The 56570-nt window shown below is 67.0% G+C and carries 48 protein-coding genes and 1 riboswitch (1 of these 49 cut by a window edge); of the genes, 18 read left to right on the top strand and 30 right to left on the bottom strand.

The window, feature by feature from the left end; all coding sequences use genetic code 11:
* On the top strand, positions 1-326 hold the 3' end of the coding sequence (locus tag KDK82_RS09865) for a LysR family transcriptional regulator (RefSeq protein ID WP_179217879.1). Its footprint begins 601 nt before the window's first position; only the last 326 of its 927 coding nucleotides appear in the window; the start codon falls outside the window, past its left edge; it ends in the stop codon at positions 324-326.
* A gap of 4 nt (positions 327-330) precedes the next feature.
* Here the strand turns inward: KDK82_RS09865 and KDK82_RS09860 are convergent, their stop codons facing one another.
* From KDK82_RS09860 to KDK82_RS09825, 8 genes are all read right to left on the bottom strand, one after another.
* Complete coding sequence (locus KDK82_RS09860) at positions 331-1113, bottom strand: (2Fe-2S) ferredoxin domain-containing protein (RefSeq protein WP_241150384.1); 783 nt, start codon at positions 1111-1113, stop codon at positions 331-333.
* Entirely contained in the window at positions 1100-1888 is a 789-nt protein-coding gene (locus KDK82_RS09855) for an ABC transporter ATP-binding protein (RefSeq protein ID WP_047218673.1), read from the bottom strand. Before KDK82_RS09855 ends, KDK82_RS09860 begins: the two co-directional genes overlap by 14 nt.
* On the bottom strand, positions 1885-2970 hold the full coding sequence (locus KDK82_RS09850; RefSeq protein ID WP_013802411.1) for an iron ABC transporter permease: 1086 nt from the start codon (positions 2968-2970) through the stop codon (positions 1885-1887). The genes KDK82_RS09855 and KDK82_RS09850 overlap by 4 nt, the downstream gene beginning before the upstream one ends.
* Entirely contained in the window at positions 2957-4009 is a 1053-nt protein-coding gene (locus tag KDK82_RS09845) for an ABC transporter substrate-binding protein (RefSeq protein ID WP_088164744.1), read from the bottom strand. The genes KDK82_RS09850 and KDK82_RS09845 overlap by 14 nt, the downstream gene beginning before the upstream one ends.
* Positions 4009-6162, bottom strand: a complete 2154-nt coding sequence (locus KDK82_RS09840; RefSeq protein WP_256974438.1) for a TonB-dependent siderophore receptor — start codon at positions 6160-6162, stop codon at positions 4009-4011. Before KDK82_RS09840 ends, KDK82_RS09845 begins: the two co-directional genes overlap by 1 nt.
* A 129-nt stretch (positions 6163-6291) precedes the next feature.
* Positions 6292-6611, bottom strand: a riboswitch (cobalamin riboswitch).
* A gap of 18 nt (positions 6612-6629) precedes the next feature.
* Positions 6630-7307, bottom strand: coding sequence for a 2OG-Fe(II) oxygenase (locus KDK82_RS09835; protein WP_088164742.1), 678 nt, complete (start codon positions 7305-7307; stop codon positions 6630-6632).
* A gap of 18 nt (positions 7308-7325) precedes the next feature.
* Complete coding sequence (gene alkB, locus KDK82_RS09830) at positions 7326-7976, bottom strand: DNA oxidative demethylase AlkB (RefSeq protein WP_088164741.1); 651 nt, start codon at positions 7974-7976, stop codon at positions 7326-7328.
* Between the two features lie 12 nt (positions 7977-7988).
* Positions 7989-8720 carry a 2OG-Fe(II) oxygenase gene (locus tag KDK82_RS09825; RefSeq protein ID WP_088164740.1) on the bottom strand — a complete coding sequence of 244 codons (732 nt, stop codon included), beginning with the start codon at positions 8718-8720 and terminating at the stop codon, positions 7989-7991.
* Positions 8721-8943: 223 nt separating this feature from the next.
* On the opposite strand from KDK82_RS09825, the gene KDK82_RS09820 reads away from it, so the two are divergent.
* From KDK82_RS09820 to KDK82_RS09810, 3 genes are all read left to right on the top strand, one after another.
* Positions 8944-9765: a hypothetical protein gene (locus KDK82_RS09820; protein WP_088164739.1), complete on the top strand. Its 822-nt coding sequence runs from the start codon at positions 8944-8946 to the stop codon at positions 9763-9765.
* A gap of 147 nt (positions 9766-9912) precedes the next feature.
* Positions 9913-11163, top strand: coding sequence for a hypothetical protein (locus tag KDK82_RS09815; protein WP_088164738.1), 1251 nt, complete (start codon positions 9913-9915; stop codon positions 11161-11163).
* Positions 11160-13358, top strand: coding sequence for an AAA family ATPase (locus KDK82_RS09810; RefSeq protein WP_088164737.1), 2199 nt, complete (start codon positions 11160-11162; stop codon positions 13356-13358). The genes KDK82_RS09815 and KDK82_RS09810 overlap by 4 nt, the downstream gene beginning before the upstream one ends.
* A gap of 203 nt (positions 13359-13561) precedes the next feature.
* Here the strand turns inward: KDK82_RS09810 and KDK82_RS09805 are convergent, their stop codons facing one another.
* From KDK82_RS09805 to KDK82_RS09795, 3 genes are all read right to left on the bottom strand, one after another.
* On the bottom strand, positions 13562-13822 hold the full coding sequence (locus KDK82_RS09805) for a hypothetical protein (RefSeq protein WP_143343434.1): 261 nt from the start codon (positions 13820-13822) through the stop codon (positions 13562-13564).
* Positions 13823-14167: 345 nt separating this feature from the next.
* The gene (locus KDK82_RS09800; RefSeq protein WP_179217878.1) at positions 14168-14656 is read right to left on the bottom strand and encodes a TraI domain-containing protein; all 489 of its coding nucleotides are present in this window, start codon (positions 14654-14656) and stop codon (positions 14168-14170) included.
* Positions 14657-14802: 146 nt separating this feature from the next.
* Positions 14803-15672 (bottom strand): LysR family transcriptional regulator, encoded by an 870-nt coding sequence (locus KDK82_RS09795; RefSeq protein WP_088164734.1) that lies wholly within the window; start codon positions 15670-15672, stop codon positions 14803-14805.
* Positions 15673-15754: 82 nt separating this feature from the next.
* Between KDK82_RS09795 and KDK82_RS09790 the strand changes: the two genes are divergently transcribed.
* The 7 genes from KDK82_RS09790 (at position 15755) to KDK82_RS09760 (ending at position 21806) form a co-directional block, all read left to right on the top strand.
* The gene (locus KDK82_RS09790; RefSeq protein WP_224986315.1) at positions 15755-17017 is read left to right on the top strand and encodes a multidrug effflux MFS transporter; all 1263 of its coding nucleotides are present in this window, start codon (positions 15755-15757) and stop codon (positions 17015-17017) included.
* Positions 17014-17550, top strand: coding sequence for an NADPH-dependent FMN reductase (locus KDK82_RS09785; RefSeq protein WP_088164733.1), 537 nt, complete (start codon positions 17014-17016; stop codon positions 17548-17550). Before KDK82_RS09790 ends, KDK82_RS09785 begins: the two co-directional genes overlap by 4 nt.
* A gap of 587 nt (positions 17551-18137) precedes the next feature.
* On the top strand, positions 18138-18464 hold the full coding sequence (locus KDK82_RS09780; RefSeq protein WP_088164732.1) for a hypothetical protein: 327 nt from the start codon (positions 18138-18140) through the stop codon (positions 18462-18464).
* A gap of 103 nt (positions 18465-18567) precedes the next feature.
* Positions 18568-19515 carry a Dyp-type peroxidase gene (locus KDK82_RS09775; RefSeq protein ID WP_088164731.1) on the top strand — a complete coding sequence of 316 codons (948 nt, stop codon included), beginning with the start codon at positions 18568-18570 and terminating at the stop codon, positions 19513-19515.
* 331 nt (positions 19516-19846) lie between these two features.
* Positions 19847-20419 (top strand): DUF3455 domain-containing protein, encoded by a 573-nt coding sequence (locus tag KDK82_RS09770; RefSeq protein ID WP_043822431.1) that lies wholly within the window; start codon positions 19847-19849, stop codon positions 20417-20419.
* A 65-nt stretch (positions 20420-20484) separates the two neighbouring features.
* Positions 20485-21063, top strand: coding sequence for a sigma-70 family RNA polymerase sigma factor (locus KDK82_RS09765; RefSeq protein ID WP_088164730.1), 579 nt, complete (start codon positions 20485-20487; stop codon positions 21061-21063).
* Positions 21060-21806 carry an anti-sigma factor gene (locus KDK82_RS09760; protein WP_088164729.1) on the top strand — a complete coding sequence of 249 codons (747 nt, stop codon included), beginning with the start codon at positions 21060-21062 and terminating at the stop codon, positions 21804-21806. Before KDK82_RS09765 ends, KDK82_RS09760 begins: the two co-directional genes overlap by 4 nt.
* A 100-nt stretch (positions 21807-21906) precedes the next feature.
* Here the strand turns inward: KDK82_RS09760 and KDK82_RS09755 are convergent, their stop codons facing one another.
* Positions 21907-23085: a porin gene (locus KDK82_RS09755; RefSeq protein WP_088164728.1), complete on the bottom strand. Its 1179-nt coding sequence runs from the start codon at positions 23083-23085 to the stop codon at positions 21907-21909.
* 116 nt (positions 23086-23201) lie between these two features.
* Entirely contained in the window at positions 23202-23654 is a 453-nt protein-coding gene (locus KDK82_RS09750; RefSeq protein ID WP_088164727.1) for a nuclear transport factor 2 family protein, read from the bottom strand.
* Between the two features lie 169 nt (positions 23655-23823).
* Between KDK82_RS09750 and KDK82_RS09745 the strand changes: the two genes are divergently transcribed.
* The gene (locus KDK82_RS09745) at positions 23824-25104 is read left to right on the top strand and encodes a LysR family transcriptional regulator (RefSeq protein WP_088164726.1); all 1281 of its coding nucleotides are present in this window, start codon (positions 23824-23826) and stop codon (positions 25102-25104) included.
* 18 nt (positions 25105-25122) lie between these two features.
* Here KDK82_RS09745 and KDK82_RS09740 read toward each other — a convergent pair whose 3' ends face one another.
* The 12 genes from KDK82_RS09740 to KDK82_RS09685 form a co-directional block, all read right to left on the bottom strand.
* Complete coding sequence (locus tag KDK82_RS09740) at positions 25123-25842, bottom strand: alpha/beta fold hydrolase (RefSeq protein ID WP_071955954.1); 720 nt, start codon at positions 25840-25842, stop codon at positions 25123-25125.
* Positions 25839-26711, bottom strand: coding sequence for a class III extradiol dioxygenase subunit beta (locus KDK82_RS09735; RefSeq protein WP_088164725.1), 873 nt, complete (start codon positions 26709-26711; stop codon positions 25839-25841). Before KDK82_RS09735 ends, KDK82_RS09740 begins: the two co-directional genes overlap by 4 nt.
* Entirely contained in the window at positions 26711-27118 is a 408-nt protein-coding gene (gene ligA / locus KDK82_RS09730; RefSeq protein ID WP_013802391.1) for a protocatechuate 4,5-dioxygenase subunit alpha, read from the bottom strand. The genes KDK82_RS09735 and ligA overlap by 1 nt, the downstream gene beginning before the upstream one ends.
* Positions 27119-27338: 220 nt before the next feature.
* Entirely contained in the window at positions 27339-28673 is a 1335-nt protein-coding gene (locus KDK82_RS09725; RefSeq protein ID WP_088164724.1) for an MFS transporter, read from the bottom strand.
* Positions 28674-28965: 292 nt separating this feature from the next.
* Positions 28966-31218 (bottom strand): aldehyde oxidoreductase molybdenum-binding subunit PaoC, encoded by a 2253-nt coding sequence (gene paoC, locus KDK82_RS09720; protein WP_088164723.1) that lies wholly within the window; start codon positions 31216-31218, stop codon positions 28966-28968.
* Positions 31219-31222: 4 nt separating this feature from the next.
* Positions 31223-32173, bottom strand: a complete 951-nt coding sequence (locus KDK82_RS09715; RefSeq protein WP_088164722.1) for a xanthine dehydrogenase family protein subunit M — start codon at positions 32171-32173, stop codon at positions 31223-31225.
* Complete coding sequence (paoA, locus tag KDK82_RS09710) at positions 32170-32814, bottom strand: aldehyde dehydrogenase iron-sulfur subunit PaoA (RefSeq protein WP_088164721.1); 645 nt, start codon at positions 32812-32814, stop codon at positions 32170-32172. The genes KDK82_RS09715 and paoA overlap by 4 nt, the downstream gene beginning before the upstream one ends.
* Positions 32815-33059: 245 nt before the next feature.
* Positions 33060-38648, bottom strand: a complete 5589-nt coding sequence (locus KDK82_RS09705) for a DNA repair ATPase (RefSeq protein WP_256974437.1) — start codon at positions 38646-38648, stop codon at positions 33060-33062.
* A gap of 5 nt (positions 38649-38653) precedes the next feature.
* On the bottom strand, positions 38654-40861 hold the full coding sequence (locus KDK82_RS09700; protein ID WP_256974436.1) for a hypothetical protein: 2208 nt from the start codon (positions 40859-40861) through the stop codon (positions 38654-38656).
* Between the two features lie 98 nt (positions 40862-40959).
* On the bottom strand, positions 40960-41628 hold the full coding sequence (locus KDK82_RS09695) for a ubiquinone biosynthesis protein UbiH (protein WP_088164719.1): 669 nt from the start codon (positions 41626-41628) through the stop codon (positions 40960-40962).
* Positions 41629-41702: 74 nt separating this feature from the next.
* Positions 41703-42413, bottom strand: coding sequence for a PspA/IM30 family protein (locus KDK82_RS09690; protein ID WP_088164718.1), 711 nt, complete (start codon positions 42411-42413; stop codon positions 41703-41705).
* A 41-nt stretch (positions 42414-42454) separates the two neighbouring features.
* The gene (locus KDK82_RS09685; protein WP_225613995.1) at positions 42455-42937 is read right to left on the bottom strand and encodes a YjfI family protein; all 483 of its coding nucleotides are present in this window, start codon (positions 42935-42937) and stop codon (positions 42455-42457) included.
* Positions 42938-43378: 441 nt separating this feature from the next.
* Between KDK82_RS09685 and KDK82_RS09680 the strand changes: the two genes are divergently transcribed.
* From KDK82_RS09680 to KDK82_RS09665, 4 genes are all read left to right on the top strand, one after another.
* A complete protein-coding gene (locus KDK82_RS09680; protein ID WP_088164716.1) occupies positions 43379-46012 on the top strand; it encodes an EAL domain-containing protein in 2634 nt (877 codons plus the stop codon).
* A 157-nt stretch (positions 46013-46169) separates the two neighbouring features.
* A complete protein-coding gene (locus tag KDK82_RS09675; RefSeq protein ID WP_088164715.1) occupies positions 46170-47177 on the top strand; it encodes a diacylglycerol kinase family protein in 1008 nt (335 codons plus the stop codon).
* Between the two features lie 23 nt (positions 47178-47200).
* Entirely contained in the window at positions 47201-48016 is an 816-nt protein-coding gene (locus KDK82_RS09670) for a metallophosphoesterase (RefSeq protein WP_088164714.1), read from the top strand.
* Positions 48017-48200: 184 nt separating this feature from the next.
* The gene (locus tag KDK82_RS09665) at positions 48201-48569 is read left to right on the top strand and encodes a response regulator (RefSeq protein ID WP_012205652.1); all 369 of its coding nucleotides are present in this window, start codon (positions 48201-48203) and stop codon (positions 48567-48569) included.
* A 37-nt stretch (positions 48570-48606) separates the two neighbouring features.
* Here KDK82_RS09665 and KDK82_RS09660 read toward each other — a convergent pair whose 3' ends face one another.
* The 4 genes from KDK82_RS09660 to KDK82_RS09645 are packed head-to-tail and all read right to left on the bottom strand — an operon-like array spanning position 48607 to position 54786.
* Positions 48607-49737: a hybrid sensor histidine kinase/response regulator gene (locus tag KDK82_RS09660; RefSeq protein ID WP_179217877.1), complete on the bottom strand. Its 1131-nt coding sequence runs from the start codon at positions 49735-49737 to the stop codon at positions 48607-48609.
* 48 nt (positions 49738-49785) lie between these two features.
* A complete protein-coding gene (locus tag KDK82_RS09655) occupies positions 49786-50400 on the bottom strand; it encodes a chemotaxis protein CheB (RefSeq protein WP_034393833.1) in 615 nt (204 codons plus the stop codon).
* A complete protein-coding gene (locus KDK82_RS09650) occupies positions 50400-51239 on the bottom strand; it encodes a protein-glutamate O-methyltransferase CheR (RefSeq protein ID WP_012205655.1) in 840 nt (279 codons plus the stop codon). The genes KDK82_RS09655 and KDK82_RS09650 overlap by 1 nt, the downstream gene beginning before the upstream one ends.
* A gap of 13 nt (positions 51240-51252) precedes the next feature.
* Positions 51253-54786 (bottom strand): response regulator, encoded by a 3534-nt coding sequence (locus tag KDK82_RS09645; RefSeq protein WP_088164712.1) that lies wholly within the window; start codon positions 54784-54786, stop codon positions 51253-51255.
* 217 nt (positions 54787-55003) lie between these two features.
* On the opposite strand from KDK82_RS09645, the gene KDK82_RS09640 reads away from it, so the two are divergent.
* Complete coding sequence (locus KDK82_RS09640) at positions 55004-55393, top strand: hypothetical protein (RefSeq protein ID WP_088164711.1); 390 nt, start codon at positions 55004-55006, stop codon at positions 55391-55393.
* 106 nt (positions 55394-55499) lie between these two features.
* Positions 55500-55907, top strand: coding sequence for a hypothetical protein (locus KDK82_RS09635; RefSeq protein WP_034393841.1), 408 nt, complete (start codon positions 55500-55502; stop codon positions 55905-55907).
* A gap of 46 nt (positions 55908-55953) precedes the next feature.
* On the opposite strand, the gene KDK82_RS09630 is transcribed toward KDK82_RS09635, so the two are convergent.
* Positions 55954-56570: methyl-accepting chemotaxis protein (locus tag KDK82_RS09630; RefSeq protein WP_256974434.1), on the bottom strand; the 617-nt coding region annotated here is incomplete at its 5' end.

Raw genomic sequence — 56570 nt, 5'->3', positions numbered from 1 at the left:
ACCGCTGGAGCTTCTGGCCGGCAGGGCAGGGGGCAGCCGTACCTGAGCCGGTCCATGTCCGGGTGCGCGGCCGCAATGTGGCCAATGACGGAGATGCCGTGCGGCGCTGGGCCGTGGCCGGGCGGGGGATTGCCTACAAATCGTATTTCGACGTGGCCGAGGACTTGGCCCGGGGCCGCCTTCTTGCGCTGTGCACCGACTGGACGACCGAGTGCGTTCCGCTGTTCCTGGTCGCCCCCAGCCGCAGGCAGTTCACGCCGCTGGTGCGTGCGTTGCGGGATTTTGTGGCGGTGAGGCTGGCCGAGCTGGAGGCGGCACAGCCCTGAGACTTCACGAAGCCTGCGTTCCCAGCTCCACAGGCCCGTGCACATGGTGCTCCGCGCAGACCTGCCGCGAGAGCACATGGGTTTCGATCACTTCGGCGGCATTCTCGGCCTTGAGCCGCCCGTACCAGACGCCGTCCGGATAGACGATGGCCAGCGGGCCATGGTTGCAGGGGTACTGGCAGCTGGTCTGCAGCAGGCGCAGCCTGGCACGCAGTTCGCTGCTGGCCTGCACGGCCTCGCCCAGGCTTTGCCAGACGGCCACGGCGCCCAGGGCGGTGCAGCGCGGCCCCGTGCAGACCAGGGCGTGGTGCTGGTGGTCCGGCACCTGGGACCAGGCCTGGGGATCGTGCTGCCATTGGTCGCCAGCGGTCTCGGCAATGTCTGGGGCCTGAAGGGCCTGGGCCATCTGAGACAGCAGCAGCGCGGGCATGGTCGCAGCACCCAGCAGATGGTCGGCAAACCGCACCTGCACGCCCTGGTCCGGCAACTGCGAGCGCCAGCGCATGGCCAGCTTGTGCAGCCAGCGCAGCAGGGCAGGCTCGTCGGGCGAGAACAGGGGCAGCACGACGATGGAGCGCGCCGGCAGGCATTGCTGCAGCGCATCGGGCAGCGAGGGTGCGGCCTTGTCCACGAACGATGTGACGACCTTGCAGGCCGGCTCCAGCGTCTGGCGCAAGGCATCGGCCAGTTCGATGAGGCTTTGGCGCGAGGCTGCGCCCGTGCCGCCACGGCCCAGCACGATCACGGCGTCGGGCCCGGGCGGGATGGATTTTTCAGAGGAGTTCATCGGGAATGAAGCTGATGCGCAGCCGGCCGGTGGCGGCATGGATGTCCACCTCGGCAGCCACGCCGTAGACCTGGCCGATGGTGGCAGGGGTCAGTACCTGGGCCGGTGTGCCATGGGCAACGATGCGGCCTTGTTCCATGAGATAGAGACGGTCGCAGTAGTGGGCGGCGATATTGAGATCGTGCAGGGCGACGATGCTGCTGATCTGCAGGCGCCTGACCAGTGACATCAACTCCAGCTGATGGCGTATGTCCAGGTGGTTGGTGGGCTCGTCCAGCAGCATCAGCCGTGGCTGCTGGGCCAGCGCGCGGGCCACGAGCACGCGCTGCTTCTCGCCGCCGGACAGGCTGGAGAAACGCCGCTCCTCCAGCGCCAAGGCATTCACCTGGGCCAGCGCCTGCCGCATGCAGGCGAGGTCCTCGGCGCTGTCGCCCGCCCAGGGGGACTGGTGGGGGATGCGGCCCATCATCACGGCTTCGCGCACGGTGAAGTCAAAGCTCTGCGGCGCCTCCTGCGCCAGGACCGAGACCTGGGCCGCGAACTCGCGCGCCGTCATGTCCCGGATGTCGCGCTGGTTCAGCAGCACGCAGCCTGCGTCGGGCCGCAACACTCGGTAGAGCATGCGCAGCAGGGTGGATTTGCCGCTGCCGTTGGGGCCGATGAGCCCCACGCATTCGCCGCTGTGCAGGGCAAGGCTGGCCTGTTCCACGATGCGCCGGGCGTCGGCACGCCGGGCATCGGCACTCCAGCACAGGTCCTGGGCTTGCAGCTTCATGGGCCGCGCCCTCCCTGCACCGGCTGGCGCACCAGCATCCAGACGAAGAAGGGTCCGCCGATCAGCGAGGTGATCACGCCCACGGGCAGTTCCATGGGCGCAAAGGCCGTGCGCGCAACAAGATCCACCAGCACCAGCAGCAGGGCGCCGGCCAGGGCGGCCACGGGCAGCACGCGCCGGTGGTCCGTGCCCACCAGCATGCGCGCGGCGTGCGGCACGATCAGTCCCACAAAGCCGATGGCGCCGCTGACCGCCACCATGGTGCCCGTGAGCAGCGACACCGCCAGGAACAGTGCGCGCCGCAGCCGTGCCGTGTCCACGCCCAGCGTGGCGGCGGCCTCGTCACCGGCCAGCAGGGCGTTGAGCGGGCGCGTCTGCAGCCCCAGCCAGAGCATTCCCGCAGCCAGCACGGCAGCGGGAATGCCCAGTTCCTCCCACTGCGTGCCGGCCAGGCTGCCCAGCGTCCAGGTCAGCAGGGCATTGGCCAGGTCACGCTGGCCCGATGACAGGGTGATCAGGCTGGTCACGCCTGCCAGCACATAGCCGATGGCCACGCCACCCAGGATCAGCCGCGTGGCATGGATGCGGCCTTGGGAGCGCGCCAGCAGGTAGACGGCGACGGTGGCCGCCAGCGCCCCTGCAAAGGCCCCGGCCGTGAGGGCGTACATGCCGGCCGAGGCCAGCGCACCGAAGGCCAGCACGGCCACGGCGCCCACCGACGCACCAGAGGACACGCCCAGCAGATAGGGATCGGCCAGCGGATTGCGCACCATGGCCTGCATGATGGTGCCCACCACGGCAAGCCCCGCGCCCACCAGGGCCGCCAGCAGCACGCGCGGCATGCGGATCAGCCAGACGATCTGCTGGTGCTGCGGCGTGATGCCCTCCAGTGGCGGCGGCTGCATGCCCAGCACCTGCAGCAGCCGGCTCCAGGCAATGCGCCAGACCGTGCCCGCCGGCATGTCCACTGGCCCCCAAGTGATGGCCAGCGTCATCACCAACAACAGGGCCGCGAACAGCAGCAGGCACCAGAGGCGGGCGGCGCCCGGGCGCCTGGGCCAGCGGGAATCAGTTGGCCGCATGGCTGGGCGCCGGCATGCGGTCGGGGTGCAGGGCCTGCGCCAGGGCGCGGGTCCGCGCAATATTGCGCGGGCCGGGCGTGGCCTCGGCATAGGTCATCACGAAAAACCGCTTTTCGCGGATGGCATCGACGCCGGCCAGCTCGGGCTTGGCCAGCAGGAAGTCGATCTTGCCCTGTGCATGGGGCTGGCCATAGTCGATGATGACGATCCACTGCGGATTGCGCTGCACCACGTCCTCCCAGTTACCTGCAGGCCAGTTGCTGGGAATGTCGTCGAAGATGTTGCGCCCGCCCGCTTCCTCGATCATGGCCTGCGGCATGCCGTAGCGGCCCACGGTCACGGGGATGTCCTGGCCGCTGTCGTAGACGAAGACCGAAGGCCGCTGCCGCACGCCCTGCATGCGCTCGCGCAGGTCCTTGAGTTCGCGCTCCAGCCCCTGCGCCAGTTGCTCGGCATGGGCGTCGATGCGGAAGATGCGGCCCAGGTTGCGCAGGTCGGTCAGGCCGTCTTCCAGCGCCACCTGGCTGCGCGGCCCCACGCGGATGCACGATTCGGACAGCACATATGAGGCAATGCCGTGGCGCTGCAGCACCTCGGGCGTGACCTGGCCCTGGCGAAAACCGTAGCTCCAGCCTCCGAAGACGAAATCTGCCGAGGCGCCCAGGATGGCCTCCAGGTTCATCTCGCGCTCGGCCAGCCGCGGCACGCGGGCCAGCTGGGCCTGGAAGGCCGGGTCGATCTGCTTGGCCTGCGTGATACCGCTGTAGCCCACCAGCCGGTCGCCCAGGCCCAGAAAGAGAAACATCTCGGTGATGTTCACGTCATGGGTCACGGCGCGCAGCGGTGCGTTGGCGTAGGTCACGGGGCTGCCGCAGACATTGACGGTCACGGCCGCCTGCGGTGCGGCGGCCGGTGCCGGCAGTTCACTGGTGGTGCCGGAATCGCTGCGCGAGCAGCCGGCCAGCAGCAGGGTGGCCGCCAGGGCGCCAGCGCACAGGCCGTGGAGGCTGTGGAGACTTTTGCAGCGCGCCATGGCCATCAGAACCGGATATGCGCCGCGATCTCGAAGCGGCGGCCTTGCCCGACCAGGAACTGGCTGCCGTAGCTCGATCCCACATAGACCCTGTCGGCCAGGTTGCGGCCGATCAGGCTCAGGGTGGTGCGCGGGTCCACCTGCCAGCTCAGCGCGGCGTCGGCCACGGTGTAGGCGGGCAAACTCACGGTATTGGCGTTGTTGCCAAAGCGGTCACCCACGTAGCGCAGGCCCAGCGAGGCCTGCCAGGCGCCCACGCGGTAGTGGCCCCAGAGGTTGGCCGTGGTCTTGGCCACGTTCTGCGGACGGTTGCCTGCGCGGTTGCCGCCAGCCTCGATGAGCTTGTCGAACTGGGCATCCACGTACGACAGATTGCCCTCCACGCGCAGGGCGGGCGTGGCCTGGAAGGTGGCGGTGACCTCGGCCCCGCGCGAGGACTGGCTGCCGCCCTGGATGGAGATGGCCGGCCGGTCCGGGTCGCGCGTGATGATGTCGTCCTTCTTGATGTCGAACACGGCCAGCGTCCATTCGCCGCGCCCGCCAGCCACCTGCTGCTTGATGCCGATCTCGGCCTGGCGGCCCTTGCTCAGCGCGTAAGCCGTGTTGGCCAGGTTCAGCGAGACCAGGCTGTTGACGGGATCGTGTCCCGAGCTGATCTGCCCATAGACATGGGTGTTGCGGGCCAGTTCATAGGTCAGGCCCAGGCGCCAGGAGGTGGCGGCCAGCGTCTTGTTGAAATCCGTGCCGCCCACCAGCGAGTGGCTGGCAAAGTCGTAGACATCGCGGCGCAGGCCGGCCATGGCCAGCCAGCGGTTGCTGATGCGCCAGGCATCTTCCAGGTACAGGGCATGCTGGGTCACGCCGGTTTCTGTCTTGGCGGCGGTGAGATCGGGGCTGGCCCAGCTGCCATGCACGGGATCCCAGGCCGAGACCGTGGACGAGCCACCATAGGGCGAGTTGTTGGACAGCCGCAGGTTGATGCGCGCGGCCTCCCAGCCCATGGCGATCTTGTGCGAGCCCCGGTCCACGTTCAGGCCCAGGCGGTTGCCGGTCTGCTCCAGGTCGTGCAGGATTTCCAGGTAGTCGGAGCGGCCCACGGTCCAGGTGGCGGGGTTGAGCGCGTAGGCCTCGATGTTGCGCCAGTGGCGGTCGGACTTCACGTGGTACAGCTCGTTGCGCACCGTCAGCCAGTCATTGGCCTTCCATTGCACCTTGGCGCGCAGGCGCTCGTCGGCATAGCGCAGCACGCTGTCTTCGGCGTTGTAATTGCGGTCGCGCAGCGACTCCACCACCTTGCCGTCCAGGCCCGGCGTGCCCCAGTAGCGGCTGGGCTTTTGCACGCTGCGGTCGGCGATCAGGTCGATCTGCAGGTCGCTCGTGGGCTCCAAGCGCAGCGTGCTCATGAACTTGCCGTTGCGCGACTGGTCCAGATCGCGCTCGCCTGCGCTGCGGGCGGTGTAGCTGTCGATACGGTAGCTGGCATAGGCGCCCAGGGCGCCGGTCACGCCCAGGCCCAGGCGCAGCGTGTCGTCCGTGCCCGCGCCCACCAGCACCTCGGCCGAGCTGGTGCGGCTGGGCTGCTTGCGGATGGCGTTGACCGTGGCGCCCATGGTGCCGCTGCCATACATCAGCGAGGCCGGGCCGCGCAGCACGTCGATGCGCTCGTAGCCCCAGCTGTCACCCGGATACGCCGTGGTGCCGGCGGCCACGCCCAGCACCATGCCGTCTTCGGCCACGCCCACGGAATTGACACCCGCAAAGCCGCGGCTGCTGAAGGCCAGGCCGCCGTTGCCCGGCGTGCTGCTGGAGGTCAGGCCCACGGTGCGCGTGACGGCGTCCACCAGGGCGTAGTCGCCGCGCTCCTGCATCTGCTCGGCAGAGACGCCGTCCACGCTGGCCGGCACTTCCTGGTTGGAGACGCCGGTATGGCTGGCAGAGCGCGCAGGCTGGGCCAGTTGCTGGCCGATGCGTTCGGCCTGGCCGGTGACCTGGACCTCGGGCAGGGCGGTTGATGGGGGCGTTGGCGTGGGCGTGGGCGTTTGGGTTTGAGCCTGCGCCGGCAGGCAGATGAAGGCGCAGGCCAGGGCCAGCGGGCTCAGCCGCACGGAAAGGGACTGGGCAGCGCGAGCGCTGGAAACCCTGGAAAAGGAAGAATGCATTTCGAACATCGGTCTTCGACCGTCTGATGCGAAAGCAAGGCACTGCCACCTCTCCAGCCAGCGTGGGAGGAAAGGGCGCAGGACGTTGCCATCCGCACCCCGCAGACAGTCAAGAAAACGCCTGCACAGCAGGCGCGAAACGCAGCAGGCCGGTCTCCGGGCTTACAAGCGGCGCAAGGACATGCCTTTCGCCCAGCGCCCCGTCTTCCCAATCCACCCGCGAAAAGCTGCATGTTGCAGACCACGCCATGAACCAGTGACAGCCTGTCATCGCCCCTCCGCAGGGTTGCGGAGACTGGCGGGACAGGCATGGAGCGCCTTGACTTGTTTACCGTTGCGGGGGCAGCCAAGGCCTGTGCCGGCAGCGCAAAAAGCATTTGCTGGCAGTCACCTTGTTCCCGTTTCATCCCCATGGCTGGCATGTGGACACCTGTTGCACGGATGCCTTTGCAGGCGCGGCATTATAGCTAGCGCTCTGTTTGCAGAGCCTTGGGCGCCTGGGGCACGTCGTGCAAAAGCAGCTCCAGACCCAGCCACTCGCCACGGTGAACGCGGCTGATGGCATGCCGCAGGTGCACGCGGTAAAAGCCCGCCGCACCGCGCACCGGGCGCGGCCCCGTGGCGATGATGGCCGCATCCCCCAGGCTCAGCGGCAGCACCATGGGGCGCGATTGCATGCGCGGGCGCTGCTCGGTCATCACGAATTCGCCGCCCTCGAAATCCTGGCCCGGCCGGGACAGCAGCAGCACCAGCTGCAGCGGAAACACCGCCGCACCTTCGCTGTATGAACGCAGCGGGGCATGACCCGCTTGCGGCACGCGCAGCAGATGTGGCTGCGGCTGCGTTTGGCCTGCTTGCCGGCCCTGACGCATGAAATCCTCGAAGCAGCCCGGCAACCCAGGCTGCATGCCCATGTGTTCGCGCCAGCGGTTGGCCAGGGCCAGCAGATGCCCGTACAGCACCGGGCGCCATGCCTGCACGCAGGGCGGCAGGCCAGACGCGGCGGCCGCCTCGCGGGCCAAGGCGCGGCTTTCATCCGCAGTCAGCAGCTGCGGCAGCAGGGCATGGCCTTCGGCATCGAGCTCAGCGGCAATCCGCGCCCAATCCAGGCGGGCGAAGCGATCCTGGCTGTTGAGCCTGTCCATTTCAGACCGTCCAACCATTCAGCCCGCCTTGCGAAAAGTGAGATTGATGCGTCGCCCGCCCAGCAGCGGGTGAGGCTGGTCCTTGAGCGGCAACACGCCGTGGTGGCGCAGCCGATCCACGCCGCCCCAGACCACCACGTCGCCATGCTGCAGCGGCACCCTGGCCGTCCTGTCCGCCCGCGCCAGTCCTCCAAACAGAAAAGTGGCCGGCATGCCCAGGGACACCGAGACAATGGGCGCGCCCAGGTCGCGTTCGTCGCGGTCCTGGTGCAGGGAAAGCCGGGTGCCGGGCAGGTACTGGTTGATGAGGCAGGCATCGGGCACAAAGCCTTCGAACCCCGCCGCAGCGGCCGCCTCGCCCGCCAGCCGGACAAACACGACCGGCATGGCGGGCCAGGGCTGGCCGCTGAGTGGGTCGATGGCGCTGTAGCGGTAGCCGCGCCTGTCGCTGGTCCAGCCCAGCGCGCCGCAGTTGGTCATGGCCACCGACATGGTGAAGCCGCCCGGCGTGACCAGATGGCGCAGCGGCGCCTGCGCCGCAATGCCTTCGACCGCCTCCAGCAACTGCGCGGCATGGGGCAGGGCATGGCCGCGCAGCACCACGGATTGGGGGCCTATGGATTCGGCCCCGGTGGGATGTTCATCGGCGAAAAGATCCAGCGTGCTCATACCGGCCATCCATCAAAGTGCGTCATGAAAGATCAGCCCCACGGTATGGCGATGGCCGCTGTGGATGCGGCTGACCCCATGGCGCATGGCCACGCGGCGGTAGCCGGTGCGCCGCCCGGGCACGGGCCGGTGGCGCACGGCAAGGACCAGCGCATCGCCCTGGTCCAGTGCCATCACATCGGCCCGCTGCCGGTCGCCATCTGCCTGGGTGGTGACGAACTCGCCACCCGTGAAGTCCCGCCCGGGCCGCGACAGCAGCAGCACTACCTGCAGCGGAAACACATGCTCTCCATAGACGTCCTGGTGCAGGCAGTTGTAGTCGCCCGCACCGTATTGAAGGATGAGCGGCGTGGGCCGCAACTGGCCCTGCGCGTGGCAGCGCGCCAGGAAGTCCTGCAGCCGGTCCGGATAGCGCACTTCCAGCCCCATGCGCTGGTTCCAGAGATTGGCCACCGGCGCCAGGCGCAGATACAGCTGCTCGCGCAGGCGCTGCAGCAGCGGTGGCAAGGGGTAGTCGAAATATTGGTACTCGCCGCGCCCGAAACCGTGGCGTGCCATGACGATGCGGGAGCGAAAGCCGTCTTCCCTTGCGTAAAGAGCGGACAGGTCGCTGCACTGCTGCGCATCCAGCAGGCCGGGCAGGCGCGCGCAGCCTTGCTCATCGAGCTGGTGCTCCATCTGCGTCCAGTGGCAGGGCGGGGCGTGTTCGCAAGCTTCGTTGTCGAAAAGACCGAGGTTGTGCATGGCGGGCGGGGTTGGCGGTATGGGCGCGGTTGGCAATACGGGCGCTGTGGGCAATTGCCGCAGTCTAGGGCGCCGCCGCAGCGCCTGCATCCCGCTTCTTGCAGTGGACAGAATGTCAACCGGTGGGAGCGCTTGCCAGCCGCCTGCTGGACAGGCCTGGGAGGGCCGGCTGGCGGCTGCAATTGAACAATCGCGGCATTCCTGCAAACGCCTCAGGCCCGCCATGTCCAGCAACGTCCATCACCTCTATCTTTTCTTCGATACGCCCCTGCAGCTGCGCCGCGTGCAACTGATCTGCCAGTACCTGGCCCGGCAGTCCTGGGAGCAGGCCGAGCGCTGGATCCATGAGCTGGACCCCGCCCTGGACCGGTCCGCGCTGTGGGATGACGACTGGGCCAATGCCAGCGCCCTGGGCCATCCCCAGCACCTGGAGCTGGGCTTTGACACCCGCACCACGGCGGGCATGCCCTGGCGATTGCTGGAGACGCTATTCCAGCACGGGCTGCAGGCGGCGGTGCTGCATGTCTTCTACGACCAGGTGGGCGAGAGCGAGCGCTACCACTTCGATGCCGGCCAATGGGTCAGCCACCACGCCTGGCTGTCCCGTTACCCGGAGCGCCAGGTGCTGGTCGATACGAATGGCGAGGTCTATCCGCAGCCCGGCCAGGAAGAGGGCGCCGACGGCACCGCCCTCACCAATCCGGCCCAGCCCATGACCATCACCCGGCTGCGCGAGCGGGACCAGGAGCGTGACCGCCAGGCCCAGGAATCCGTGCAGGCCCTGCTGGACACCATGGCCAGCCTGCGCAAGAGCGGCGTATCGCCCGTGCAGGGCATCGTGGGGCTGTTCATGCTGCGGGCCGGCTTTCGCGGGCTGTGCGAGGCCGTGGCCTTCACCGTCATTGCAGCCCTGGCCTTCAGAGGCAAGGGCCTGTGGCTCTGGCTGGCTTTGGGATTGGTGCTGGCGGTGGTGCTGCCGCTGTACCGCATGGCCGGCGCGCGACGGGAGTTTGCGGGGCAGGGTGGCGGGGATGCCGCATCCTGAGACAATCCGCGCTTGGCAAAATGAAACAAATTGCACAACACCAGCTGAATCCCAGGAGAGGGTGAAAAGGATGAGGATACGGACCATGGCCCCGGCCGGATGGATCTGCGCCAACAGGCGCTGTTTTCCTGAGCGGAGCCGTCGCTGATGCAGCCCACCGCCATTGAACAGGGGGCTGCCGTGGCGCCAGGCGTTCACGAGGATTTCGGCCATTTGCTGGGGCTGTACATGCGCCGCATCCGCGCCAGCGCCTCGGGCGTGGCCACCGAGATCGGGCTGAGCCGGGAAGCCGTCAACAACTGGAGGAATGGGGTTTCCCTGCCCAATCCGCGCTCGCGCGACCGGCTGGCCGCCTGCGCCCAGTACCTGCGCCTGACGGAGGCGGAGACCAATCGCCTGTTCTCCGCCGCTGGCTTTGCCACGGAGTTTCCGCTGCAGGCCGCCGCCGCTGGCGCCCAGCCTTTTGCAGGCTTCATGGACCGGCTTTTCGCCCAGCTGGCCCAGGCCCGGCCCTATGCCATCACCATGCTGCTGTCGCCCGCGCACTGGGGACAGCCTCCGTTTCGCCAGGAACTGCTGCTGCGCGCCCGCGCCCAGTATGGCGCCGAGGCGGTGTTGCACATCCAGCCGCCCTACAGCGTGAGCACGGCTGCGGCCGACTACTTTGCGGCCCTGGGCCGGCAATGCGGGCTGGGCGAAGTGAGCTCGGACTACGAATTCGAGGCCTTGCTGGAAAAGCGCCTGCTGGCCGGCGGCCGGCTGTTCTGCCTGGTCAGCCGCTTCGAGCAGGGCACGGCGCAGCTGCGCGAGACACTGGCCGGCATTCTGCGCAGCCTCAGCGAAATGCACAGCGGCCGCCTGCACCTACTGCTGTGCGGCAGCGAGGCCCTGGCCGACCTCAAGTACCGCAGCGGTGACCTGTCGCTGCTCAATATCGGCCAGGTGGCCCACTGGCCCGATCCCACGCTGGAAGACCTGGCCCTGATGGCGCGCCAGCGCTGGCCCGGCACGGCCTGGCCGGCCGAGGTCATCGAGGCATTGCAGGCGCTGACGGGCGGGCATCCCGCGCTTTTCGAGGAAGCGCTGCAATGGCTGGTGGAGCAGGGCGTGGGCGTCGCTTCCGTGCACTCGCCCCTGCTGCGCGCCCATCTGGTGGCCAGCGCGCGCCTGTGGCAGACCTTGCTGCCCCTGGCGCAGGAACCTGCCACTCGCGAGCAACTGCGCGGGCTGGTGGATGCAGCATCGCTGGGCCGTGCACGCCCCTATCTGCAGGATGCCGTGCTGCGGCGCCTGTTCTGGGGCAATCTGCTGCAGGTGCGCGGAGCAGGTGAGGGCGCCCATCTGCACTGGCGCTGCGACATTGCCCGCGAAGCCGCCGTGGCGGTGCTGCAGGCATGAGCGGCCTGGGCCGGCTTGTGCAACTGCCCAGATCCTGGTGGCGCGCCGCGCTGCTCGCCTTGGTCACGCTGTTCATCGGCACGGCCATCCTGCTGCCCCGCTACAACCCCGTCACCCGCAGCAGCCTGCAGGGCGCGGAAAGCTCGGGCCGGGTCTGGAACGAAATCATCCTGTGGCGCCTGGCCCTGATGGATCATGTGCGCCAGCATGAAAGCTGGCCGCAGGACCTGGCCAGCGTGGCGCCGGACATTGCCGAACCGCGCGTGCGCATGAGCTCGCCCAGGCCCTTCGTGCTGCAGGCGGACGTGGTGCGCGACAGCCAGATGGGCGTGCTCGCCGGAACCCAGGTCCTGCTGCAACTGGACAGGCAACGCTGGGACTGGAGCTGCCAGGGCGGCCTGCCTCCGACTCCGCCGCGCTACCTGCCGCTGAACTGCAGCCCCTCGCCGGGCCAGCCCGAGCATGAACCCTTTGGATGGCTGCGCAGCGTCATCTGGACCAGCGCACTGGTCTTTGGCTGCCTGGCCCTGCTGTGGCTGGTGCGCCATCCGCTGATAGGCCCGGCACAGCTCAAGCCCGAGCGCCTGCGCCGCAAGCCCTACCAGCATCTGCCCCAGCTGGACCGGCTGCTGCAGCTCACCGGCCGCCGTTCCGCCGTCTTGCGCGCTGCGGGCATACGCCCGCCGGACTGGCAGCGGGCCCTGCGCCTTGCCGGCGCAAGCCCAGGCGCCCGCGTGCGGGCGCTGGCCGAACGCCTGTCCGCCGCCTGCAAACCGGCGCAAGGCGAATGGCCCGTGCCCGGCGACATGTTCGAGTGGACGCTGCCGCCCGCGCTGCCCATCGCCCTGGGCCGTTGCCTGGTCTATGCGCCCCCAGCGGAGCTGGAAGAGGGCGAACTCGTGCGCCAGCTGCGCCTGCTGCAAACCGGCGGCGATGTGGTGCTCATCGTGAGCCCGCACCATCCCCAGTCGCCCATGCCGCTGCTGCAGCGCCATGCCCAGGACCGCGCCAACCTGCACGTGCTGCTGGACAGCCCGGGGCAGACCGAATGGCTGCTGGGCGGCGCTCCAGACCAGGTGCTGCTGCGGCTGCTTGCCACGCAGTTGCAGGTCACGCGCATATCGCCCTACCAGACGCGCGGCGGCGTGACGCGCGAGGACGTTTTCTTTGGCCGCGAGCGCCTGCTGGCCCGCGTGCTCAACCGCGAACCGGCCAACTACCTGGTCGTGGGAGGACGCCAGCTCGGCAAAAGCAGCCTGCTCAAGGCCGTGCAGCGGCGGCTGCAGGAGCATCCGGCCATCGCCTGCCACTACATCTCGCTGCGCGACCACCGCCTCACGCCGCGCCTGGCCACGCAGTTCGGCCTTCCCGTGGAAACACCGCTGGAGGCCATCATCGAACACCTGCAAAAGCAGTCGCAGGGCAGGCGGCTGTACCTGCTGATCGACGAGGCCGACCTGTTCTTCCGCGACGAAGCCCGCAATGGCTACCCCCAGCTCAGCGCCTTGCGCGCGCTGAGCGAGGAGGGCCGTTGCTGGTTCATGCTGGCGGGATTCTGGGATCTGTACGCGGCAGCGCTGCTCGACTACCAGTCGCCGCTGCGCAACTTCGGCGAAATCCTGGCCATTGGCGGATTGGAGCCAGCGGCATGCCACGCCCTGGCCACCGAACCGCTGCGCAGGCTGCGCCTGGGCTTTGCCAACGACACTCTGGCCGAGCGGCTGATAGAGGCCAGCGGCAGGCGCGCCAACCTTGTCGCCATCCTCTGCCAGGAATGCCTGGAAGCCCTGGGACCCGACGAACGCGTCATCGAAGAACGCCACCTGCGCCAGGCCATGGCATCCCAGCCCGTGCAGGACGCGCTGGTGGGATGGGGCCGCTTGAGCACCGACGAACAGGCCTGCCGCCTGGACCGCATCGCCGTCTATCACACGGCCCAGCAAGGACAGACCAGCCTGACCGCACTCGACGCCCTGGTCCAGTCCCACGGCGCCACCGGCCAGGCCCAGGCCTTGCGCCGGTCCCTGGCGCGCCTGCAACTGGCCTACGTCCTGCGCCGCGATGAAACCCACGGGGTGCACGATGCAAGCTACGTCTTCACCATCCCGCTGCTGCAGCGCCAGTTCGAGCCACAGGAAACTGCGCTTTTGCTGAAGCAGGAGCTTGAAGGCCTGGAAACCGTCTTGAACAGCTGAAAACGAAGCAGGCAAGGCACTGGAGGAGTGCCATGACTTGGTTTTCAGGCCGTTATCTGCGTTTGTTATTTAACATAATATACATCGTATCAATCAAATGACGGCCAGAAAAGTGCGCTTTAAAGCGACTCATATCGGTAGCATTCACCAACTATGCGGACGTTATGTTCAGAAGTTTCTTCGTTGACTCCAGCGCTAAGCTTTCAGAACACCTGATGAGGATTGCGCAAACCATTCCAGACCAAGCTCCACCAGAACCACGCACGATCGACCAAGCCCTTCTGTACCCACCGCATGAAGTCCAACGCCAACTCGCTGGGCTCGTGCGCAGGCCTTTCCTGGCCTTCGATCTTGAGTCGTTGCTGCAAGAGCAGCACCGGCTGGGGCTCATCCGCGCGTGAAGCCTGCGGCTCCGTCCTGGAACGCACCACGACCGGTGGCAAGTCATCGAGTTCGTCGCTCAAGCTCCGAAACTCCGCAGCTACGCTCATATGGCGCTTCGTTGCTGCGGATACAGGCGTGCGTGTCATGGCCGCCTCAGTGGGTATTGCGGCAGTTTCGGATGAAAGAATTTGGGCGGTAGGCGGTGCTGGAGGCTCTGGCGAAGCCGGGGCCTCGTCCAGGCCTGCGGCAGCTTCCGATGATTGCTCGCGCATCGCACCGCCCTCCTCCCTGGCCCGCGCCGGCTTCGGCGGCCGCGGGCCTTTCTTCGGTCGCATCGCCGGTTCCGCGTTCGGATTTCGCCGCAGGCCGCTTTGCCGTACCAGGTGGCGCCCTGAACGCCGGTTCACGCATGACTGCCGCAAGCTTCAATTCCTGCTTGCTGGGCGCCTTGGGAGCAGCTGCAGGCGCGCGAGCACTGGCTGGTAGTGCTGCACTTCGGGTGCATGGCCTGCCGCATCCTCCTTACCACCAGAACCTGCCGCAGGAATCTGCAGCTGCACGGCCTGCTGTGAGGCACCGCCCTCACCGGCCTCATCCTTGCGTTTTTGCCGCAGGACCAATCTGCCTTGCATGGGCGCCGGATACTTGCTCTCGTGCGAAAAGACCTTGGCCAAGGGAAATCGCAGCATGGCCAGGTCGTGCTCATAACCTCCTCGATCTGCCGCAGCTTCGGATGCCTCTCCTTGCACTGTCACATGCCAGATAGCCTGCCCGGTAGCCGGGTTCAGGTCGATGACGCCATAGTCCTGCCAGGTGTCGAATAGCCGATCGTTCTTCGAGTCCCCTGGTACAGCCTCATCGGACTCATTGCGCTTGATCCATTCGCGCACCGAATCCGCCAAGCGCTTGGCCACGACCAAGGTCGTAGCACTCACCTCGGTGCTTACATCTGAACTGCCCGCAGCTCAGTTCATTGTTCGAAGATGAAACGCTGCTCGTCCTTATCGCCTCTCGGCCGTCGCCACCCAAATCAAATATGTGGCTTGCACATGTCTGCCTTTCAATCGCCGAAAGCCGCGGTGATCGACTCCACTACGACACGCACCCTGGCCGTGCGCGCCAGGTCCTGGTGCAACACCAACCACGCCTCGTAGGGCTTGGCCCGCTGGCACTGCGGCCATATCCTGACCAGCGTGGGGTCGCGTCGGGCCACGTATTCGGGTAATTCGCCTAGGGCCAGGCCAGCGCGCACGAAGGTCGCAAGCATCAGGCTCGAATCCAGTTCGGCAACTATGCGACCCTGTGCCCTGGATTCACCTGCCAGCGTGTCGTCCTGCCGGCCGGTCACACCCTCCTGGTAGAGCGCGATGTCGTGGTCTGCAAAGCCTTTTCCGGGCTGCGGTTCCCCATTTTTTGCCAGATAGCCTTCGGTAGCGTACAAGCCCACTTCCCAGCAGCCGAGTTGGCGAACGATCAGGTCCGGTTGCTCCGGCCGCAGGGTGCGGACAGCAATGTCGGCTTCCCGTCGCGCTAGATCGAGCTGGCGCCTCGTGGTGCTCAGGATCACCCGCACCTCGGGATGGCGGGCACGCAGGTGTTCGAGGGCGGGAACCACGAAATCCACCGCCAAGGCGTCGGTGGTGGTCACACGCACCTCCCCGGCCACGCGCGCATCGGCACCTTCGCCGCGGCGCTCGAGGGAGACGGCCATGCGCTCCATGTCTTCGGCCATGCGCAGCACTTCCTGGCCGGTTCCGGCCAGCACCAGGCCGCCCGTGGTGCGCAGGAACAGCCGGCTGCCCAGCGACCGCTCCAGCCCGGCCAGGCGCCGGCCCACCGTGGTCTGGTCGATGGCCAGTTGCTGAGCCGCCCCACGCAGGGTGCCTGCACGGTGGATTGCCAGGAATATCCGCACGTCATCCCAATTCATCGCTGCCCCATTGCTCGTACTGCAAATATGCAGCTATAGGCTGCTATTTTGTGCATTTTCACATTGAAGGCAGCTCCGTAGCATGGCGCTCATCCCTTCTGAACCCTTGACGCGCAGCCCGTTCGCCTGGCTGCCAGGAACTGCCATGCCTCGCTTATCTTTCACCTTGACCGTCGCCATGCTCAGTGCCTTCGGCCTGATCGCGTCGGACGTCTATCTTCCCGCCATGCCGGGCATGGCCACGGAGTTTGGCGTTGCCGACTGGCAGATGCCGCAGACCGTCTCGTTCTACCTGCTGGCACTGGCAATTGCCCAGCTGGCCTACGGCCCGCTGTCGGATCGCAATGGCCGCAAGCCCGTGCTGCTGGCTGGCATCGCTCTCTACATCGTCGGCTCGGTGGGCTGCGCCATCTCCGCCAGCTACAACGGTTTCCTGGCGTGGCGCATGCTGCAAGCGGTCGGCGCGGCTGCGGGCCTGGTCGTGGGCCGGGCACTGATCGCCGACACCTGCGACAAACGTACCTCTGCCAAGGTCTATGCGGTGATCTACCCGCTGGTGTCGCTGTCGCCCGCCCTGGCGCCTGCCATCGGCGGGCACCTGGCTGCGGCTTTCGGCTGGCGGTCTGACTTCCTGTTCGTCGCTGCGTTTGGCGTCGTGGCTCTGCTGATGGTGATGAAGTGGCTGCCGGAAACGCTTCCCTCTGCCGCCCGTACCCGCACCGCGCCCTTTGCTGGCTTCAGTCATGTTCTGCGGGACCGGATTTTTCGCCGCTATACGCTGGTGGTCTGCGCGATCTATTGCGCCTGGTTCGTCTACCTGACCCAGTCGCCATTTCTTTTTGCGCGCCAAGGGCTGAGCGAGGAACAAAGCGGCTGGCTGTACCTGCCGCTGACGGCGGGCATCATCGGCGCGAACCTGCTTGCCAGGCAGCTGCTTGATCGCTGGCCCTACGACCGCATCCTCTTTGCCGGCGTCGTGTGCTTCGTGCTTGGCGGCGTGGCATTCGCGGCCGTGGTGGAATCGGGGCTGCAGGGCGCGGCAGCCGTGGTGCTGCCGATGTGCCTGGTCAGTCTCTCCAATGGCTCGTCGCTGTCGCTGGGCGTGTCCGGGGCCATCGCCAGCGAGCACGGGCATGCGGCCACTGCATCGGGGCTGGTCGGGTTCTGTCAGATCGGCAGCGCAGCGCTGGTGGCGATGGGCGTGAGCGCGGCCTTCGGTACGGGCCTCGGCGTGCTTGGAGGCGCGGTATTGGTGCTGGGCCTGATTGCGCTGTGCGCCTGCCTGCCATGGTCCGGACGCCGGCCCGGCATGGCCGATGCTTGGCAAGCAAAGAGGACATCATGAAAATCCTGGCTATTTCAGGCAGTACGCGCGAAGCATCCACGAATACGACGTTGTTGCAAACCATGAAAAACTTGGCGCCGCTGGGCATTGATGTCTCAGTTTTTCATGGTCTCCAGGCACTACCCGTTTTCTCGCCGGATGCGCAAGGGGAGAGAACGCCCATGGCCGTGCGTGAATTCCTGGAAATTTTCTGCGCACACGATTGCATCATCATCTCGAGCCCCGAATACATCCGTGCAATTCCCGGCGGCCTCAAGAATGCAATCGACTGGTTGGTTTCACGCGTCGAAGTGATCGGCAAGCCGATTGCCTTGGTACATGCATCGCACCGAGGTGACGATATGTTGGCTTCGCTGAGGCTGGTACTTTCGACCGTAAGCAGCAATTTTCTTGAACATCTGTTTTTGCGTATCCCGCTCATTGGGAAATCCCCGGAAGACGCGGTGAAGTTTCTATGCCTACCCGAGAACGAGTCACAAATCAGGTCATTTCTACTTGATCTTGAAGCGCTGGTTATAAGTGCTCGTGCTTGACCCGCTCAGTCACGTAAGACGTGAAGGCTAAGTTCACCGACGGTAACACTCGCGGCAGCGATGTCGCTGGGCCTGTTTGCCCAGATGGGGCACATCGCTGAACTCTTCTCCTTAAGCCAAATCCTCTGAAACTTGGTGGAGGCATGATCTGGCAGGCGGACAAGGATAAAGAGCAGGTAGATGCTGTTTCCACTGCACTGTACGTTTTACTGAAGTAGTGCCCTATTGATCCGAGCATTGGTATAGAGGACGATCCCCTACGTAAGTGGAGGGTCGTCTGACGTCGCCGGGCGTCGCGAAGTTAATAGTCCGCCCTGAGCTACGCACCGACTGAGGTGAGTGCGAGCAATCGTTCTCTGTACCGGGCGGGTGCGGCCTGCCTTGCCGCGCCTGGTAGATTTTTCATCTTGCTTTGCCCTGCAGCAGGCTTGCGCATTTCCGCGCCCTGCAGGGCATTCCTGAAGCAGGAGTCCAGACGGAAAGGTCTTCCTCGGCATGGCCGAGAGCCAAGAACTGCAGGAAGGTGTGTCAATGGGGTCCCAGCGAATTCGCGGCCTCAATCCGTCAATGCTCCAGTCGCAGCACACTTGCACGAATGGCTGGGCCACGATGGTGTGGACGATGCTGTGCCAGGTCACGTCTGCAACGCCTTTCTGGTCACCGGCGCCTCTCGGCTGATCAGCCACATGCCGCAGGAGAATCTGGCGCACACACAGCACCGGATCGCAGTCCTCTTCCAAATGGCGCTCCAGCCCTTCAAACCTGCCCAGCCAGCTCAGCAGCCGCGCCGTCCAGCTTTCCAAACCAAGCTGCTGCAGGGACTCTATGACGGTGAAGATCGCACAGCCATAATCCAGGAGTACCGGGAAGATGCCGAAAAAATGGGAGTGAGGATCTGGCGAAACCGTCCGTGATGTTGCTCCTGGTGCCGGTTGGGCCGGTTGGGCCGGCTGCGTCGGTTGGGCCAGATAATGCGCCATCCCTGACGCCCATTTCGTCCATCTGCCGGTACTTCCAATGACCACACCCACGATCCCGCGCCAGGCCGAGCCCCAGCAAATTGATGCAGCGCTGTCGATCGCCGCATCCTTCCTGGTCCTGACCGTTGCAAGAGACGCAGCGTCCCTCTCCACCGTGCGATCCGTGCTCGGCGATCTGGACGGCCTGATCAAGAACGTCCTTGTCCGGGACGTGACCGGGACCTTTACCTGCAACGTGGGCATCGGTGCCGATGTATGGGGTCCGCTCGTCGGTACCCCGCTTCCGGCCGAGCTCCATCCATTCCGCGAAATCCGGGGCGCCACCCATGTGGCAGTCTCTACTTCGGGGGACTTGCTGTTCCACATCCGCGCCAGGTCCATGGATCTCATCGTGGCGTTCGAGCAGATGCTCCTGGAGGCCCTGGAAGGGACAGTCGGGGCCATGGATGAGGTCGCCGGATTCCGGTACTTCGACGGACGCGACCTGCTGGATTTTGTCGATGGCACGGCGAATCCGGTCGGCCTGGCGCTGCCGGCCTCAACGATAGTGGGCGAGGAAGATCCTGAACATGCGGGCGGAAGCTATGTCGTCGTACAGAAGTACCTCCACGACCTCCCGGCATGGAAAAGCCTGAGCACGGAAGCCCAGGAGCAGATCATTGGACGAAAGAAGTTCACCAACACCGAGCTTCCCGATGCCTCGGAGGCGGAACAGAAGTCACACAAGACGCTGTGCACCATCACGCAGGACGGCGTCGAGCACGACATCCTGCGAGACAACATGCCCTTCGCGAGGCCTGCACTCAAGGAGTACGGAACCTATTTCATCGGTTATTCCAGGCACCTTTGGGTGATCGAGCAGATGCTCGAACGCATGTTCGTCGGAAGCCCGCCCCCGCTCCATGACCGCATCCTTGACTTCTCGGCGGCGGTGACAGGCATTGCCTTCTTCGTTCCGTCAAAGGACATGCTCGCCCACCTTTGAGATCGGCTCGGGCATCGACGCCTGCCGCACGCAGGATCGCAACCTCAGGCCCTCCATCAATGATGACTGGGAAGCGGGCGTCAAGTTCTCTCCCCTGCCCTGGCTCAACGGCCGCGTGGCCTACTGGGAGCAGCGCGCCTCGGGAGAGGTGGCTCGGGTGCTGCAGGTCAAGAATGTCACCAACCGCAGTCTGATGGAGTCTGGCGCTGGCATTTCTCGAAAATATTTTTGCATGGGGTGCATCCAAACGACGCGATGGCGGGTAGTACCAGTAGCAGCCCAAAAAATGCGCTGCTTCAGTCCCCTTCACAAAACTGTTTGGAGAATTGCAATGTTGACCTCTCGTTCCGCATCCCGCACCGCCGCCGTTTCTTTCGCTGTAGCCACAGCGGCCCTGCTCACCGCCTGTGGCTCGATGCACAAGCCGGCCAGCACTTTCTCCCAGGCATCGCTGCCCGCCCCCATCCAGGTTCCTGCAGGGAACAAGGTCGCGTGGGAGACCGTAGGCAGCGGTGACATCACCTACGAGTGCCGCGACAAGGCCAACGCGCCTGGCCAGACGGAATGGGTCTTTGTGGGACCCGATGCTGTGCTGAAGGACCGCATGGGCAAACAAGTGGGCCGCTACTACGGTCCCCCTGCAACCTGGGAGGCCAACGACGGCTCCAAACTCACCGCCACCCAGCTGGCTGTGGCGCCGTCCGGCGCAGGCAATCTGCCTTACCAGTTGGTGAAGGCAAACCCAGCCATGGGCAGCGGCGCGCTGGAGGGTGTGAGCTACATCCAGCGTGTGGCGCTCCAGGGTGGAGTGGCGCCGGCTGACAAGCCCTGCATGGCTGCCAACAAGGGCCAGAAGACCACCGTGAAGTACCAGGCCGACTACATCTTCTGGAAGCCCATGTAAGAGCCGGCAGCGGCGCGGATACACTGGACGAAGGATTTCCTGCAACGCCCCCTTCGCTCCATTTCGTGCCGCCCGCTGTCTCCCAGAACAACGAAGCTTTCGACCATGACGCAGCATTGCATGCATGTGCACGCGGCGAACGCGATGCTTTGCAGCGGATTTATGAGGCCGAGGCGCGCTTTCTCCTCGGCGTGGCACTGCGCATCGTCCGCGATCGCGCCGCTGCGGAAGACGTGCTGCACGATGCGTTTGTCTCCATCTGGAACCGCTCATCCACCTTCGACGGCAATCGCGGAAGTGGTCGAGGGTGGATCTACAGCGTGGTGCGGCACGCCGCCCTCAACCGTGTACGTGATGGCGCACGCGAAACCGTGCTGGATGAAACCGCCCATGAAGCGCATGACGCCCAGGCCGCACTTTCGGCATGGAAGGAAGGCGGCAGTGAATGGGAGCGGCAGGCGACGCTGGGTCGTCTTGGCGATTGCCTCGACCGGCTGGAGCCCGAGCGCCGCGCCTGCCTGTTGCACGCCTACGTGGACGGCTGCAGCCACAGCGAAATTGCGGCGCGTGTGCAGGCGCCGCTTGGTACGGTCAAGGCCTGGGTTCAACGCGGACTGCGTGCCCTGAGAGAGTGCATGCAATGAGCGGCGACACCCACCCCAATCCCTCAGAGTCGACGGATGACGGCTCCCCGGACGATCTCCAGATGCAGGCCGGCGAGTACGTAATGGGCACCCTCAATGCAGCCCAGCGCCGCTCCATCGAATCCCGTCTGCCCTACGAGCCTACGTTGCGCACGGCCGTGCAGGCGTGGGAGCAACGGCTCCTGCCGCTGGTTCAGCTGGCTCCCCCCATCGAGCCCTCGGCATCGCTGTGGCAGCGCATCGCGGCCAGCGTCAAGCCGGCCCGGCCAGCGGTCCGCGCACAGCGTGGTGCCTGGTGGCACTGGGATAGCCTCGCCCTTTGGCGCGGCTTGGCGGGTGGCGGCTTTGCAGCTGCAGCACTGCTCGCGGCTGTGCTGGTTGTGCGAGAGGCATCACCGCCGGCTGCCCCGCGCTATTTCGTCGTGCTGGCAGCGCCGCAGAATCAGGCCCCCGGGTGGGTGGTCCAAGCCCAGTCTGAAGGCCGTCTGCGCCTTTTGCCACTGGGCAAGGATGCCATTCCGGCGGAAAAATCCCTGCAGTTCTGGACCAAGGCGGACGGCTGGAAAGCGCCGGTGTCCCTGGGTCTGGTCAAACCGGGCGAAGCCATCGAAGTGCCGGTAGACCAGTTGCCGCCTCTGCAGCCGAATCAGCTTTTCGAGCTCACCCTGGAGCCAGAAGGCGGCTCCCCGAGCGGACGCCCGACAGGGCCCATTCAGTTCATCGGCCGCGCTGTACAGATCTAGAGCGTGGTGTGCACTTTCAAGTGCCCGCGCGTCGGCTCTTCGCGCGGGTGATCACACGCTCCAGGCGTCGCATTGGATGCGGCCGGCCTGGCCTTCGGTTTCAGAACGAGTGGCGCAGGCCCAGCATCAGGCCGGTCTGCGACGCGCCCGCCAGCGGGCTGCCGCCGGCTGCGGCCGAGCTCACCGAGATGGCCAGGCGCTGTCCGTTGTCAATGCGCGCGGCCTGGGCATAGACCGCCGTGCGCTTGGAGAACCTGTAGGTGGCGCGCAGGGCCAGCAGGGTGGAGCGGTCGCCGCCCTGGGCATAGCGCAGTTGCTGCAGCTGGCCATCGACCACGACGGCGGCGCTGGGGGACCAGGACAGGCCGCCCCAGGCCAGGGTGCTGCGCGGCGTGGTGCCGTTGCTGGCCGAGGCCGCCTGGGCCGCGTCGTTGTCGCGGCGCATGAGACCGGCGCCCAGCTTGATGGTGGGTGACAGCGCGGCATAGCCGTTGAGCATGATGCGGCGGTCCTTCAGGTCCGAGCGCGCCAGGCCTGCAAATGCGCCGGCGCCGCCGCGCATCTCGTCCACGGCCAGCGCAAAGCCCCAGGGCGCGGTGTCGTACTTCAGCATGGCGGACCACTGGCGGCAGGCCTGCCTGTCCGTGGCCGATTCGCCGGCGCAGTTGGTGCCGGCCGGGCTGGGGCCGGCGTTGACGGCATCGCGTCCCAGGCTGTAGGCCGCACCCAGGCTCCAGGCGCCGAAGCGCCCCCGGTAGGCCAGGGAGTTGTCGGTGCGCGTGTTGGGGATGTAGCTGTCCAGGCTGCTCAGACCGAAGGCGTTGGGACCCAGCAGGTCGGCGTCGAACAGCGCCCAGTACAGCATGGTGTAGTTGCGCCCCAGCGAGACGCTGCCCCAGCCGCCGGACAGTCCCACCCAGGCCTGGCGCCCGAAACCCCGCCCGCCCTGGTTGAAGGTGCCGGCATCCGGGCCAAAGCCTGACTCCAGCGCAAAGACGGCGCTCAGGCCGCCGCCCAGATCCTCGCTCCCGCGCAGCCCCCAGCGCGACGGTGCCGTTCCCGTGAGGCCGGGCATGCGCGTCAGCGATCCGCCGCCTTGCACATTCGTGAGGTGCTCGATGCCGGTGTCCAGATGGCCGTACAGCGTCACGGATGCGCCGGTCTGGGCCTGGGCGCTGCCTTCTGCTGCCAGCATGGCGAGTGGGGCGAGGCGGGCCAGACAAGCCCGCAGTGGGCGCCTGGCTGGGGGTTGGGGAATGCTCTTGAGAGTGCGTTTCATGCTTTTGTCTCCTGTTGTTGTCGTTGCGGAATCGGCACGCCGCAACGCTGCGCCTTGGGAAAGGCGAGAGTGGTGGGCGCGGGGAAATGGGAGAAAGCGGCTGGGCGCCCTGCTCTTCAGGCGCCCGGGAGGTCCCGGTACATGACGAAGCGCGCCACGCGGCGCGTGATCAGCCAATGGCCTTCAGGACTGCGGCCAAAGATGTCATCGAACTCGCCAACGAGCTGGCGCGGTTGGGCCGGGCGGCCGTGCGGCGTGATGGCATCGGCCTCGTCGCAGGACCACAGCAGCACCTGGCTGCGCGCGCTGGCGCGGTCCGGGCCTTGCAGTTCCACCAGCGTGTTGGTGACCAGATGCCGGGTCATGCGGCCCGCGGGACGCCGGGAGTACGCGGCGGCGATGGCTGCGCGCCCGCCCAGCACCTCGCCGCCGGGCCGTTGCAGCTGGCCGTCTTCGGCAAACAGCAGCGCCAGGGCCTGGGCATCACCGGCATCCGCAAAAGCAGCAGCGCGCAGCACCAGGTCCAGGCAGGCCTGGCGGGCCAGCAGCCGGTCGATTTCATGGTTCATGTTTCTTGTCTCCCCGGAATTCGCAGCCTGCGATGGGCTGTCTTGATCGAGGCCCCAAGCATTCCACGCTGGCATCGATCCGGCCAATGCCGGAGCCCCGGACATCAATGCGTTTTTCTTATGGGACAATCAAAACACGGTTTTCCAACGTGCCGTTCAGCGCCTTTCCATGAACCTTTACCTTGCCCCTTGGGCCGGCCCGGCCACCAGCAATCCTTCGCGTTTTCCCGAGTTGGCAGGCCATTTGCGGGCCATGCGCGCCATGCTGGGCGTGGTGCGCCACGGCAGCACCACGCGGGCCGCCCAGGCTATGCATCTTTCTCAGCCGGCCGTGGCGCGTTCGGTACTGCAACTGGAAGAGGCCTGCGGCGTGCCGCTGTTCATGCGCGGTGCGCGCGGCATGATGCCGACCCCGCTGGGCAGCCAGCTGGCCGCCCGCATCGAGGCCATGCTCCAGCACCTGGGCAGCGGCGCGGCCGACGCCCAGGCCGCCGCCACGCTGGCGGCCAGGCGCCCTCCCCTGCCCGAGCGTTTTGCCGAGACCGTGCCTGCGGGCCAGCTGCGCGCCCTCATGGCCATTGCCGACTGCGGCAGCGAATCCCTGGCCGCGCAGTGGCTGGGTCTGACGCAGCCCGCCGTGCATGCGGCGCTGCAGGGGCTGGAAATCAGCCTGGGCATGCAGCTGTTCTACAAGCTGGCCTTCGGCACGCGGCTGACGCCGTCCGGCGAAGCGCTGCTGCGCCGTGTCAAGCTGGCCCTGGCCGAGGTGCGCGGCATGGACAGCGATATTTCCGCCTGGCGCGGCGAGATCCGGGGGCGCGTGGTGGTCGGCGTGCTGCCGCTGTCGGTGGGAATCTTCCTGCCGCGCGCGGTCGACAGCCTGGCCGCCAGCCACCCGGACATCGAGGTCAGCATCGTGGACGGCACCTACGAGAGCCTGGTGCAGCACCTGCTGAGCGCCGACATCGACGCCATCGCCGGCGCCCTGCGCGCCGACATGTCCTCCGATGAGGTACGCCAGCTGCACCTGTTCGACGATGACCTGGTGGTGGTGGCACCGGCCGGCCATGCCTGCCTGGACCGCGGCCAGCTGGTTCTGGAGGATTTGCTGCAATGGCCCTGGGTGTCGCCCCTGCCCGGCACGCCGGCCGATCGCGCCATGGTCCAGCTGTTCCGCAGCCAGGGCCTGGAGCCGCCGCGCGCCAGCCTGCGCGCCAGCAGCCCGACCATGACGCTGGCCTTTGTGCTGCAGACTGGCCGGCTGGCCCTGGCCTCGCGCGGACAGGCCCTGCAGGATGACCACGGCGGCCAGTTGTCCATCGTGCCTGTGGACCTGCCTTCCACACGCAGGCGCATCGGGCTGGCCACGCGTGCGCTGAGCACGGCATCGCAGGACCTGGAGCTGTTCATGCAGGCCTGCCGGCGGGCCGTGGGCGATCCGCCGGCCTAGCCTGAGCGCAGCGCTCGCTCAGCGGCCCATCCAGTCGAGCAGTGCCCGCGACACCTGCTGCGGCTGCTCCATGGTGCTCATGTGGCCGCTGTCCTCAATCACCACCAGCTCGGCGCCCGGGCACAGGGCCTGCATGCGCTCATGGCGTGACAGCGGGCTCCAGGCATCCTGGCGACCGCAGGCCAGCAGGGTCGGGCAGCGCAGTTGCCGGAGCACATCGCCCGCATCGGGGCGGTTCAGCAAGGCATTGATCTGCGCAGCAAACACCTCGGGCGTGAAGCGCGCCACCATGTCGAGCACCTCGCCAAACAGTGGCGTATCAAGCCGGTCGGGATGCACCATGCCGCGCGCCCATTGCAGGCCCATCTCGCGCATGCCGCTGTGCCGGGCGATCTGCAAGAGCGCCATGCGCTTGGCGCGTTCGCTCTCGCCGGCCTCGCCCGGGGCGATGGGGTCCATGCCGGTGTCCAGCAAGGCCAGCCGCTCCACACGCTGGGGCGCCATGCCGGCAATGGCCAGGGCCACGCGCCCGCCCATGGAATGGCCCGCCAGCGAAAACCGCTCGGCCGCCACGCAGTCCAGCACAAGGCGCGCCATGTCTTCGATGGTGGCCGCCGCGCCATAGGACGGAACAATGCACTCGGCAGCACCGGCAAAGGACAGGGCCGCCTGCTGCTCGTGCCAGACCGTCTCGTCGCACAGCAGGCCCGGCAGAAGTACCACGCAAGGCCGGCTCATGCTGCGTTCTCCAGGATGAGATGTCCCACGGCCGTATTGGACGCGGGCACATGGTAGAAGCGGTGGTTGACCTTGGGCAGCGGCGCAGGGCCATCCACATCGGCCATGGCGCCGCGCGCGATCAGCCACATCACCAGCTCGATGCCTTCGGAGCCAGCCTCGCGCACGTAGTCGATATGCGGCATCTTCGCCAGGCCGGCCGGGTTCTCGATCAGCAGGTCCAGGAAGCGGTTGTCCCACTCCTTGTTGATCAGGCCCGCGCGCGCGCCCTGCAGCTGGTGGCTCATGCCGCCCGTGCCCCAGATCTGCACGTTCAGGTCTTCGTCGAAGCTTTCCACGGCGTGGCGGATGGCACGGCCCAGGTTGAAGCAGCGCTGGCCCGACGGCACGGGGTACTGCACCACGTTGACGGCAAACGGAATCACCGGGCAGTGCCAGGCGCCCGTGCGCGCGTCCTGCTGGCCGCACATCAGCGACAGCGGCACAGTCAGGCCGTGGTCCACGTCCATCTTGTTGACGATGGTCAGGTCGAAGTCCTGCTGTATCACCGACTGCGCGATGTGGCTGGCCAGCTCGGGATGACCGACGACCTTGGGCACGGGGCGCGGGCCCCAGCCTTCGTCGGCCGGCTGGTATTCGGCGGCCGTGCCGATGGCAAACGTCGGGATGAAGTCCAGGCTGAACGCGGTCGCGTGGTCGTTGTAGACCAGGAAGATCACGTCGGGCCTGTTGTCCTTGAGCCATTGGCGCGAGTGCTCGAAGCCCTTGAACAGCGGCTGCCAATAGGGGTCGCCCGCCTTGTCCAGATCCATGGCCGCGCCGATGGCGGGCACATGCGAGGTGTAGACGGATGCGGTGATGCGTGCCATCAGATGCCTTTTTCCTGTCGTTCCTGCTCATGCAGGTAGCGGTTTCCTTCGATGCTGCGTCCGCCGCCCAGCATCATCTGGCGGTAGTCCTCCTCGTTCATGCCGCTCATGGTCGAGACCATGTTCTGCACGCTGACGCCGTCGGTGGCGCCGATCTTCACGAGGAAGTAGATGTTTCCGCCCAGCGCAATGCAGCGGTTCAGGTCGCGGTCCAGCACGGCCTGTCTTTGCTCGGCCGTCATGGCCCATTCGCCCAGATAGGCGCGCTCGTCAGCCCGAAAGCGCTCGCGGTTTTCGGCCTTCATCAGCGACATGCAGAACTGGTTGAGCCAGTAGCCCTGGCGGGATTGCTCGGCGTCGAAGACCGTGGTTCCCGGTACGTCGAGATAGGGTTTGTCCAATGCCATGGAAGTGTTTCTCCTGCGCTTGAGCGCTTGAGCACTTGGGCGCTTGGGCGCTCGGGCGCGTGCTCACGGATAGGGGTTCAAGGATCAAGCACCAGCCGCTCGCAGCGCGCACGCGAACAGCAGTGTGTGAACGGGTCATGGGCGCTCTGTTCCTCGGCCGTCAGGTAGGGATCGCGGTGGGGGAACAGGCGAGGAAAGGGGAAGATCAGGAATCAGGAGATCAATGCGCCGCAGCCACGGCGCCCCCTGGCGCCAGGGTGCGGCCGGCGCCCGTGGCCCACACGGCCAGCGCAGCGGCAATCAGCGGCAAGGCAAAGACGTAGTACAGCGAGGCAGGCTGCCAACCGCCGTCCAGCAGCAGGCCGGCCATGGTGGGCGCCACGATGGCGCCTATGCGCCCAATGCCTATGGCCCAGCCCATGCCGGTGGCGCGCACCTGGGCCGGATAGGTGGCCGGCACCAACCCGTACAGCCCGGCCATGGAGGCGAACAGGAACACGCCCACGCCCACCGCTGCGGCGAACGCCCAGCCCAGGCTGGCCGAGGCCAGGCCGAACAGCGCGGTGAACAAGGCATTCAGCAGCAGGCTGCCCATGGCCAGATGCCGCAGCTTGGCCTTCACCGCCAGCAGGCCGAACAGGCTGCCGCCGGCAATGCCGCCCAGGTTGAGCAGCACGCCACCCGTCACGCCCTGCTGTGCCGACAGGCCGGCCTGCACCAGCAGCTTGGGCGTCCAGCTCAGGGAAAAGTAGACGCTGAACATCAGCAGGAAGAAGCCGGCCCAGAGCATGAGCGTGGGGCGCGCCAGGCCGTTCCTGAACAAGGCGGCCACGGTATTGCCCTGCTGGACGTCACCGCCAGCTTGCGCGGGCAACTGCAGCATGGCGGGATGCCCCATGAGTGCCATCAGGCGGTTGAGCTTTTCCAGCGCACGCGCCGGGCGACGACCCATCAGAAAATCCACCGACTCCGGCAGGCGCCACAGCACGATGGGCACCATCAGCGCCGTGGCCAGACCGCCGAACACAAAGACCGAGCGCCAACCATGGTGTGTCAGCAGCCAGGCGGCCATGAGTCCGCCCAGCGTGGCGCCAATCGGATAGCCCGTGGCCTGCAGCGCAATCGCCGTGCTGCGCCATTTGTTCGATGAATACTCAGAGGTGATCACCCCCACGCTGGCCAGCATGCCGCCAATGCCCACGCCCGTCATGGCGCGCAGGGCTGCCAGCTCGACATGGCTGCGCGCTGCCGCAGACAGCAGCATGCCCACGGACACCAGCACCAGGCACAGCACGATGATGGGTTGCCGGCCACGGCGGTCGGCCACGGGCGCCAGGAACAGCGAGCCCAGGGCCATGCCGATCAGACCGGCGCTGAACAGCACGCCCAGTTGCGCCCCGTTGAGCCTCCATTCGGCAGCGACGGCCGAGGCGGTGAAGGCCATCACCAGCACATCGAAGCCGTCCAGCATGATGAGCAGGGTGCAGATGGCCACGGCCAGCCACTGGAACGGCGCCATGGCGCCCTCGTCCATCGTCTTGCGGATATCTTTCATACAAGTCCTTGTCGGAGCAGGTTGTCTCTTTGCCCTGGCAGGCGCTTTGCGCCCAGGCCAGGTTCTTTTCTGGGAAAACTGGGTGACGGCCTGCATTCGGAGCGCACAGCGCCGACATTCCCCAGTGCAAAAAGTATCTCCACGCCAGCCTTTCCAGGCCAATGCCGACGGACGCGCAAGCTATGCGTTCTATTGATGGCCACAGGCAAAAAGGCCGGCCACCCAGAGGTGACCGGCCTTCGTTCATCAAGAATCCAGGGACTGAGCGGGCTGCCTCAGGTGCAGTCCCCTCTCATGCCAGCTTCCCCAGTCCTGCCAGCAGCTTGTCCAGCGTGATCGGGTAGTCGCGAACCCGCACGCCGGTGGCGTTGTGGATGGCGTTGGCAATGGCTGCGCTCACGCCGCAGATACCCAGCTCGCCCACACCCTTGGCTTTCATGGGCGAGGCCATGGGATCGACCTCGTCCAGAAAGATCACTTCCTGGTGCGGGATGTCGGCATGCACGGGCACCTCGTAGCCTGCCAGGTCATGGTTGACGAAATAGCCCAGGCGCTTGTCCACGGCCAGCTCTTCCATCAGTGCCGCTCCCACGCCCATGGTCATGGCGCCGATGACCTGGCTGCGGGCCGTCTTGGGGTTGAGGATGCGGCCGGCCGCGCAAACGGCCAGCATGCGGCGCACGCGGACCTCGGCGGTGAAGGCGTCCACGGCGACCTCCACGAAGTGCGCGCCAAAGGTGGACTGCTGCATCTTCTTGTCCAGCACGCCGAATTCGATGGCATCCTCGGCCGTCAGGTCGGCGTCGCCGGCAGCGCTGACCAGGGCCCGGCGCTTGCCGCCCGCCTGCACATGCCCATCCGAGAATTCGGCCGTCGCCGGGTCCATGCCCAGCTTGCGCGCCACGGCCTCGCGCAGCTTCAGGCAGGCGGCATAGACGCCGGAGGTGGCACTGGCCGCACCCCATTGCCCGCCCGAACCGGCCGACACGGGAAAGCCGGAATCGCCCAGCCGCACGCGCACCTGCTGCATCGGCAGGCCCAGCATCTCGGCCGCCGTCTGGGCAATGATGGTGTAGCTGCCCGTGCCGATGTCGGTCATGTCGGTTTCCACGGTGAGCATGCCCTGCCTGTCCAGGCGCACGCGGGCGGCGGACTTCATGACAGGGGCGCCTCGGTAGGCGCCGGCCATGCCCAGGCCGATCAGCCAGCGCCCTTCGCGTCGTTGGGCCGGCTGGGGATTGCGTTGGCTCCATCCGAAGCGCTCGGCGCCCGTGCGCAGGCACTGCACGAATTCACGGCGGGAAAACGGCTTGTGCTCCTGGCCAGGGGTGCCCTCCTTCGCCTGGGGTTGCGGCTTCTCGCCGCTGTCCGGCACCACCTGGGTGTCGTTGCGGATGCGCAGCTCCACGGGATCGATGCCGAGCTTTTCTGCCAGCTCGTCCATGGCGACCTCCAGGGCCATGTGCCCCGTGGCTTCGCCGGGGGCGCGCATGGCATTGGCCTCGGGCAGGTCCAGCACGGCCAGGCGCGTGGCGGTCATGCGATGGGTGCCGGCATACATGCGGCGGGTCTGGTCCACGGCACCGTCCGCCGATCCTCCGGACTGGTCGCCCGACCAGCTTTCGTGGCCGATGGCGGTGATCCTTCCGTCCTGCCCTGCCGCGATGCGCACACGCTGGATGGTGGCCGGGCGGTGCGTGGTGTTGTTGGCCATCAGCGGGCGCTGCAGTGCGACCTTGACGGGCCGGCCTGCCGCGCGGGCGCCCAATGCGGCCAGCAGTGCGTCGGCCCGCAGGAACAGCTTGCCGCCAAAACCGCCGCCAATGAATGGCGAGACCAGGCGCACCTTGTCCTTGGGAATGCCCAGCGTCTTTGCCAGCTCGCCCTGGCCCCAGGCAATCATCTGGTTCGAGGTCCATACCGTGAGCTGGTCGCCCTTCCATGCGGCCAGCGTGGCATGGGGCTCCATCATGGCGTGCGACTGGTCTGGCGTGGTGTATGTGGCGTCCACCTTCACGGGGGCAGAGGCGAAGGCACCGTCGAAGTCACCAATGGCCGTATCCGGCGCATCGCCATTGATGCTGTCGGGCGGCACGGCGGAGTCCTTGGCCTTGGCCAGGTCATAGGCGCCAGCCACAGGCTCGTAGTCCACACGGACCAATTGCGCGGCAGCGCGCGCCTGCTCGAAGGTTTCCGCCACCACCAGGGCCACGGCCTGGTGGTAGTGGGCCACCTGGGGGCCTGCCAGCAGCGGCGCGGTATTCATCTTGCCCTGGCCCAGCTTGCCAGCGGTCTGTGCGGTGACGATGGCGAGCACGCCGGGCGCGCGGCTTGCCTGCGCCAGCCCGATGCTGCGGATGCGGCCCTTGGCAATGGCCGAGCCCACCACATAGCCATAGGCCGGGTGCTGGACCACGTCATGCCGTTCATAGGCATACGGCGCCGTGCCGGTGGTCTTGAGCAGGCCGTCGATGCGGTTCATCGGCTGGCCGATGATTTTGAGCTGGTCAATGGGGTTGACCGTTGCGGGGGTGTCGAATTTCATGGCGTCAGCTCCTTGCCTGATGCAGCACGGCGGCAAGTGTGCGCTCCGCCAGCGGGAGTTTGAAGGCGTTGTCGTGCGTGGGCCGGGCGCCCGCCAGCAGGCGGTCGGTGACGGCCTTGGCTCCCTGCGGCATCAACGCTTCGGCAGCCTCCATTCGCCAGGGCTTGTGCGCCACGCCGCCCAGGGCCACGCGCCCGCTGCCGTCACGCTGCACGATGGCGGCCACCGACACCAGCGCAAAGGCATAGGAGGCGCGGTCACGCACCTTGTGATAGATGTGCGTGCCGCCCGGCGGCGGCGGCAGGGTGACGGAGGTGATCAGCTCTCCGGCCTGCAAGGCCGTCTCTACATGCGGCGTGCTGCCGGGCAGCCGGTGGAAGTCGGCAATGGGGATGACGCGGGCCTTGCCGTCGGCCTGGACGGTTTCCACCGCGGCGTCCAGCGCGCGCAGCGCCACGGCCATGTCGCTGGGGTGGGTGGCAATGCAGGCCTCGCTGCCGCCGATCACCGCATGCTGGCGGCTCACGCCGGCAATGGCCGAACAGCCGCTGCCCGGCACGCGCTTGTTGCACGGCATATTGGTGTCGTAGAAATACGGGCAGCGGGTGCGCTGCAGCAGATTGCCGCCTGTGGTCGCCATGTTGCGCAACTGGCCGGAGGCGCCGGCCACCAGGGCGCGGGTCAGCACGCCGTAGTCACGCCGCACGCGCGCATGGGCGGCCAGGTCGCTGTTGCGCACCAGCGCGCCTATGCGCAAGCCGCCCTGCGCGGTGGGCTCCACGGTATCCATGCCGGTGCCGTTCACATCGACCAGATGCACGGGGGTTTCTATCTGCAGCTTCATCAGGTCCAGCAGATTCGTGCCCCCGGCGATGAAGCGGGCGCCCGGCCGGGCCGCCACGGCGGCGGCAGCCTGCGCGGGGGACTGGGCGCGTTCGTAGGTGAAGGCAATCATGTCCGCCCCTCCCCCGCCACTTCGGTGATGGCATCGACGATGTTGGAATACGCCCCGCAGCGGCACAGGTTGCCGCTCATGCGTTCACGCAGTTCATGGGCCGACACCACGGGCTGGGCCACGATGTCTTCGCTGGCATGGCTGGGCATGCCTTGCCGGATCTCGTCGAGCATGCCCACGGCAGAGCAGATCTGCCCCGGCGTGCAGTAGCCGCACTGGAAACCGTCGTGACGCACGAAGGCGGCCTGCATGGCGTGCGGGGACTGCGGCGTGCCAAGACCTTCGATGGTGGTCACGGCGGCGCCCTGGTTCATCACGGCCAGGCTCAGGCAGGACACCACGCGCCGGCCATTCACCAGCACCGTGCAGGCCCCGCACTGGCCATGGTCGCAGCCTTTCTTGGTGCCGGTCAGGTGCAGATGCTCGCGCAGGGCGTCGAGCAGCGTAGTGCGGGTGTCCAGGTCCAGGCGGTGTTCCTGGCCGTTCACCTGCAGGGTGACGGGCAGTTGGACCCCTTCAGGGATGGAGGGAGGCTGCACTTGCGCGCCGGCCGATCGAGGCACGGCCGTTGCCGCAGCCGTGGAGGCACCTGCAATCAGCAGGTCCCTCCGCGAAACGGGAAGCTGGGTGTTGTGTTCCATGGGGCGTCCATCGTGTTGGCTCTTCGTGGGGCGTGCACACTGCTGCGAACACGCCGCTCCAAGCATCGGTTCAGGACGCGTCTCGGGTTGTAGGTGATGGTCCAACGTCCGGGACATCGGGTTGTCCGATGACGGATCAGCGCATGCAGACGTGCGATGGCTCCCGGCCCATGCAAAGGCAGCGCCAGCAAGGCGCCCCAGCCTTTGCCGATGTGCCCTGCCCCGGCTTTGCTCCGGCGATGGGCCTAGGCCGCAGGCGGCACGTCGCCGCGCTGCATGCGCTCGAAGGCCTTGTCGATTTCCTCGGAGCGTATGGCGCCCGCAGCCGGCACGGGGCGGCCCGCGCGCTGGGCGTCGATCTGCTCTTGCATGCGCGTGGCCACCTGCATCAGCACGCGGTGCAGGCCCAGCTGCTGGCGGCGGGCCTGGTCCAGGTGCGTGACCACGGGCTCCAGGGACTGGGCCAGCGACCGGGTCAGCAGTTGGCCCAGCATGTGAACCAGGGCCTGACGGTCCTGGGCGGCCTGCACCTCCGACGGGGTGCTGGCCTGGGTGCCGACGGGCTCGCTGGCCGCCCTTTGCGCCATCAGCTCGCGTATGCCGTGCAGCGAGTCGCCTGCGGCACTTTGGGTTTGCAGCAGCCGCGCCAGCAGAGCCTGAAGCGCCTGTAGCGTCTGGGATTGGTCAGCGTCCCTGGCGGCGGCCTGTGCGGCCGCTGCCGATGCGTGGGCCTGGTCGGCGGCGCCTTCCTGCACCGCCTGCTGCTGGGACTGGGACACCGACTGGGCCACTTCGCGCGTGGCGGCGACCAGATCGACCAGCTGTGCCGTCACGCGCGTGGCGGCGTCGGCATTGGCGCCGCCTGCGGCCTGGCGGCGCAGGAACTGCTGGCGTATCTGCTGCCAGCGGGCGCTGTCCTCGTCGCTCATCTGCCCGCGCAGCTCGGCGAGCTTGAGCAGGTTCTCCTCGGCGCCCGTGGTCAGCATCTGCGCTTCGCCCTGGTAGTGGTCGGCCAGCATCTGCTGCATTTCCTGGTCGTTCATCACGGGCGTGATCTTCTCGGCCAGCTTGTTCATGTTGCGGTAGCTGCCCTGCAGCCGGAAGGCCGGCTCGGTGCGGTAACCGTCGTCCTGCGCGGCGCTCTGGATGTACTGCTGGTTGACCTTGAACACCAGCTCGCGCACCTGCACCATGCGGGCCAGCACGGCCTCGATCTCGCGCAGCTCGGCCGATGAATAGTCGTGCGACAGCGCATTGCCCGAGACCTCCCGGCCCTGCGCCTTGTCCAGCAGCAGGTACAGGTCCTGCAGGCTGCGCGTGGCCATCGGCGCCAGCACGGCGTTCGAGGTCATGCTGTTTTCGATGTAGCTGAGCTTGAACACCTCCTGCATTCCGCCCAGCACATCGCCCAGGTTGTAGATGTCGGCACGGTTGGCCAGCATGTCGGGGATCTTGAAGACCTCGCCCGACTCGGTGTACGGGTTGCCCGACATGACCACGCAAAAGCGTTTGCCGCGCATGTCGTGGGTACGGGTCTGGCCCTTCCATACGCCCTCGATGCGGCGCGTGCCGTCCGACAGCGAGATGAATTTCTGCAGGAACTCGGGGTGCGTGTGCTGTATGTCGTCGATGTACAGCATCACGTTGTTGGCCATCTCCAGCGCCAGGTTGAGCTTTTCCAGCTCCTTGGCCGCCGTGGCGTCCGGCGCCTGGGCCGGGTCCAGCGAGCGCACGGAGTGGCCCAGCGCCGGGCCGTTGATCTTCATGAAGATCAGGCCCAGCCGGTTGGCCACGTACTCCATCAGCGTGGTCTTGCCGTAGCCGGGTGGCGAGATCATCATCAGCAGGCCCATCTGGTCGGTGCGCTTGTTCTCGCCGGCCACGCCGATCTGCTTGGCCAGGTTGTCGCCGATCACGGGCAGGTAGATCTCGTTGATGAGCCGGTTGCGCACAAAGGACGACAGCGGCCGGGCCTTGAATTCCTCCACCCGCACGCGCGAGCGCCAGTCCTGCAGCAGCTGCTGGCGCAGCGCCTGGTAGCGGCCGAATTCGGGAACAAAGGTACGGAAATGGCGCGCGGCGCGCTGGCCCAGGTCGTCGATCTGCAGCCACATGCGGCCGTCCGCAATGCGCGGATGCTGGCCCAGCAGGCCCGGCACTTCGTGGCGCAGGTCCACGCTGCTGACCTTGCAGGGCAACTGGCCGGCACAGCACAGCCAGGCGGCGGCCTCGCCGCAGTAGGCCAGCCAGGCCTGCCCTTGCCCGTCGTCCAGCGCGCGGCAGGCGGTCTGCAGCCAGTGCAGCGCGCTGCGCCAGCGCTGGTCCAGCGGCGCCACGGCCTTGTCGCGCCGGTCCTCGCCCTGCCAGTAGGCCTGCATTTCTTCCCAGCGCTGCAGCGGCTGGGCCTGCTGCTGCACGGCGGCCTGCAGCGCGGCAATGGCCGACTGGCTGTAGCTGGAGAAGGAAAAGCGCACGACCTTTTGTGCCAGCTCGGCCTGCAGGTAGTCGGCGGCGCCGTGGATCAGGCTGTCGATATCGCTGTCTGCGGGCGCCGCCTGTCCTGGCAGCAGGTCGCGCAGCAGGCCCCGCTCTTCGGCATAGGCGCGCAGGCGCTCGGAGATGTCGGTGCGCAGGCTCAGCTGTTCGGCCTCGCTGCCGAACATCTGCTGCATGGCCTGGGCCTGCTGGGCGCGCAGCGGCCACTGCGCCATGGCGGCAGCCAGCTGCGGCTGCTGCACCTGGGCCTGTGCGCTCCAGAACAGCAGGGCCAGCGCACGGGCGTCGGGCGCAAAGCGCAGCACGCCGGCGGCATCGCGCAGGGGCAGCAGCACCTGCAGGATGCGGGCCGCATCATGGTCGTGGATGCCGCGCTCATAGCCTTCGCGGTAGCGCGGCGCGGAGAATTCGCGGATGGCCTGGGTCAGCGCCGCCTCGTCGGGCAGCAACTGGGCCAGCCGGGCCTCGCTCCAGCCGTCACGGCGCTGGCGCGCAGCCAGCACCACTTCCAGGGCCAGGTATTCGCCCCGGTAGAACTGCGGCGATTCGGCCGGCGTGGAGGCATCCCAGTAGGCCTGCAGGGCGGCCAGCTCCGGGTTGTCCATGGGCTCGAAATACTCGGTGCCGACCAGGTGCAGAAACAGTTCGCCGTTGCGCGGCAGCAGGGTCAGGTCCAGCTCCTGGTTGCCCACGCTGAAGCGGTGGCGGCCCAGGCGGATGATGGCGCCGTCGCCTTCGTACAGCTCGGTGCGGTCCTGCAGCGCGCGAAACGCCTGGTCGCGCAGGTTCTTGACGCGGCCGTCGATGTCGTCGGCCTTGACCGGGTCATGCAGTTGCTCGCGCAGGCGCTGGGCCAGCTCCTTGAGCTTGCCGATCAGCGGATCGCCTGCAAAGAACGCATGCAGCGCGTCGGCACTGGCGAGCTTTTCGGTGCGCTTGGGCAGGCTTTGCACGATGCGCAGGGCCGCGTCCAGCACGCCCTGCGCCTTGCGCTGGCGCTCGTCCTGCAGCGACTGGCGGCGCGCCTCGAAGCTCTCCAGCACTTCCTCGCGCTTGGCCATGATGTCGCCGAGGAACTGCTCGTGCTCGCCGAAGCGGCTTTCGATTTCCTCCAGCTGCACCAGCAGGCGCGCCAGCTGCTCGTCGCATTTCTCGGGCGTCTGCGCCAGGCCCAGGGCGCTGACGATGCTTTGCGAGAACAGCGCCAGCTGGGCGGCGAACTGGGCCACGTTCTCGGCGCCACCCAGGCCCGACCGGCGCTGCTCGGCGCGTGCACGCACCTGGTTCAGGCGCGCGTAGACGGCCGAGATGCGATCCACCACCTGGGTGCGCTGCGTGGCGTCGTCGATGGACAGGCTGCCCATCAGCTCGGACAGCATGTCCAGCGCGGCCGCCATGTCGGCCATGCGCGCCAGCGGCTCGTTGATCTGCGCCACCGTGGCTGCCGCCTGCGCGGCCTGGTCCAGTGCCTGCAGCTGCTCGGCATAGGGCTGCATGGCCTCGTCGGTGGCAATGAAGGCGGCCGTGCGCTGGGAGACTTCGGCCTGGGCCTCGTTGACGCCCTGCACCATGGTGTCGATGGCGGCCTGGTCCACATAGCGCAGGTCGCGCGTGGCCATGAGCTGGCCGCGCAACTGGCCCAGCTGGGTGAGCGCGTCCACGTACTCGCCAATGCTTTTCCAGTCGGCCAGCCGCAGTGTCTTGAGCAACTGGCCGTGGCGGCTGGAAACCTCGCCCATGGCCTTGGCCGAGGCGTTGCGGATGCTCTCGACCTTTTCGTACTCGTCGATGACCGCATCACCCGTGGCGACGATGCCCAGCAGGGTCTCGTGCACGCCCTTGAGCTGCGGCGCGCCCAGCCAGTGGTAGCGCTCGAACAGGCGGCGCGCGGCGTCGATCAGGCGCTCGTAGCGCGGCAGAGAGACCTCGGTGGCCGCGATTTCCTTGCGCACGCTGTACAGGTCGGAGATGCCGCTGACCAGCTCGGCATTGCCGATGCGGCCCAGGAAGCTGTCGCGCTGCGGCTGGCGTGCCGCATAGTCGTCCGAGGCAAAGGGCGTGCGCCAGACCTGCATGGGGTGCACGCGCGAGGCCTCGTTGCTCTCGGCCGCGAAGATGACGACGCGCCCGTCGTCCATGCGCGCATAGCCGTGGCCGATGATGGGCGGCTGCAGGGCGCGCTCGATCAGGTTGTACTTGAACAGCGCCATGCGCCCGCTCTCGGGCTCGTAGAACACGTAGAGCACATCCTCGCCGTTGGGCGAGCGGATGCTGCGCCGGTAGCGCATGCCCTGCATGTTCTGCTCGAACGAGCGGTTCTCGCCGCTTTGCAGGTAGTAGCCGCCGGGGAAGATGATGCCGTGGTCCTGCGGCAGCTGGATGCAGGCCGCGCCGATGGCGTCCATGCGCAGCACCTGGCGCGACAGGGTGTTGAAAATCAGGTAGCGCCACTGCTCTTCGCGGTAGGGCAGGATCTTCAGCAGGATCAGGCTGCCGACGGCGGCGTACTCGAACACGGCGTCGTCCAGCGACTGGTTCTTCTCCTGCACGGGCTCGCTGTAGATGCCCAGTCCGTCGTTGGTGTTGTTCTCGACCTTGATGGTCAGCGTGCCGCCCAGGGTCTCGACGAAGACCTTGTCCAGCACGTTGATGTGCGGGTGGCGCCCCTGCACCAGTTGCTCGCGCCCGGCGCGCTGCCACTCGAAGTCATGCGGTGCGGGCAGCTCGATGTCGCGCTCGCCCCGGTTGTCTATGTAGCGGATGGGCTGGCCATCGACGGGCACGGACCAGCGGAATACGCGCACATCGGACAGGCGCTCGCCAATCTGAAAGCTCGCCAGCAGCTTGCCGTCGCGCACGGCCAGCTGCATCAGCCGGGTGTTCTTGTAGTAGGCGTACAGCTCCTGGAAGTCCTGCACGAAGCTCTGTATGCCCAGAAAGCTGTCCTTGAGATCGACCGGCGTGACCTCGTAGCCCTGCTCTCCCTCGTGCAGGCGGTACAGCACGAACACGTCTTCCACGCGCGTGGACTGCTTCAGGCCCATGAAGACGTTGTAGCCAAACAGCAGGTAGCCGCCGACCTGGGCGATGTCGCGGCCCAGGCAGTTGTTTTCGGTGCGCACGCGCATGCGCCCGATGACTTCCATCTGGCTGCGGCCGAATTCCTCCAGCCGCTCCTCGTTGAGCTGGCGTGCCAGCGTCTCCAGTGCCTGCCCCTGGCCGTCAAGGCGCTTGGCCAGCACTTCGTAGGAGCCGCCGCTGGCGACTGCCTGGTCCACGGCGGAGGCCGCGGTGTCGGGGGACAGGGACTGTGAAGACGATGGGGACGGTTGGGACATGGGCGTCACGGGCTTTCGCGTGTCAGGGACCATTCACGCCCTCCCCGGCCAGCTGACTGGCAGGCAGGCGGGCGGAGGAAGGCGGATGCGGGAGGCTGGGCAGCCGGTGGAGGGAGCGGCCGGGCGGCCGCCCCGTTCAGTCGACCCTCTGCGTGGGCGGCAGGCCCTTGCCGTCGCCCAGCGCGTTCAGCAGCGATGCGCCGCCCTTGCCACTGAGGAACTTGCTGATCAGGTCCTGCACGATGGGGCTCTTGCCCGCCACGCCTTCCACGGCCTTGCCCACGGACAGCGCCTTGGCGAAGTTGTCGAAGAAGGCTCCCTCGCCACCCACGATGTCGATCGTTGGCCTTGCTGAGCGCGGCCGACAGCACCTCGGACTGGTCCTTGGCCACGCTCTTGTTGGCCTCGATGGCGGCCAGCGCCTGCTCGAAGTTCTTCTCCAGCTGCATGCGGAACTCCTCATGCGAGCGCGCCTGGTCGGACAGCGAGGCCAGCGCGGTGAACTTCTCGGTCAGGCCCTTGGCCTCGGCGAAGAGCTTGTCGCGCAGCACATCGGCCTCGGACATGCCCACGTCGCGGGTGACCGTGGCCTTGGTGGCGCCCACCTGGGCTTCGCCGCGCGCCTGGGCCAGCAGGCGCTCTTCCAGCACCTTGGCATCGGCCAGGCCCTGCTTTTCGTTGGCGTCGGCCGTGGCCTCGATGACGCGCGCTTCGGCCAGGCCCTTTTCCTGATGGCCCTTGGCTTCGGCCATCAGCTTCTCGGCAATCACGCGGGCCTGGGCCAGGCCTTCCTTTTCCAGGGCGGCGGCGGTGACTTCGCGCACCTTGGCATCGGCCAGGCCGGGCGCGGCGCGCTCGACCTCTATGGCCTCGGCCAGCTTCTTCTTGGCCTCGGCGGTCTTGCTGGCCGCTTCCAGCTCGGCCTGGGCCATGGTCGTGACTTCCACGGCCTTGTGGCGCGAGGAAGCCTCTTCGGCCTCGGCCTTCTTGACCTGGCGCACCATGTCTTCCTCGGCCTGGGCCTGGGCAGTCAGCACGGTGACCTGCTTCATGCGCTCGGCCTCGGAGACCACGCGCACTTCCTTGATGCGTTCCTCTTCCTGGGCCACGGACTTTTCCACCACCACGCGCTCGCGCACCACGTTGGCGATGTTGGCCTTCTCGACCTCGATGGCTTTTTCCTTCTCGATGCGCTGCAGCTCCACCTCGCGCTGACGGGCCACGATCTCCAGCTCCTTGGCGCGCGTGACCTTCTCGACCTCGATCACCACGGCACGCTCACGGTTTTGCTGGGCCACGGCCACTTCGCGCTGGCGGTTTTCCTCACGGATGTCCAGCTGCTCCTGGGTCTGGATGCGCGCCTGTTCGGCCTTCAGGCGCTCTTCTTCCTGCACCTTCTGGGTTTCGGCCTGCTCGCGCGCCTGGATGGTGGCGATCTCGCGCTTTTGGCGCGCCTCGGCATCGGCCTGCTGGCGCTCCAGCGCCAGCATGGCTTCCTTGGTCTCCACGTTCTTCTTGGTGATGGCCAGGTCGGAGTTGCGCTCGAGCTCGTTGGTGACGATGTTCTGGTTGGCCGTCAGCTCGGTGATCTTGCGGATGCCCTCGGCGTCCAGGATGTTGTTGGGGTCCAGCGAGGACTTGGGCGTCTGCTCCAGGTAGTCGATGGCCACGTCTTCCAGCACATAGCCGTTGAGGTCGTTGCCGATGACATGGATGATCTGGTCGCGGAAATCCTGGCGGTTCTCGAACAGCTTGACGAACTCGATCTGCTTGCCCACGGTCTTGAGCGCCTCGGAGAACTTGGCGTTGAACAGCTCGTTGACGGCCGTCTTGTCCGAGGCCCGGTCCACGCCGATGGCCTTGGCCACCTTGAGCACGTCCTCGGCCGTTTCATTGACGCGCAGGTAGAAGGCCACGGTGATGTCGGCGCGCATGTTGTCGCGGCAGATCAGGCCTTCCTTGCCGCGCCGGTCGATCTCCAGCGTCAGCAGCGAGATCTGCATGAACTCCTTCTTGTGGATCACCGGCAGCACCAGGCCGCCCGTGAACTTGACCTTGGGCTGCGACGTGGTGTCGTTGATGATCAGCGCCGTGCCCTGCGGAACCTTGATGTAGAAGGCCTTGACCAGGGCGAACAGCCCGAGGATGACGACGAAGACGGAACCGATCACCACCCCGGCGACGATGTACCACTCCATGTTGCTCATGTTCATGCGAATCTCCCCTGTGAATTGCTATCTGTGAAAACGCTGAAAAAACGGAAAGGCCGCGCCCGCCGAACGGACGCTCGGGCCTTGTGGGAATCCCGGAACTAGCGCGGCAGCTCGGTGCCGTCGAACTCGGCCTTGCTGACCACGCGCCAGGCGTTGTGCTCGGGCAGGTGCTCGATGAGCACGATCTCGGTGCCCCGGCCCAGTGCGCGCTCGGGCGAGCGCATCTGCACGTTCAGGCCCGCGCCGCCGTCCTCGACACTGCCGTAGCCCTGCGTGCCGTCCACCACGGCGCTGCGCACCAGGCCGGTGCGGCCCAGCAGCACCTTGGGCTCCTCTGCAGGCGCCACCTTGTTGACGATGCCCCGCAGCGGACGCAGCAGCAGCACGGTGGCGGCAAAGCCCAGCACCATGGCTGCCGCTGCCACCAGGGAGCCGGTCAGCAGGTTCACCAGGGTCCAGCCCTGGGGCATGGGCACGAAATGGCACAGCACATACGAGGCCAGCCAGGACATCAGGAACAGCGCGGTGAGGATGACCGTGAGCGGAATGCCGCCCAGGCCCACCTTGAGCATCAGCCCGGCCAGCGCGCTGACCGAATGCTCCACGCCGTGCGCATGGTCGCTGCCGTCGAACAGCACCCAGTGGTCCAGCGAGTCCACCTCCAGCAGGCCCAGCATGGCGATCAGCCAGTACAGCAGCATGAACAGCAGCAAGGCGCCAAAGATGAAAGTCGGAAAGCCAAACGCGTATTGCAGGAACGCAGACATGTTTTTCCCCTCCCCTCAAATCCGGCAGCCGAGGCGACAGGCCTGGCAGTGCCTGCCTGGACAAGGGCCGCGCATCAAGCGTTTTTTCCGCCAGTTGCGGCGCGCTGCGCCTTCAGGCGTTCCAGCACCGACTGCGCATTGCCCGCCTGGGGCGTGATGCCGGCAGCGCGCAGCTTGGCATCCAGCGCGTCTTCGCTGCTGTCGCGCGCCAGCTCGGCCGCGCTTTCCATGCGCGCACCGCGCTCGGCCTGCTTTTGCTTGATGCGCTCCAGAGAATCCAGCGCGCTTTGCACGCGCGTCTGCGAGCCTGCGTAGCGGCCGGCCACCGTGGCCTGGGCGCGCTGCACGCTTTCCGTGGCCTTGACCGTGTCGGCCTGCTGCTTGAGGCGCTTGATATGCGTTTGCGCCGTCTGTATGGCCACGCGCAGTTGCTCCACGCTTTGCGTGTAGGCGTCCAGCTGGGATTGCTCCTCGTCGCGCTGGGTCTCCAGCACGGAGACCTTGCCGGCCACTTCCAGCGCCAGCGCCTCGTCGCTGGTGTCAAGCGCTTTGACGGCATAGCCCTCGTACTCGGCAATGCGTTCCTGGGTCTGCTTGAGCTTGCCGGCCGCCAGCTTTTGCTTGGCCATGATGTCGGCCAGCGCTTCCTTGGACTTGTTCAGGTCGCTGTCTGCATCGCGGATTTCCTGGTCCAGGATGCGCAGGGCCTGGCTGTCGGTCACCGTCTCGCCGGCCTCGTGGGCGGCGCCGCGCAACGCTGTCACCAGCTTGTTCCAGATGGTCATGATGATCTCCTAGGGGCTCAGTGTCTTCAACGGGCGGGGCTTCAGGCCTGCACGGGGGCGGATGCGGATGCGGGTGCGGGTACCGGCGTCAGGTAGTGGGCCAGTGCCTCGGTGGCCTGGATGACGCTGTCGGCCAGGGTCAGGATCTCGGCAATGATGTCGCCCTCGCTGCTGCTGGCGTGCAGGGCGGCGAACATCACGTAGCCCTCGCCGCCATGGGCTTGGGGTTCCAGCGCCATCGTGGTGAAGGGAAACAGTTTTTGCAGGCGCAGCATTTGCTCGTTGAGACCGGCGCGGTCGTGCACCTGGTCGGCGGGCCACAGAAAGGCCTCCACCACCAATTGGTCGCCCGAGAGCGCCACATGCACGGGCAGATCGCCGAATTCGGGCAGGCTGACCAGCAAACTTGCGTCTGCGCCTTCCAACACCTCGATATGGAGCCGGCCGCCCTGCACCAGTGCCGATTGCTGCAGATCGCCCGCCAAGGCGTGAATATCCCGATATGCCTGTCTGCTGTTGTCCATGCCGCCCTCCTTGTGGATGAGAACCATTGATTCCGGTTGCAATCCCGGCATGCGCATTTGCTTTTCCAATTGCTGCAATGCCGCGCCGTACTCTGGAAGAATCCAGACCTCCTTTTTCACCAGCCCCTGTTCGCGCAGCCGTTGCCGGTGCAGGCGCTGGTAATGGGCTGATGTCTTTTGTTCCATGCGGATACCATAGCGGCCATTACATGTGATGTCTACATGTAATGGCGATCAATTTGTAAACGGATATGTAAACCGAGTGGCGCAATGGCCGGCTTTGCGCAGGCCCCGACCCGGCCTTTGCATTCTGGTAAATCGCCATCAAGAATTCGTTTTTTCTACCGAAAACCATTTATCAACAAATTTCCCTATCAACCACGGGAGCGCCCAGGCGCGGACTGCTTCGGCGGCGGTGCAGGGCTGCGAAGGCACTGCACAATGGCCGCTGTCGCAGGCAGATCCGGCCCTTGGCTGCCCGGCGCACGCTACGGAAACCTCTGCATGCCCGCCTTCAGGCTCTCACTTCGCACGGCAGTCACAGCCCCCTTCATAGCGGTGTTCGTGGTCACGGCCGGGCTATTGGCGGCATGGCAGCAGCGCCAGGTGGACCAACTCATCAACCGCGAAAGCCTGCGGCTGCTCGACTCCCTGTCCACCACCACGCGCCATCAATTGGCCGATTACCTGGAGACCCCGCTGCGCGTGCAGCAGGCCCTGACCGAGACCGTGGCCCGGCAGGCGCTCTACACCCCCGGCGACCTGCGTCCCATCTATGGCTATCTGACACGCTCATTCACCGAGCTGTATGCCCAGCACCACCAGATCAGCCTGTTGAGCTTTGGCGGCGTACAAGGTGAATACACGGGGGTGCGGCTGGAGCCCGATGGCCGCTACCGCCTGATTCTTCAGGACCGCAGCACCCAGGGCGCCCTGCAGATCTTCGAGGGGCTGGAGCCCGGCCCGCCCATGGCCAGCCTTGCCGGCTACGACCCCCGCGTGCGCCCCTGGTACCAGCCTGCCATCCACAAAGACGGCCCGCACTGGTCGCCCATCTACACGGTGACTGGCGACCGGGGCGATGCCACGATTTCCGCATCCACGTCCGTGCGGGTGTCCGGCCAGCTGGCCGGCGTGGTGGCCGCCGATGTGCGGCTGAGCAGCATGAACCGCTTTCTGCGCGACGAGCCCTTGCGTGGCAACGGCCATATCGCCGTGGTCGACGCACAGGGCTACATGGTGGCGCACTCGTCCGAGCTGTCGGTGCTGAAACGGCGCGAAGGCCCCTATGACCCACCCGTGCGCCTGCGGCTGTCCGAAAGCCCCGATCTTGCACTGCGCAGCTTGGCCGCCCTGCTGCCTGCGCATCTGAGCGCGGATTCATCGGCGCCAGCGGCCCCCCGGAACACCATCAACCTGAGCTTCAAGGAACAGGGGCAGATCTACCACGGCCAGGTCACCGCATTCCACGATGCACGCGGCATCGACTGGCGGATCCTGGTGCTGCAGCCCGAATCCGATCTGGTCAGCAGCATGCGGGCGGACAGCCGCCATGCGCTGGTTCTCGCTTTCGGCCTGGCCTTGCTGGGACTGGGGCTGGGCGTGTGGTGCCTGCGCCGGGCGCTGCGCCCCTTGGCGGTGACGGCCGATGCGGCCAACCGCCTGGCCAAGGGCGACTGGAGCGCGGTAGGAGCGCTGCCGGATACGTCCCTGGTCGAGACATCGTCCCTGGTTTCGGCCTTCCACAACATGGCGCAGCGGCTGCAGGAGTCCTTCGAGCACATGCGCACCCTGCTGCAGTACGACAGCCTGACGCAGCTGCTCACGCGCGCCGGCCTGATCGAGCAGGCCGATGCGGCGGCAGCCGCCAACACGCCCTGCCCTGCCGCGCTGTGCCTGCTGGAGCTGCAGAATTTCCGCAGCGTCCGCGACGATGTGGGCCACGGCACGGGCGAGCAGCTGCTGCGGGCCGTGGCCGAGCGGCTGCGCAACCACCATCTGCAGTTTCCTGCCCTGCTGGCGCGCACGGCCAGCAACGAGTTCGCCATGCTGTGGCTGCATGACTGCACGCCGCAGCAGATGCAGGACAAATGCCGCCATCTGCTGGAAATCTTCGACCAGCCATTTTCCGTGGGCAAGGACGACATCGTGCTGCGCGCCTGCGCGGGCGCCGTCAGCGGCGAGCTGCTGCCGGGCGCGCTGCCCGAGTGGCTGCGCAACGCCAGCATTGCGCTGGGTGAGGCGCAGCGCGGCTCGCACCCCTTCCTGCTGTTCGAGCCCAGCCTGGCGCAGAAGATGCTGGGCCGCACGCAGCTGGCCATGGAGCTGCGCCAGGCGCTGGAGCGCAACGAGCTGCGCGTGTTCTACCAGCCCGTGGTGGACCTGGCCACGGGCAGCATGGTCGGCGCCGAGGCCCTGGTGCGCTGGAACAGCCCGACGCGCGGCATGGTGCCGCCCGGCGTGTTCATTCCGGTGGCCGAGGAGTCGGACCTGATCCTGAGCGTGGGCGAATGGGTGCTGCGCACGGCGGCGCACGACATAGCCTCCCACCTGCCCCGGCTGCCCGCCGACTTCGAGCTGCACGTCAACATGTCGGCACGCGAGCTCATCCAGTCCGACTTCGCCTCCACGCTGGAGCAGGCACTGGCCACCAGCGGCCTGCCCGCCCGGTTGCTGACCCTGGAGCTGACGGAGTCCATGCTGCTGGACGACAGCGACGCCACGCTGCAGCGCATTGCCGCCATCCGCGCGCTGGGCGTGAAGATCGCCATTGACGACTTCGGCACCGGCTACTCCTCCCTGGCCTATCTCAGCCGCCTGCGCTTTGACTGCATCAAGATCGACCAGAGCTTCGTCGGCCAGTTGCCGGAGTCCGAATCCGACAAGTCCATCGTGACCGCCGTGCTGCGCATCGCCCAGGGCTTTGGCGTCAAGGTCGTGGCCGAAGGCGTGGAGGAGCAGGCCCAGGCCAGGCTGCTGCATGCCCTGGGCTGCGAGCATGCACAGGGCTATCTGTTCGAGCGGCCCGTGCCGCTGGCGCAGATGCTGGAGTACCGCTCTCCCTGGCACGAGTGAGCCACCAGTGAGACGCTGACGAGCCGCTGGTGAACCGCTGCTGCCTTGTGGTGCCCTGCCTGTCGGCTTTGGCTGACGTGTGTCGCTTGCATGATCCGGTGCACATGCAGGTGCAATCCACGAAACAATCGGCGCCTGTTCCAGCCTCCCACCTTCCATGACGCCCACCTATTCCGAGAGCCAGCCGCCCCCGCCCCGTCTGGACCCCGCCGGCCCCATCCACCTGATCGTGCCCCTGCGCCCAGGCGCCGACCTGGAACAGCTGCGCGCCCGCCTCACCAGCGTGCCCGCGCTGCAGCAGCGCAGCGTGCAGTGGCATGTGCCTGGCGCAAGAGCCGACATCGTGCACCTGGCCGCCCGCGCCGTGGACAGGGCCAGCCAGGATGGCGGCCTGGTCGTGGCCGCCGGCGGTGACGGCACCATCAATGCGGTAGCCGCCGCAGCCTGGGCGCGGGGCGTGCCCATGGGCGTGGTTCCGCTGGGCACCTTCAACTACTTCGCCCGCGAGCAGGCGCTGTCGCTGGACCCCGCCCAGGCCGTGCAGGACATTCTTCAGGCATTGCAGGCCGGCCAGATGCGGCCCGTGAACGTGGGCCTGGTCAACGAACGGCTGTTTCTGGTGAACGCCAGCCTGGGCCTGTACCCGCGCCTGCTGGACGAACGCGAGCGCGCGTCCACACGCTTTGGCCGCACGCGGCTGGTGGCCATTGCGGCCTCCATCTGGAGCATTCTTCGCGGTGGCAGCGCGCGCCGCTGGCGCATCGCCCTGCGCTCCGACCGCCAGGCGCCGCTGCAGCAGCAGGAACACCTGGCCAGCACACTGTTCGTGGGCAACAACCCGATGCAGCTGGAGCGCGTGGGCATTGCCGAAGCCCGCGCCGTGGCCGACGGCCAGCATCTGGCCGCCGTGCTGCTGCTGCCGCAGGCCAGCGAGGCCCCGGCGCGCGTGGTCTGGAATGCCGTGTTGGGACGGCTGGCGCAGGACGATGCGGTGGCCAGCCTGGCCTGCACCGAGCTGGTGGCAGAGCCCGCAGGACGGCGCCCGCGGCGCCTGAAGGTGGCCTTTGATGGCGAGCGCGAATGGATGGCCCCGCCCATTCGTTTTCGCCTGGGCGATAAGCCGCTGTGGCTGGTCGTGCCGGGCGAGGCCGGGCCCTCCTCCTGATCAGCAAGGGACAAGGAACGCCCATGGCTTTGCTCATGCATATGTCGGACCTGCATTTCGGCGCCCACGATCCGGCCGTGTGCGCCGCCGCGGCAAGACTGGCCGCACGTCTGCCCGTGGCGCTGCTGGTGGTCTCCGGCGACCTGACCCAGCGTGCCACGGCCGCGCAGTTTGCCCAGGCGCGCGAGTTTCTCGATGCACTTCCCGTACCGCGCCGCCTGGTTGTGCCGGGCAACCACGATCTGCCGTTGCTTGCCTGGTGGGAGCGGCTGGGCGGCCATGCCCATGATCGCTACGCCCGCTGGATCAGCGACGAACTGCAGCCCTGGTGCGCAGAGCAGGGCTTTTGCGTGATTGGCGTGGACACCACGCGCTGGTGGCGCCACCAGCGCGGCAGCCTGTCGGCCAGCCAGATTCGGCAGGTGGCCCAAAGGCTGGCGCAGGCCAGCCCCGGCGACTGGCGCATTGTGGTCGGCCACCACCCGCTGGCAGCCGCCCATGCGCAGGACCGCAGCCACCGCCCGCACCGCGCAGCGACGGCCCTGGCGGCCTGGCGCGACGCCGGAGCGCAGTTGGTGCTGTCAGGCCATGGACATGACCCCGGCCTGGTCCAGCCGCTGCCGGGGCTGTGGGCGGCGCAGGCGGGCACTGCGGTATCGCTGCGGCTGCGCGCGCATGCGCCCAACAGCCTTTTCACGCTGGAGCAGCAAGAGGACTCGGCTGGACAGGGCCCGGCCTGGCGCCGAGAGCTCACGCGCTGGGACTATTCACGGCAGGCGGATGAATTCCTGCCCGTGCAAAAGCATGTTCTGGATCCGCCGCAGGCCTCCACCCGCTGAACGCGCGCAAACCTTGTTCTGGTGTTCTTCGTTGTATTGCACAATCCAAAGCCTCGGCTCCACGCAGGCGGCGGCAGAAAAGTTTGCATGCTGTCCTACGCGATGGCCGCCCGAGGGTGTGGATGATCAGCCCTCGTCAATGCTGCCTTTTTGATAGCAGCATGATGCACCGCAACAAAGAGATATGCGAATCCTGTACGTTGAAGACAATGCCGACCTGCGCGAAACCATTGGCCTGCTGATGGAGAGCGAATCACGCTTCGTGACCAGTTGCGCCACCGCCGAGCAGGCCCTGGAACTGGATGCGGCCCAGCCTTTCGACGTGGTGGTTTCCGATGTCAGCCTGCCCGGCCTGTCAGGCACCGACCTGGCGCGGCAGCTGCTGGAGGCCGATGCCCAGCGCTGGATCATCCTGTGCTCCGGCTACGACCTGGGCCCCTACCCCACGGCCTGGGGCCCCCATGTGCGGACCCTGCTCAAGCCCTTCGAGATCGAGGATCTGGAGACGCTGCTGGACTCCATCCAGGAAGCGCTCGGCAACCCCGCCCACTGAAGCTTTCGCGCGCCCCGGCGCCCCCCGGCTCCCGCCGTCACAGCACGGCCTTGGAGCCTCCCACTGCCGCCTCACGCGGCAATTCCACCCTGAAGCTGGTCACTCCGTCGGCGGAGCGCACATCGATGCGCCCGCCGTGCGAACGCACGATCTGGTGCGCAATGAACAGCCCCAGACCCAGTCCCTGGTGCTGGCCGGGCCGGCGTTCACCACCGCGAAACGGGTTGAACAGCGTGGGCAGCAGTTCCGCAGGAATGGTGCCGCCGTTGCGCACCGTGATGGACACGCGATCGCCCTGGCGGCCATCGGCCGTCACCTGCACCGGCTGCGCGGGATCTCCGTGGTGCATGGCATTGCCCAGCAGGTTGGTCAGCACCTGGCACAGGCGTTCGCCATCCCAGATGCCTTCCAGATTGCCCAGCATCTCGCTTTCCAGGCGCCGCTCCGGGAAGCCCGTCTCCACCTCCTGCAGCGTGCGCTGCAGCAGCGTCTGCAGGCTGGCCGGCTGGGGCGACAGCGGCAGGCCTTCTGCCTGGCGGATGCGGGTCACGTCCAGCAGATCCTCGATCATGCGCGACATGCGCTGGCTGCTGCTGAGCATGCGCTCGGCCATGTTGGCCACCTTGCCGGGATCGGGCTGGCGCGTGAGCACGGTGGCCGCCGCCTTGATGGACTGCAGCGGCGTGCGCAGGTCGTGGCTGAGCACGGCCATGAACATCTCGTTGATGCGCAGCGCCTCGGTGCGCTCCTGCAGCTGCTGGGCCAGCGCCTGCTTGCGCTGGTGCAGCTCGAAGAACACGTTGGCCTTGGTGGTCAGCATGTGCGGGTCGATGGGCTTGTACAGAAAGTCCACGGCGCCGCTTTCATAGCCGCGGAATTGCCAGTTGTGCTCGCGCGAGCCGGCCGTCATGAAGATGAGCGGGATGTGGCGCGTGCGCTCGCTGCCGCGTATCAGCTCGGCCAGCTCGAAGCCGTTCATCTCGGGCATCTGCACGTCCAGCAGGGCCAGCGCCACATCACCATGGTCGAGCAAAAGCTCCAGCGCCTCGGGGCCGGAATGCGCCTTGAGGAACTCGATGCCGTCGCGCTGCAGCAGCGCTTCGATGGCGATCAGATTCTCGGCAATGTCATCGACGATCAGGCATTTGACGCGATCTGGTTGGGACATGGATTCTCTCTCGGTATTTTGTCTGGTGGGAGCGCGCTGAATGGACATTCAAAGCCTCCCCTGGCCGTGCAGCGATGCGATGAGCGCGGCAATGCCCTGCGGCGCCAGCACCTGGGCCTGTGGCACGCGGGCCAGGGCCGCCCGCGGCATGGTCTGCATTGCGGCACTGTCTGGCGACTGCACCACGGCCAGGCCGCCGGCCGCGTGCACGCTGGCCATGCCCTGGGCGCCATCCTCGTTGGCGCCGGACAGCAGCACGGCCAGCAGGCGCTCGCCATAGCAGTCGGCAGCCGACTCGAACAGCACATCGATCGAGGGCCGCGAAAAATGCCAGGGCGCATCCAGCGACAGCGCCAGCCTGGGGCCGCTGTCCACCAGCAGGTGGTAGTCGGCCGGCGCAAAGTACAGGCAGCCCGGCTCCAGCCATTGCTGGTCCTGCACCTCGCGCACCGGCAGGGCGCAGCGCGGCCCGAAAAGCTGGCCCAGCAGGCTGCGCCGGTCGCGCGGCAGGTGCAGTACCACCAGCACCGAAGCGCGCAGGCTGGCGGGCAGCGTGGGCAGCACCACGGACAGCGCATCAAGCGCGCCGGCCGAGCCGCCGATCACGATGGCCTCGTAGGCTGTGGCGGCGTCCGAGGCGGGTGTGTTCGTGGTCGCGGGCATCACAGCCCGGCCCTCTTGCGGTAGATGCGGTCTTCGAGCACGAAGTCCTCGAAGGCCTCCGAATGCCCTGAAAACCGCAGCGACTCCTTGGAGCCCAACCCCAGGAACCCGCGATGGCACAGCGCATCGCGGAACAGGCCCAGCGCCCGGTCCTGCAGCTCGCGCTCGAAATAGATCAGCACGTTGCGGCAGGACACCAGGTGCATCTCGGCGAACACGCTGTCGGTGGCCAGGCTGTGGTCTGAGAACACCATGTGCTCGCGCAGCCCCTTGTCGAAGACCACACGGCCATAGCGCGCCGTGTAGTAGTGCGACAGCGAGCTGTGCCCGCCCGAGCGCGCATGGTTGTCGGTGAATGCCGCCACGCGCGCCATGTCGAACACGCCCTGCTCTGCCGCCTTCAGCGCATGGGGATTGATGTCGGTGGCGTAGATCAGGGTGCGGTCCAGCAGGCCCTCTTCATGCAGCAGGATGGCCAGCGAATACACCTCTTCGCCCGCGCTGCAGCCGGCCACCCAGACCTTGAGCGAGGGATAGGTGCGCAGCAGCGGCACGACCTCGGTGCGCAGCGAGCGGAAGTAGGTCGGGTCGCGGAACATGTCGCTGACCTGGACCGTGAGGTACTCGAGCAGGGCCGGGAACACGCTTGTATCGTGCAGCACACGGTCCTGCAGCTGCGACAGCGTCTTGCAGTCGAACTGCACCAGGGCCGACTGCAGGCGCCGCTTGAGCGAGGCCTGGGCGTAGCCCCGGAAGTCGTAGTGGTAGCGGTGGTAGATGGCATCGATCAGCAGGCGCTGCTCGATGTCGGCGGTGCGGGCTTTTTTCAGCTGAGGCATCGCGTCCTCCTTGCTACTTGGGCATCCACACCCGCACCAGCGACAGCAGCTTCTCCACGTCCAGCGGCTTGGCGATGTAGTCGTTGGCACCGGCGGCCAGGCATTTCTCCTGGTCGTCCTTCATGGCCTTGGCGGTCAGGGCGATGATGGGCAGGCGGCGCCATTGCGGGCGGTTGCGGATCTCGCGCATGGCGGTGTAGCCGTCCATCTCGGGCATCATGATGTCCATCAGAACCAGGTCGATGCCGGCCTGCGCCGTGCCCCGCGCTTCCAGGGTTTCCAGCGCCTCGCGCCCGTTGCGCGCGATCTCCACGCGGATGCCCGTGGGCTCCAGGATGCTGGACAGCGCGAACACATTGCGCACATCGTCCTCCACCACCAGCACCGTGCGCCCTTCCAGCGCCGACTCGCGGCTGCGCGCCACCTGCAACATCTGGCGGTGCTCGGCCGACAGCTCGGACTCCACCTGGTGCAGGAACAGCGTGACCTCATCGAGCAGGCGCTCGGGCGAGCGCGCGTCCTTGATGATGATGGACTTGGAAAAGCGCCGCAGCTGCTGCTCTTCATCGCGCGAGAGCGCGCGGCCCGTGTAGACGATGACAGGCGGGAAGGAAACATCGTCCTGGTCCGTCATGCGCTGCAGCAGCTCGTAGCCGCTGATGTCGGGCAGGTTAAGGTCCATCACCATGCAGTCGAAGGTGGCGCCGCGCAGATGTTCCAACGCCGCCGCCGCCGTGCCCGCGCAGACGATGTCCACGTCGCTGCGGCTGAGCAGGTGGCGCACGCTCTCGCGCTGGCGCTCGTCGTCCTCCACCACCAGCACGCGGCGCAGGTCCTGGGTGAACTTGGCCTCCAGCCGCTTCAGGGCATGGACCAGTTCCTCGCGCTTGACGGGCTTGAGCGCGTAGCCCACGGCGCCGCGTCCCATGGCCTCCTGCGAATAGTCGGCCACCGAGACCACGTGCACGGGAATGTGGCGCGTGACGGGGTTGCGCTTGAGCTGATCCAGCACGCCCAGGCCCGAGAAATCGGGCAGGTTGATGTCCAGCACGATGGCGTTGGGCTGATTGCTTGCAGCCATGGCCAGGCCGTCGGACGCGGTGTTGGCCACATCGCATTCGAAATCCATCTCGCGCGCGAGCTCGGAAAGAATGTCGGCAAAGCGCCGATCGTCCTCGATGACGAGGATGCGGCGCCCGCTCTGCCCGCTCTTTCGCAGGGCATCCGCCGCGGACGAAGTAGGCGACAGCATCGGCGCAGACATGGCTGGCGACATGGCCGGCGCGAACGCGGGCGCAGCCGGTGCGACATGGGCCGAAGCGACGGCGGGCACGGACGCGGGCGATGACACCGGCACCTGCGTCTGCGCATTCGCCAGCGATTCCCGCGCCGGGCGGGGCAGCGGCGCGGCAGCCAAGGCCTGGCCAGGCTCCACCAGCTCCAGGATCACAGGCACGGTCAGCGTGAACACGCTGCCCTGCCCCGGCGTGCTGGAGACGGTCAGCGTGCCGCCCAGCAGCCCGGCAAGGTCACGTGAGATCGACAGGCCCAGGCCCGTTCCGCCAAACTTGCGATGCGTGCTGCCGTCCGCCTGGCGGAAGGCATCGAAGATGAATTGCTGCTGCTGCTCGGCAATGCCGATGCCGGTATCGCGCACGGCAAACGCCAGCATGCCCCCGGGCACGCGGGACACCTGCAGGCCGACCGAGCCCTTGGCCGTGAACTTGAGCGCGTTGGACAGCAGGTTCTTGAGCACCTGGGCCAGCCGCATGGGGTCGGTCTGCATGGAGGCCGGCACGCCGGGGTCCACCGTCCATGTCAGCTCCAGGCCTTTTTCGCGGGCGATGGGGCGTAGCGGCTCCATCAGCGCCTGCAAGGCGGTGGCGATGGTCATGGGCTCCACCAGGACGCTGACCTGGCCGGCCTCGATCTTGGACAGGTCCAGGATGTCGTTGATCAGCGCCAGCAGGTCGCTGCCCGCCGCATGAATGGTCTGTGCGTACTTGACCTGATCGGCCTGCAGGTTGCCGGGCTTGTTGTCGGCCAGCAGCTTGGCGAGGATCAGCGTGGAATTCAGCGGCGTGCGCAGCTCGTGGCTCATGTTGGCCAGGAACTCGCTCTTGTACTGGCTGGCCAGCTCCAGCTCGTGCGCCTTGTCGGTCAGCGCACCCTGGGCGCGCAGCAGTTGCTCGCGCTGGTACTCCAGCTGCTGGGTCTGCTCCTCCAGATGGGCATTGGTCTGCTCCAGCTCGGTTTGCTGGTGCTCCATCTGCGTCTGCGACTCCTGCAGGATGCGGCTTTGCTGCTCCAGCTCCTCGTTGCTCACTCGCAGCTCTTCCTGCTGGGCCTGCAGCTCTTCCGACTGGCGGCGCGTTTCTTCCAGCAAGGTCTCAAGGCGCGAACGGTCCAGGCCCGAGCGGATGGCCACGGTCAGCATTTCGGACGCCCGCTCCAGCAGGCTGCGCTCTGCCTCGCTCACCCCGCGCAGAAAGCCCAGTTCGATGACGGCGAACACTTCGCCGTTCTCCATGGCGGGCGCCACCATCAGTTGCAACGGGCTGGACTGGCCGGTGCCCGAGGAAATCGGCAGGTGCTGCGCGGGCACGTCCCTGACATGCAGCAGCTTGCGCGAGGCGACCGCCTGGCCCGCCAGGCCCTCGCCGGGCAGCAGCTTGTGCTGCAGGCGATCGCGCGGCAAGGCATAGCCGCCGAACAGGCGCAGACCGCCGTCGGCGCAGTCCACCACATAGCCGGCGCCCACCTCGGCGCGCAGGTAGGTGGCCAAGTACTCCAGTGCCTTTTGGCCCAGGTCTTCAAGCCGGCGGTCGCCCTGCAACTGCTGGCCCAGGCCGGACAGACCGGACGTCACCCACGACTGGCGCGCCTTCACGCGGTACTCGCGCACCGTCAGCGCGGCCGATGCCAGGATCAGGCCCAGCAAGATGAGGGAGCCGCCCCAGGAGTAGTACGTCGAGGTGGTGGAGGCCTCCACCCACAGCTGGCGGCGCTGCTCCAGCTCACGGGTCTGGCGGGTGTAGAGATCATCGATCAGCTCGCGCAGCCGGTCCATGGCGTTCTTGCCCACGTCCAGGCGCACCAGGGCCATGGCGGCGTCCAAGTCGCCGGCCTTGCGCAAGTCTATGGTTTCCTGCAGCTCGCGCAGCTTCTGGGTCGAGATGTCCTCGATCTGGTCCAGCAGCCGGTGCTGGACGGAGTCGCTGGACGTGCGCTCCTTGAGCGCCTCCAGCTGCTTTTGCAGCACATCGCGCGCCTGCTGGTAGGGCTGCAGATAGGCCTGGTCACCCGTCAGCAGAAAGCCCCGCTGCCCGGTTTCGGCATCCTTGAGCGAGGCATTGAGCTGGCTGAGCTGGCGCATGGCCAGCGTCGTGCGGTCCATGGCATTCACGGCCTGGCCCCGCGCCTCGGACGCCCGGAAATTGACGAAGGCGATGACCAGGGTGGCCAGGGCCGCTGCACCAAAGCCTGCAACAAGCGTCCATGGAATGGCAAAGCGCTGGGTGGTCTGGTGGCTGGAAGATCGTGGCATGCAGTGGAATTTCTGGCGGAAATGGACGAAGGAATCCGCCAGGGACTGTAACGGTTTTGCGCAGCCCTCGGCAGCACTCGACCACACTCGGCCGCAGTCCGCGCTGGTTTCAGCGGTGCGCGACACACGGCGCCACCACGGCAGCCGTTAACATGGCCCGATACCTTCCTTCCGACATCCCGCTGCGGTCGTCGGCCCACACTCCAGGAACCATTGCATGAAAACCTTTGCCCTCACCGTCGCATCGCTGGCCGCAGCCGCCTCGCTGGTGTCCACCAACGCCAATGCCGCAGCGTCGATCTTCCTCAACGACACCATCGCCGCACGCATTCCCGCCAGGGACCTGCCCGACGCAAAGGCCGCCGTGGCCAAGGTGCTCAACGAGGCCGCCGACGGCTCCGTGACCGAATGGACCAGCGGCCCGAACCGTACCAACCAGCGCGTGACGATGGCCTTGCAGCCGCAGCAGACCGTGCAGACCGGCTCGGCCGGAAGCTGCCGCCTGCTGTCGGCCGATGTGCGCCTGAAAAAGACCTCGGAAAACTGGCGTTTCTGGTTCTGCAAGCAGTCCGATGGATCGTGGAAGGCCAGCGGCAGCCAGCCCTGAGCAAGGATTGCGGTGGCCTGTCACCGGGAATCCGGCATGGACCTACGCCACCGGTCCTGGACACATGGGAGCATGTCGGCCGGAAGATCGACATCGGAGAACAACCATGCCCCATGAATTTGTGCAGGCCACGACACTCGCCAGACGGCTGGCCCTGGGCGTCGCCGCAACCTCTTTGCTGACGCTGGCCGCCTGCTCGGGCGAGACCTCGTCAACGCGCGCGGGATTTCCCATGGCCGAAGTGCCGCGCTTCAACCAGCCCCCGCCGGACAAGCCGCTGCTGGGCCAGCCCGTGATCATGGCCGAGCAGGTCATGCCCCATGCCAAGGGGGATCCGCACGAGCCCTTGCCGCCAGCCGCGCCCCTGCCCGCCAAGGCATCGGAGCCCGCAAGCGGCGCAGGAGCCACGAACAAGGAAGATGCCGGCGGCGTGAACCCGGCCGCTGGCCAGGCTGCCGCCATTACCGATGGCCAGGGCGAGGGCTCCAAGTACCAACTGGGCGCCCCCAAGTAGCTGAACTCGGCCAAACCCGGCAGAACTCAACCGGAGCCGGACGGACTCAGAACGAAGTCCAGTCCCCGTCGTCATTGCCCTTGGCCGCCACGGTCTGCCTGGCGGCAGGCAGCTTTGCGGCGGGCGCTGGGGCGGCAGATGCGCTGCGTGGGGCAGCAGCGGGTGCAGTGCCAGCAGTTGGGGCGGACGCGGCCAGCGGTCTGGCCGCAGGACGCATGGGCGCTGCCGCAGAAGGCGCGCGCGCGGCAGGTACTAAAGACGAAGCTGCTCCTGTCCCTGCACGGGCCGGCGCCACGCCGTCGATGCGGAACACGCTCACGGCGGCCGCCAGCTGATTCACCTGGGATTTGAGCGAGCCTGTCGCGGCAGCTGCCTCCTCGACCAGCGCGGCATTTTGCTGGGTCACCGTGTCCATCTGCGAAATCGCCTGGTGCACCTGGTTGATGCCGCTGCTTTGCTCCTGGCTGGCGGCCGTGATCTCGGCCACCAGGTCGCTGACCTGCTGCACGCTTTGCACGATGCCGTCCATGGTGCGGCCGGCCTCGGCCACCTGGCGCGTGCCCGCGTCCACCTTGGACACGGAGTCTGCAATCAGGTCCTTGATGTCCTTGGCCGCCGAGGCGCTGCGCTGGGCCAGCGCACGCACCTCGCCCGCCACCACGG

Origin of the sequence: Delftia sp. K82 (genome assembly GCF_002193035.1) — a bacterium.
GTDB classification, from domain to species: Bacteria; Pseudomonadota; Gammaproteobacteria; order Burkholderiales; family Burkholderiaceae_C; genus Comamonas; species Comamonas acidovorans.
Note: the sequence above shows the minus strand (reverse complement) of the source record. Positions and strands in the feature narration are given on the sequence as shown.

What these genes read in the sequence shown, in the direction of transcription:
- KDK82_RS09735 (WP_088164725.1), bottom strand. Translation starts at nt 26,711, where the DNA reads ATGGCACGCATCACCGCATCCGTCTACACCTCGCATGTGCCCGCCATC.
- KDK82_RS09740 (WP_071955954.1), bottom strand. Translation starts at nt 25,842, where the DNA reads ATGAGCCGGCCTTGCGTGGTACTTCTGCCGGGCCTGCTGTGCGACGAG.
- KDK82_RS09745 (WP_088164726.1), top strand. Translation starts at nt 23,824, where the DNA reads ATGAACCTTTACCTTGCCCCTTGGGCCGGCCCGGCCACCAGCAATCCT.
- KDK82_RS09790 (WP_224986315.1), top strand. Translation starts at nt 15,755, where the DNA reads ATGGCGCTCATCCCTTCTGAACCCTTGACGCGCAGCCCGTTCGCCTGG.
- KDK82_RS09690 (WP_088164718.1), bottom strand. Translation starts at nt 42,413, where the DNA reads ATGACCATCTGGAACAAGCTGGTGACAGCGTTGCGCGGCGCCGCCCAC.
- KDK82_RS09860 (WP_241150384.1), bottom strand. Translation starts at nt 1,113, where the DNA reads ATGAACTCCTCTGAAAAATCCATCCCGCCCGGGCCCGACGCCGTGATC.
- KDK82_RS09640 (WP_088164711.1), top strand. Translation starts at nt 55,004, where the DNA reads ATGAAAACCTTTGCCCTCACCGTCGCATCGCTGGCCGCAGCCGCCTCG.
- KDK82_RS09655 (WP_034393833.1), bottom strand. Translation starts at nt 50,400, where the DNA reads ATGCCCGCGACCACGAACACACCCGCCTCGGACGCCGCCACAGCCTAC.
- KDK82_RS09685 (WP_225613995.1), bottom strand. Translation starts at nt 42,937, where the DNA reads ATGGACAACAGCAGACAGGCATATCGGGATATTCACGCCTTGGCGGGC.
- KDK82_RS09815 (WP_088164738.1), top strand. Translation starts at nt 9,913, where the DNA reads ATGCAGCCCACCGCCATTGAACAGGGGGCTGCCGTGGCGCCAGGCGTT.
- KDK82_RS09850 (WP_013802411.1), bottom strand. Translation starts at nt 2,970, where the DNA reads ATGCGGCCAACTGATTCCCGCTGGCCCAGGCGCCCGGGCGCCGCCCGC.
- KDK82_RS09835 (WP_088164742.1), bottom strand. Translation starts at nt 7,307, where the DNA reads ATGGACAGGCTCAACAGCCAGGATCGCTTCGCCCGCCTGGATTGGGCG.
- KDK82_RS09825 (WP_088164740.1), bottom strand. Translation starts at nt 8,720, where the DNA reads ATGCACAACCTCGGTCTTTTCGACAACGAAGCTTGCGAACACGCCCCG.
- KDK82_RS09670 (WP_088164714.1), top strand. Translation starts at nt 47,201, where the DNA reads ATGGCTTTGCTCATGCATATGTCGGACCTGCATTTCGGCGCCCACGAT.
- KDK82_RS09650 (WP_012205655.1), bottom strand. Translation starts at nt 51,239, where the DNA reads ATGCCTCAGCTGAAAAAAGCCCGCACCGCCGACATCGAGCAGCGCCTG.
- KDK82_RS09810 (WP_088164737.1), top strand. Translation starts at nt 11,160, where the DNA reads ATGAGCGGCCTGGGCCGGCTTGTGCAACTGCCCAGATCCTGGTGGCGC.
- KDK82_RS09760 (WP_088164729.1), top strand. Translation starts at nt 21,060, where the DNA reads ATGAGCGGCGACACCCACCCCAATCCCTCAGAGTCGACGGATGACGGC.
- KDK82_RS09715 (WP_088164722.1), bottom strand. Translation starts at nt 32,173, where the DNA reads ATGATTGCCTTCACCTACGAACGCGCCCAGTCCCCCGCGCAGGCTGCC.
- KDK82_RS09700 (WP_256974436.1), bottom strand. Translation starts at nt 40,861, where the DNA reads ATGAACATGAGCAACATGGAGTGGTACATCGTCGCCGGGGTGGTGATC.
- KDK82_RS09770 (WP_043822431.1), top strand. Translation starts at nt 19,847, where the DNA reads ATGTTGACCTCTCGTTCCGCATCCCGCACCGCCGCCGTTTCTTTCGCT.
- paoA (WP_088164721.1), bottom strand. Translation starts at nt 32,814, where the DNA reads ATGGAACACAACACCCAGCTTCCCGTTTCGCGGAGGGACCTGCTGATT.
- KDK82_RS09645 (WP_088164712.1), bottom strand. Translation starts at nt 54,786, where the DNA reads ATGCCACGATCTTCCAGCCACCAGACCACCCAGCGCTTTGCCATTCCA.
- KDK82_RS09755 (WP_088164728.1), bottom strand. Translation starts at nt 23,085, where the DNA reads ATGAAACGCACTCTCAAGAGCATTCCCCAACCCCCAGCCAGGCGCCCA.
- KDK82_RS09750 (WP_088164727.1), bottom strand. Translation starts at nt 23,654, where the DNA reads ATGAACCATGAAATCGACCGGCTGCTGGCCCGCCAGGCCTGCCTGGAC.
- KDK82_RS09820 (WP_088164739.1), top strand. Translation starts at nt 8,944, where the DNA reads ATGTCCAGCAACGTCCATCACCTCTATCTTTTCTTCGATACGCCCCTG.
- KDK82_RS09845 (WP_088164744.1), bottom strand. Translation starts at nt 4,009, where the DNA reads ATGGCCATGGCGCGCTGCAAAAGTCTCCACAGCCTCCACGGCCTGTGC.
- KDK82_RS09725 (WP_088164724.1), bottom strand. Translation starts at nt 28,673, where the DNA reads ATGAAAGATATCCGCAAGACGATGGACGAGGGCGCCATGGCGCCGTTC.
- KDK82_RS09665 (WP_012205652.1), top strand. Translation starts at nt 48,201, where the DNA reads ATGCGAATCCTGTACGTTGAAGACAATGCCGACCTGCGCGAAACCATT.
- KDK82_RS09695 (WP_088164719.1), bottom strand. Translation starts at nt 41,628, where the DNA reads ATGTCTGCGTTCCTGCAATACGCGTTTGGCTTTCCGACTTTCATCTTT.
- KDK82_RS09785 (WP_088164733.1), top strand. Translation starts at nt 17,014, where the DNA reads ATGAAAATCCTGGCTATTTCAGGCAGTACGCGCGAAGCATCCACGAAT.
- KDK82_RS09660 (WP_179217877.1), bottom strand. Translation starts at nt 49,737, where the DNA reads ATGTCCCAACCAGATCGCGTCAAATGCCTGATCGTCGATGACATTGCC.
- ligA (WP_013802391.1), bottom strand. Translation starts at nt 27,118, where the DNA reads ATGGCATTGGACAAACCCTATCTCGACGTACCGGGAACCACGGTCTTC.
- paoC (WP_088164723.1), bottom strand. Translation starts at nt 31,218, where the DNA reads ATGAAATTCGACACCCCCGCAACGGTCAACCCCATTGACCAGCTCAAA.
- KDK82_RS09675 (WP_088164715.1), top strand. Translation starts at nt 46,170, where the DNA reads ATGACGCCCACCTATTCCGAGAGCCAGCCGCCCCCGCCCCGTCTGGAC.
- KDK82_RS09775 (WP_088164731.1), top strand. Translation starts at nt 18,568, where the DNA reads ATGACCACACCCACGATCCCGCGCCAGGCCGAGCCCCAGCAAATTGAT.
- KDK82_RS09705 (WP_256974437.1), bottom strand. Translation starts at nt 38,648, where the DNA reads ATGTCCCAACCGTCCCCATCGTCTTCACAGTCCCTGTCCCCCGACACC.
- KDK82_RS09855 (WP_047218673.1), bottom strand. Translation starts at nt 1,888, where the DNA reads ATGAAGCTGCAAGCCCAGGACCTGTGCTGGAGTGCCGATGCCCGGCGT.
- KDK82_RS09680 (WP_088164716.1), top strand. Translation starts at nt 43,379, where the DNA reads ATGGCCGCTGTCGCAGGCAGATCCGGCCCTTGGCTGCCCGGCGCACGC.
- KDK82_RS09635 (WP_034393841.1), top strand. Translation starts at nt 55,500, where the DNA reads ATGCCCCATGAATTTGTGCAGGCCACGACACTCGCCAGACGGCTGGCC.
- alkB (WP_088164741.1), bottom strand. Translation starts at nt 7,976, where the DNA reads ATGAGCACGCTGGATCTTTTCGCCGATGAACATCCCACCGGGGCCGAA.
- KDK82_RS09840 (WP_256974438.1), bottom strand. Translation starts at nt 6,162, where the DNA reads ATGCATTCTTCCTTTTCCAGGGTTTCCAGCGCTCGCGCTGCCCAGTCC.
- KDK82_RS09795 (WP_088164734.1), bottom strand. Translation starts at nt 15,672, where the DNA reads ATGAATTGGGATGACGTGCGGATATTCCTGGCAATCCACCGTGCAGGC.